Below are 57,373 nucleotides of genomic sequence, written 5' to 3'. Positions count from 1 at the left end.
GCGACCAGCAGGCGGCCACCGGCTGGGATGCCTGCACGGGCTGGGGTTGCCCCGATGGACAGAAGCTATTACAAGGATTGATGCGCTAGTTAGTTTCCGTGCGGCAAATAAGTGTGGCGTTCTCGCAAGCAACTTCCGGCTTCTTGTCTGGATTGTGGGAAATATGGGATGAAACGCTGTTACAATGTGTGCTAATTAGTGTTCCTATTGGTCACTATCCAGTGCGGGCGCGATCAGCGGCCCGCGCAGCGTGTTTTGTCTCTTTTTCCGGAGCCGATTATGCAGATGAACGGACCGTCCTTCGCGGCCACCGTGACCGCGACTGGCACTTATCCCGACCGTACGCCCAACACGGACCAGATCGCCGCCCGCCACGTGGCGGCGGCCCACGCCCATCCGGCCATTCCGGCCCAGGACGGGAGCAATGTCGTGCCCGTGCCATATGCGGCGGCGTCGCAGGCGGGGGCCGATGCCGCCCGCAAGACGGCCGACGAGGCGGCGCGCCAGGCCAGGGAGCAATTCGACGCGGGCCTGCAAAAGCTGGCCAACCGGCCCGAAGCCCAGGCACTGCAAGCCCGCCTGGCTGGCCAGGTACGTCCGGCGGCGGACCAGCAAGCCACGCCGGCCGCCAACGACAGCCACGCGGCCGACGCCAAGCCCGCGCCCGTGCCGGCCGAATCGGGTAACGACCTGGCGGCCGACACCAATCACGACGGCAAAGTCAGCGATGACGAGCGCATGCGCTTTGTCGCGCCGCTCACCTACCGCAGCAGCGAGCGGCTGGCGGCGCTGGCCGACAGCCCATCGGCGTTCTCGCTGGCCGAAGCGAACCGGGCCTACGGCCAGGTCGCGGCCCAGGCCATCGCGGCCTGAGGCGGCAACCGTTCCAGGCTGCGCGCCGGCATCCCGGCGCGCGAACCGTCTCGTGGCCGCCCTGTGCGGCCACGTTGCCCTCCACCGCCGCGACATCGCGGCGCTGTCTCAGTCCTTGTCAGTCCTGGAAGCTGGCCGCGCGCTTGGCCATGCCGGCCATCATCGCTTCCTGCAAATCGTTGGACATCAGCATGGCCGCGTTCCACGTGGCCACGTAGTTGAGGCCATCGGCCACGCTGTGGTCGCGCGCGTAGGTAATCATCTCCTTGCAGCCGCGCACCGACAGCGGCGACTTGCTGGCGATGGTGGCGGCGATCTCGCGCACGCCCGCGTGCAGCGCTTCCTTGCTGTCGAACACGCGGTTGACGAGGCGGATTTCGCGCGCCTCGGCCGCGTCCACCTTGCGCGCCGTGTAGGCCAGTTCACGCGTGATGCCCTCGCCGATCAGACGCGGCAGGCGTTGCAGCGTGCCCACGTCGGCCGTCATGCCGATGTCGATTTCCTTGATCGTGAAATAGGCGTCGGCCGAGCAGTAGCGCATGTCGGCGCAGGTGATCAGGTCGATGCCGCCGCCCACGCAGGCACCGTGGATGGCCGCCAGCACGGGCTTGCGGCAGCGTTCCAGGCTGGTCAGCGTGTCCTGCAGGTCGAGGATCACGCGGCGCAGGGACTCGCGCGTGCGGCCGTCGCAATCGTTGCGGATCTGGCCGCCCAGGCCCATCATCATCTGCAGGTCGATGCCGGCCGTAAACAGCTTGCCTTCCGCCTCCAGGATGGCCACGCGCGCCTCGGGCGTGGCGTCCACCCACTGGAACGCCTGGCGCAACTCGTGCCACATGGCCAGGTTCATGGCGTTGGCCTTGTCGGCGCGGTTGAGCTTGACGACGGCGATGTGCTCTTCCAGGTGGACGGTCAAGGTTTCATAGGTCGGTGCGGTCATTGCGGTCCTTTCTTGCCATCTGCATGGCGGGGAGGTTGGAAATTTAGTTGGCTTCGGCCTTGGCCTGGGCCGGCTTGCACATCAGGGCCAGCACGTCCAGGTAGCCGGGCGGTTCGGCGCACAGGCCGCGCTCGCGCAGCAGGTTGTGCGTCGCCTGCAGGCGGAAATAGGGCACGGCCGGCATCAGGTGGTGTTCGATGTGGTAGTTCACGCGCAGCGGCGCCACGGTGGCGCGCGCCAGCAGGCCGGCGCGCGTGGTGCGGGTGTTGCGCAACATGTCCGTGCTGTGCTCCGTGCAGCCGTGTTCGGCCATCGAGCGGATGCGCATGTACAGGCTGTAGGTGGTGAAATAGGCGGCCAGCCAGGCCAGGTACAGCCAGGCGTGGCCGGTGGCCGCCAGCGTGCCCAGCAACAGGGCCTGGAACAGCAAGTATTGCCAGCCGTTGCGGACCAGGTCGCGCAGGCGGTCGCGCCAGGTGCGGCCTTGCTGCGGCAAGCGTTCGATGTCGCTGGCCACGGTCCAGCGCAGTACGCCCGCGTTCATCAGCAGCAGGCCGAATTCGCGCTTGAGGCCGGAGATGCCCACCACGTCGCGCAACAGCTTGCGCGCCAGCGAGGCCGGCGTGGTGGGGAAGGGTGCGGCCAGGCTGCGGTCCGTGTCCTCGGGCGTGCCGGTCTTGGCGTGGTGCTGCAGGTGATGGCGCCGGTAGCGCCGCAAGTCCACCCCGATGGCGCTGCCGCAGGCATAGTTGCCCACCAGCTCATTCAGGCGGCGGCTGCGGAACAGCGTGCCATGCGAGGCGTCGTGCATCAGGATGGCCAGGCTCAGCTGGCGCCCGCCCAGCACCAGCACCACCAGCAGCCACGTGAACGGATGGGGCCAGCGCGCCAGCGCCACGAAGCACAGGGCGATCACGCCCCAGGTGAACAGCACGGCGCGCCAGCCCATCAGGTCGGAGCGGGCCGTGAGGGCGGCGATTTCATCGCTGCTGAAAATGTCGCTGAGCTTGCGCCTGGGTGGCGCGTGGGTGGGGCTGGTCATGCTGGTCGTCTCCGTCGTGGTTGTTTTGGTGCGATGGATGTTGCAAACGTCAGGGCGCGAACGCGATGTGCATGATGGCGTCCACGCTGGCCTGGCGCAGCCCGTCCAGTTCCGCGTGGGCGGGACGCTGGCTGGACACAAAGGTCATCACGCCCACCATCTGCCCCACGATCAGGGCGCTGCGCAGCTCGCACTGGGCCGGCGCCATGGCGGGCACGATGTCGCGGATCAGGTTGCGCACGGTGCGGCGCGCGCGCGTGAGCACGGCGTCGAACATCTGCGCCGCGTATGGATGACGGTGGGCCAGCGCCGCCACTTCGAAGAACAGGCCGCTGGCGATCTGGTCGCGCAGCTCCTCCAGGCACAGGTCGATGATGGACGCGAACAAGGCCATGCGGGGGCTGTCGCCGGCCTGCGCCATGCGCTGCTCGATCACTCGCTGGTAGCGGTCCAGGAAGTGGGTCAGCAGCGCTTCGACCAGGTCGTCGCGGCTCGGATAGTAATGCTGCACGGTGGACAGGCTGATGCCGGCCTGCTGGGCCACGCTGCGCATCGACAGCGCCGCGTAGCCATCGCGCGCCAGCGTGGCGCGCGCCACCTCCAGGATGGCGTCGGCCCGTTCCTGGCCCTTGGTGGTGGTGTGCGATTCCTTGCTGCGCAGCGGCTGGACGTGCATGGCCTGCTCCATCGTGGAAAAAGGCCATGGTGCGGCATTTTTCAAAATCGGTCAAGTGACCGATTTTCACGGGGCGGGCGCGCAAGGTTGACAATTTGATCAATGGCCAGCAGTATTGCCTGACACCCACAACCGCCAGGCACCATGACACCGACCCGCATCGCCCTCCTGCTGACCCTCGCTTGCGCCGCGACCGGCGCTGCCCGGGCCGACACCGACGCGCCCATCACCAGCGTCACCCTGTATCCCGGCAGCGCCATGGTGGAACGCAGTGGCGCCGTCCAGCCCGGCATGACCCACCTCGACCTCAGCGGCCTGCCGGCCGGCTTCGACCTGCGCACCTTGCGGGTGCAGGCCTCGGCCGGGGTGCAGGTGGGCCAGGTCGTGACGCACGACGTGGGCAAGGAGGAGGCGGCCAACGCGCGCCAGGCCGAGCTGGAAGCGCGCATCCTGGCCCTGCAGGACAGCAAGGACGTGCTCAACGTGGACGCCAAATCGGCCGCGCTGGTGCAGAATTACCTGGAGCATTTGAACGGTGCGGCCCCGGCCGACCGGACCCCGGTGGCCGCCGACGGCAAGGCCATGGGCGCCATGCTCGACACCATCCGCCGCGGGGCGCACGACGCGTTCAGCCAGATCCAGCGCACCCAGGTGCAGGTGCGCGAGATCGACCGCAAGATCGCCGTGCTGCAGGGGGAGCTGGACAAGGTACGTGGCGGCGGCCGCGAACAGCGCAGCATCAGCGTGCAACTGGCCGTGCGGCAGGCGGGTACGGTGCGCGTGTCGTACCAGGTCAATGGCGCCGGCTGGAAGCCGGTCTACCGCGCCAGCCTGGATGCGGGCGCGTCGCGCGTGGAGCTGGAACGGCTGGCCAGCGTCTCGCAAAAGACGGGCGAGGACTGGAACGGCGTGGCGCTGAAGCTGTCCACCGGCCAGCCGCGCCGCTCGCCGGACGCGCCCGACCCGCAACCGCGCCTGCTGACCTATTACAAGCCCGTGGTGCAGAACAGGATGGCCGAACCATCGGGCTACGCGGCGATGGCGGCGCCGGCGCCGGCGCCCGCGCCGGTGATGGCGATGGCCACGCGGGCGCCGGCCGGTGAGCACTACATCCCGCCCGTGATCGAGGAGCAGGGCGCGTTCGATACGGAATTCAGTGTACCGAACCGCGTCACCCTGCCGGCCGACGGGCGTGAAGTGACGGTGGCGCTATCGAGCCAGGCGGTGGCCGTCACGCAGCGCATCCGCGTGGTGCCGCGCCAGGACAAGGCGGCCGTCGTGACGGCCGAAGCGGCGCGCCCGGCCGGCGTATGGCTGGCGGGGAATGTGCAGCTGTTCCGTGACGGCGGCTACGTCGGCGCCACGCACTGGAACCCGCAGGCGTCGGAGCGGCTGGTGCTGCCGTTCGGGCGCGACGAGTTGATCCGGGTCGCCGTGGACCGGGCCAGCCAGCAGTCCGGCACGGGCGGCTTGTTGTCGCAGCACGGCGAGCGCGCGGTGACGGACGTGTACACCATCACCAGCTTCCACGCGGCGCCGGTGCGGGTATTGGTGCTCGAGGCGTCGCCCGTCAGCACCTCCGACGAGATCAAGGTGCGTTCCACGTTCGCACCCCAGCCCACGATCACGCAATGGGAACAGCGCCAGGGCGTGGTCGGCTGGGACCAGCAACTGGCGCCGCATGAAACGCTGAAGATCAGCGCCGGCTACGCGATCAGCTATCCGAAGGAAGGCACCGTCACCGGCCTGCCCTGGTAATGCCCGCCAGGGTTATTTGGCGTCGCGCTCGGCGCCGTAGGTCTTGACCAGGTAGTCGACCATGGCCGGAATGTCGGCCTCCGGGAAGGGGGCGCCGAACGGCTTTTTCATTTTCTTTACCGTCGCCTCCCAGTAGGCGCGCGTCATTTGCGGCGGCTGGGTCTGGATGTAGTGGACCGAGTGGCACAACATGCAATTGCGTTGCGCCAGCGCGTAGCCGGGCAGGGGGCTGGGTTTGAACAACGCCGTTTCGGGCGGCAGTTCGATTTGCGCTGCGTGGCAGGCCGGCGCGGCCAGCGCGGCCGCGCCAAGGATGGCGATCAGGTGTCCCATTCGCATGACGTTCTCCTCAGACGGCGACGACGCGCACGGTTTCCACCACATTGCGCATGTAGCCTGGCGGGTTCCATAGCGCCGTCATGGGCTGGCTCTGGCCGATGCGGTTGACGGCGCGTACCTTCAATTCATAGGTGCCCTTGCGTGGCGGGGTGAAGCCGATGCTCCAGCGCCGGAACGAATAGCGTCCCAGGTCCGGCCCCAGCCGCGCGGCCTGCCAGCTGCGGCCACCGTCGGACGAAAACGCCACTTCGGCGATCCCATGGCCGCCGTCGAAGGCGATGCCGCGCACCTCGAGCGGGCGGCCGCGCTGGATGGGCGCGCCATCGGTCACGCTGGTGATGAAGGAGCGCACGTTGAAGCGGCTGATCGGCACCGTCTTCGCGGGCGCCACGCCGGGCGCCGTGCAGGCGCAGGCGTTGTCGGGGATGCGGTAGGCGGGGTTCATCCAGAAGCCCTCGAACGGATGGTCCAGCACCGTGATGTCGGACAGGTGCTTGACCCAGTAGGTGCCGTAATGGCCCGGCACCACCAGCCGCAGCGGGTAGCCGTTCAGGAACGGCAGGTCGGCGCCGTTCATTTGCCAGGCCAGCATCACTTCGCCGTCCATGGCCTGGTCCACGCTGAGGGCCTTGATGAAATCGGGCCCGTCGCCCGTCGGCGGCGTATCGAGGCCGTTGAAGCTGACTTGCACGGAGCCGGCCTTGACACCGGCCTTTTCCAGCACGGTCTTGAGCGCGATGCCGGTCCAGCGCGCGTTGCCCATGGCGCCGTTGGCCAGCTGGCCGCCATTCACGCGCGGCGTGAACAGGCCGCGGCTGTTGCCCGAGCACTGGTTGACGGCCACCACTTCCACCGCCTCGCCCAGCTGGCGCAGCTCCGCCAGCGACAGCGACAAGGGATTGGATACATTGCCGCCCACGTTCAGCCGGTAGTCCTGCAGTTCGATGGAAGTGGGAATGCCGCTCCAGTGGTAGCGCACGAAGAATGCGTCGTTGGGCGTGATGTCGTACTCATTGAACAGGGCGAACGGGGTTTCCAGCTGGGGTGGACGGGCCGAGAGCAGGATCAGGGGCCGCTTTTGCGGATACGCCACCAGTTCGCGCACGCCGTTTTCAAACGGCAGCGTGACGGTGCCCGCCGCCGCAGCCCATGCCGCCAGGGTGTTGCCGCCCAGGGCGCCGGCCGCGCCCAGGGTGCCGGCCTGTCTGAGGAAGGCGCGCCGCCGTGCGGCCGCCAGGGTGGACTGCGGGATGGGTGCCATGCTGGTCTCCGGTATCGTTACAGGATCGGACAACAGTGCTGCACCGGCAAGTATCGCAAATTACTGGCCCGGCAGGTAACTTCCTGCGCGGGCCCGGCGAAAAGAAGGGGGAAGTGTTGCGTGGCGGGCGTACCGGCGGCGCGCGGACGGCGCCGCCGGGAGGGGATTACCAGTCGTCGCCGCCGCCACCGCCGCTGTTGTCATCCCACGAGCCGCTGTCGCTCACGCCAAAGTCGGTGCCGCCCATGTCGTCGCCGGCCAGGTTGTTGCGCTGGGTGGGGTCGTCGTAGATGATGTCATTGCGGCTGTCGCTGTGGCTGCGCTCGCGATTGCTGTCGCCCTCGGTGAAGTGGCGCATCAGCGCCTCGCCCGCCACCACGCCGGCGCCGACGGCCGCGCCCGTGGCCAGGCCGCCCATGATGCGCGAACCCATGCCGGGGCCTTGCGGCTGCTGGCCCATGCCTTGCTGGCCCCAGCCCTGCGGCTGGCCGTAGCCCTGGTTGTAGCCGGGGTTGTAGCCTTGCGGCGCGCCCGGCGCGTACGGCGCCATGCCGGCCGGGCCTTGCGCCTCGGCCTGGCGGCGCGCCATGAAGCGGCTGGCCAGCACGATGAAGCCCACCAGGCCGGCGCCCAGGATCAGCAGCATGCCCCACGGCAGGCCGCTATTGGCTGGACGCGGCGCCGGCGCCTGCTGGCCGTAGTTCGGGTGCGTGATGGGGGCCGCCGCCGCGCGCTGGGCCGGGGTGGGCTGGGACATCACCAGGCGCAGTTTTTCCACCGTGCCCGGTTTGGCGAACGGCAGGCCCGGCGCCAGTTGTTCAGCCTTGCTCAGTTCAGCCTGGGCCTGGCTCATCTTGCCTTGCTTGGCCAGCAGTTCCGCTTCCACGAAGTGGGCCTTGCCGCTGTTGGGGTGGTCGCGCAGCACCTGGTCCATCATCGCTTGCGCTTCCGTGAATTTACCCGCTTCGGCGGCCAGGTAGACCTCGTGCATGGTGGGATCGGCCGCGAACACGGGGGCGCTCAGCGCCAGCGCGGAAGCGATCAGGGTGGTGCGGACGAGTTTCATTGCAGTCATGGTTAAAGCCTCCGTGAGAGATGGGCACCAGATAGGGGTGGCGGCGGATTTTACAAGAGTCGCAGGCAAGCGTGACTTTTTCTTCATATTAACATTTGCATACAGCAATATTTGACCTCATTTGATATGGATCAAGTATTTTTTCGATTAGAATACATACACTGTTCGGCATCCCCAGTTTACCCCCAACGCCGTAATCATGACCACACCTCCGCTGCCATCGGACGCGTCCCCGATGGCAGATGCCTCCCCCGGCCATGGCGCCCTGCAGCGCCGCACCACCTTGGCCGATGCGCCACGTGACCCCGATTTCAGCCCCCGTTCCCACAATTGCGACTGGCTGCAGTCGGGCGGCGCCTTGCCCGGCGGGGGCGTGCCCGATCAGGCGGGCAGCCGGCCCGATTTCAGCTGGGCCGTGCTGGATGCGCTCCCCGCGCGCCTGGCCGTGCTCGATGGCCATGGCATGGTGGTGGCCGTCAACGCCGCCTGGCGCCGCGGCGCCGCCACGGCCGCCGGCGACGGCGCCTCGCTGCACGCCGCCGTGGGCAGCGATTTTCCGGGCCTGTGCCGGCTGGAACTCGGTGCGCGCGACAGCGACGCGGCCACGGCCGCGCACGATGGCGTGCTCGATGTGCTGGCCGGCCGGCGCGCGGCCTACAGCCTGGAGTACCGCGGCGCCCACCCGCGCCAGGACAGCTGGTGGCGCCTGCGGGCCGTGCCCGTGGGCCAGGGCTGGCCCGGCGCCGTCGTCACGCTCGACGAGATCACGGCCAGCCGCCGCAACGAGGAGGCGCTGCGCGTGGCCGCCGTCGCGTTCGAGACGACGGAAGGCATGCTGGTGACGGATGCCAATGGCGTGATCCTGCGCGTCAACAAGGCCTTCACGGCCATCACCGGCTACGACTCGCACGAGGTGGCGGGCAAGACCCCGGCCGTGCTCAGCTCGGGCCGCCATGGCCCCGATTTCTACAAGACCATGTGGCAAAGCCTGCGCGTGCGCGGCCGCTGGGATGGCGAGATCTGGAACCGCCGCAAGAATGGCGAAGTGTATCCGGAGCGGCTGACCGTGACGGCGGTGCGCAACGCCGACCAGCTGGCCACCCATTATGTGGCCTCGCTCAGCGACATCACGCTCAGCAAGGCCGCCACCGACGAGATCAAGAACCTGGCGTTTTACGATCCGCTCACGCGCCTGCCCAACCGCCGCCTGCTGCTCGAGCGCCTCAAGCAAGCCTTGCACGTGCTGGGGCGCAGCCACAGCATCAACGCCCTGATGTTCATCGACCTCGATAACTTCAAGACCCTCAACGACACGCTGGGCCACAACGTGGGCGACCTGTTGCTGCAGCAGGTGGCCGAGCGGCTGCAAGCGTGCCTGCGCGAGTGCGACACGGTGGCGCGCCTGGGCGGCGACGAGTTCGTGGTGCTGATCGAGGGACTGGACATCGACCCCATGGGCGCGGCCACCAAGACCGAGATGGTGGCGCACAAGATCCTGGCCAGCCTGAACCAGCCTTACCAGCTGGCCCACCACAACTGCCGCAGCACGCCCAGCATCGGCATCACCCTGTTCGCCGACCACCGCCAGCAGCCCGACGAAGTGCTGGTGCAGGCCGACATCGCCATGTACCAGGCCAAGAAGGCGGGCCGCAACGGCATGCGCTTTTTCGACCAGCAGATGCAGGACAACATCACGGCGCGCGCCCAGCTGGAGGAGCAGATGTGCCTGGCGCTGGAGCAGGACCAGTTCCGCCTGTACTACCAGGTGCAGGTGGACCAGCAGGGCCGCGCGCTGGGCGCCGAGGCGCTGATCCGCTGGGAACGGGCCGATGGCAGCTTCGTGTCGCCGGCCCAGTTCATCCCGCTGGCCGAGGAGACGGGCCTGATCCTGCCGATTGGCGACTGGGTGCTCGAACAAGCGTGCGCCCAGCTGCACGCGTGGCAGGCCGACGCGCGCACGCGCGCGCTGGTGCTGGCCATTAACGTGAGCGCGCGCCAGTTCCGCCAGCACCAGTTCGTCGAGCACGTGCGCCACGCGCTGGCGCGCTACCGGCTGCCGCCCGGCGTGCTCAAGCTGGAACTGACGGAGAGCATCCTGGTCGACAATATCGAGGAAACCATCGCCACCATGAAGGAGTTGAAGGCGCTGGGCATCAAGTTCTCGCTCGACGATTTCGGCACCGGCTACTCGTCGCTGCAATACCTGAAGCGGCTGCCGCTGGACCAGCTCAAGATCGACCAGTCCTTCGTGCGCGACCTGGCCACCGACGGCAGCGACCAGGCCATCGTCAGCACCATCACGGGCATGGCCGCCAGCCTGCACCTGGATGTGATCGCGGAAGGGGTGGAGACGGAGCTGCAGCGCCAGCGGCTGGAAGCGGCCGGCTGCCGGCATTACCAGGGTTACCTGTACGGCCGGCCGTTGCCCTTGGCCGAGTTTGAACAACTGGTGCAGCGCTGCGGCGTACCTGCGGACTGAATAGCGGGAGCTAGCGCGGGGAAATCGGGACGGCCCCCGCTTGGAATGTTGCTGCGTCCCGAATGGTTTTGAATGTGCTACGTCCCGTATTGCTGGGCATTCTCGCGGGGCGCGCCTAGTGCTTCTCCGATCACCCCGGCCACCATGTCGGCCGTGGCGGCCGACAGTGTCCAGCCCAGGTGGCCGTGGCCGGTGTTGTAGAACACGCACGGCGCCTTGCCCCGGCCCACGCGCGGCATCAGGTCCGGCATCATGGGCCGCAGGCCGGCCCACGGCGTCACCTCGCGCGTGCTCACGCCGGGGAAGCATTGCCGTACCCAGTCCACCAGCGGCGCGATGCGGTCGGCGCGGATGTCGCGGTTAAAGCCGTTGAATTCGGCCGTGCCGGCCACCCGCAGCCGGTCCTCGCCCAGCCGGGAGGACACCAGCTTGGTGGCGTCGTCGAGCAGGCTGACGGCGGGCGCGGCGGCCTGGCTGGCCGCGTCGTCCAGGCGCAGCGTGATCGAATAGCCTTTGACGGGATAGACGTTGACGCGGTCGCCCAGCATGGCCGCCAGGGCGCGGCTGGCCGTGCCGGCGCAGATCACCACGCCGTCGTAGTCGCTGGTGCGGCCTTCGCCGTCCTGCTGTACGGTGACCAGGGCGGTGGCGCCGTCCGTCGCCACGGCGCGCACATCCTGCTCGTAGCGAAATTCCACGCCCAGCCGGGCCGCCGCCCGTGCCAGCCCGGTGGTGTACAGGTGGATGTCGCCCGTGCTGTCGCTCTCCGTGTAGTAGCCGCCGTAGTAGCGGCCGGCCAGCGCCGGTTCGATGGCGCGCATTTCTTCCGGCGTGACGGCGCGCCGTTCCAGCCCGCCGCGCGCCAGCAGGCGCGAGACGGCGGCCGCGTGCTCGAAACTGGCGCGGTCGCGGTAGATGTGCAGGATGCCTGCGCGCCGGTGGTCGAACGCGATGCCTTCCTCCTCGGCCCAGGCAAACAGGTGGTCCCGCGCGGCGATGGCCAGTTGCGCCAGCGCGATGGTGTTGCGCTCGTAGCGCGGCATGGCGGCGATGAACTGGGCGAACCACGACAGCTTGTGCCAGCTTGGGCGGGGATTGAGCAGCAGCGGGGCGTCGCCGCGCAGCATCCATTTCAGGGCCTTGGCGATGGTGCCCCAGTGGTTCCATACCTCGGCGTGGCAGGCCGACAGCTGGCCGCCGTTGGCGTACGAGGTTTCCATGGCCGCGTAGCGGTGGCGTTCGAACACGGTGACCTGGTAGCCGCGCCGGGCCAGCGCGTAGGCCGTGGTGACGCCGGTGATGCCGCCGCCGATAACTGCGATAGTCGTCATGATGTGTGAGCTAGGCGCGCGCCGCGAGGCCGGGACGGTGCGGGTGGCGCGCAGGGTGCGATGCCTGTGGTGCGCGCATACTGTACCCGAAGCCGGCCCCCGGCTCAATGGCTTTCTGGGGCGGCTAGCCTGGCCCGTGGAGAAAATGCTCGACCGTGTCGCGGATTTCGCCATCTTGCTTCATGTCGCGGATGATGGCGTTGAACTGGCGGATGAAGTCCTGCTTGTACGGGAAGCGGCCGTCGTCGCGCATGGTGTAGCCCAGGTGGCCCTGTTCGGCGCTCAGGGCCGCCGTCTCCTCCACGGCCAGCGCGCCGGCCTCGATCAGCTTTTCATGGCGCAGCTTGCCCAGTTCCCACACGATGGATAGGCGGTCGTTGAGGTAGCAATCGATGCGGCCCTTGAGCAGCTTGAGCAGGTTGAGGCGGCTGCTGCGGGCCGGCAGGGCGCTCAGGCGGCCGGCCCGCGCGGCCTCGTCGAACGCCTTGCCGCCGCTGAGAAAGCCGGCGTTGTAGCCGATGCGCAGGCCGTAGTAATCGGCCGGCCAGTACTTCAGTGGCCGCCCGGCGATGGCCGGCGCGTTGCAATACACCACCAGTTGTTCGGCCATGATGGGCTCCGAGTAGGCCATGTAGGGCCGCTCCGCCGGGCGCAGGTAGGGCGGGTAGAGCGCGAAGCTTTCGCCCGTCTCCAGCTTGACCAGGCCACGCTTCCACGGTACCGGTCGCAGCTCGACCTGATATTCCGGCATTTTCTTGAGCGCGGCCTGGATGATGGTGGTGTAGATGCCTTTCATTTCGCCGTTTTCCAGGTAGGAGTAGGGCGGATAATCGTCATCGCCATAGATGGTGACGGCGATCGGCGCCGCGCCGCCGGCCGCTGCCAGGGGGGCGGCGGCGAGCGCGCCACAGGCCGTCAGCAGACTGACGGTCACGGCGTGGGGCAGGAGGGCGGCCGGGAAGTTCATCGCCTCCTCATTAGGCGACGACGCGCCGCCATTGTCAACCGGGCGCCGCTGGGCTGGGCTGTGCGCGCCACGGCTGAGGTAAAGGGCAATATTTCGTTATGGGAATTACATTCCTGTTGTTATTAAGTATTTCTTTGTAGATATATCTTTCAAGCTGTGCTATCGTTGGGCCGTGTCGTGACTTTCCCTCTCGAAAGTCGCCTGTATTCATGTGGCATTTCTTGCCAGCTGTCGCAACCGACAGCGTTGATCGACAATTTGTCCAACTCTGCCCCGAACCCGTGTGAGTCTGGAACTGTGTCACGGATGCTTGCCGCCCGAATGGCAAGCGCGTTGTCCTTTCCCCCCAAACTCAAACAAGCAGAGGTGTGACTTGGCTACTTCCACGGTCTCCGTTTCGTTCACTGATGGTTTCGTCGGCGATTACTTCAAGAACAACGAAGCGATCAATGCCCAATACATGTCGGCGCTGGGCTGGTCCAAGCTGCAGTTCGCCCAGACGACCGACAATGGGCAGTTCGGCGGCACCCAGGGGAATGACTACAGCGGCCAGATCATCGTCACCGACGCGCTGGGCGTGGTGCACACCATCGATGGTGTGATCAACTGGCGCGCTCCCAGCGGCAGCGTCAGCACCATGGTGTTCTATGCCACCGGCAGCGGCCAGACCCTGGCTACTGCGGGCGGCGGCAGCTACACCATCGACCCGTTCACGGAAACCAATGGCGATCCCCACACTTTCCTGGGCCTGACTTTCAATGGTGCCACGCTGGCCATCAGCGGCGGCGACGTCAACGGCAACGCGGCCACCAGCGGCCTGCTCTCCACACTGAACACCTACCTGGCAGCCCAGCCGCAACTGAGCATCGGCGACGCCAGCGTCAACGAGAGCGATGGCGGGGTCGACGTGACGGTCACCCTGAACAAGGCCAGCGCCGACACCGTGAGCGTCAATTACGCCACCAGCGACGGCACGGCCACCACGGCCGGCAATGACTACACGGCCGCCACGGGCAGCCTGTCGTTCGCCCCCGGCGAGACCAGCAAGGTGATCCACATCGCCATCGGCGCCGACGCCACGCCCGAAGCCAGCGAAACCTTCAACGTGACGCTGTCGGCCAGCTCGTTTGCCGCCATCACGGATAACCTGGGGGTGGTCACCATCAACGCCGACAGCGCTCCGGCCGCCGTCACGGTCAGCACCGTGCTCGCCGAGGATGCTGCCCACACGGGCGCCAGCCCGGTCGACAGCAGCGTGGTGGAAGGGGCCAGCCTGCTGTACACCGTGGCCCTGAGCGGTGCTACCGGCGGCGCCACCGAGTACACGCTGGCCATCGGCGGCACGGCCACCTCGGCCGATTACGGCAGCTTCACCTTCAGCGACGGCGTGGCCTGGAAGAATGGCGACGCGTCCACCGGCATCATCGTGGTGCCGGGCAGCGTGCGCGGCTTCACCGTCACCGTGGCCACGGTGGACGATACGGCCGTGGCCAGCGCCAAGAGCCTGACCCTGACGGTGGACGGCGTGGCCGCCACCGGCACCATCACCGATAATGACGGCGTGAGCGTGGCCAGCGTGGCGGCCGAGGACGCGGCGCATACCGGCGCCAGCCCTGCCGACAGCAGCGTGGTGGAAGGGACCAGCCTGCTCTACACCGTGGCCCTGAGCGGCGCCACCGGCGGCGCCACCGAATTCGCGCTGGCCATCGGCGGCACGGCCTCCTCGTCCGACTATGGCAGCTTCACCTTCAGCGACGGCGTGGCCTGGAAGGATGGCGACGCCCACACCGGCATCATCGTGGTGCCGGGCGGCGTGAGTGGCTTTACCGTCACCGTGGCCACGGTGGACGACGCGGTGGTGGAGAACGCCGAGAGCCTGACCTTGACCGTGGGCGGGGTGGCCGCCACCGGCACCGTCACCGATAACGACAGCCAGAGCGTGACCAGCGTGACGGCGGAGGACGCGGCCCACGCCGGCGCCAGCCCGGTCGACAGCAGCGTAGTGGAAGGGGCCAGCCTGCTGTACACGGTGGCCCTCAACAGCGCCAGCCCCAACGCCACCGAGCATACGCTGGCCATCGGCGGCACGGCCTCCTCGTCCGATTATGGCAGCTTCACCTTCAGCGATGGCGTGGCCTGGAAGGATGGCGACGCCCACACCGGCATCATCGTGGTGCCGGCCAACGTGAGCGGCTTCACCATCGCGGTGGCCACGGTCGATGACGCGGTGGTGGAGAACGCCGAGAGCCTGACCTTGACCGTGGGCGGCGTGGCCGCCACCGGCACCATCACGGATAACGATAGCGTGAGCGTGGCCAGCGTGACGGCGGAAGACGTGGCCCATACGGGCGCCAGCCCGCTCGACAGCAGCGTGGTGGAGGGCGCCAGCCTGCGTTACACGGTCGCGCTCAGCGGCGCCGGCCCGAATCCCACCGAGCACACGCTGGCCATCGGCGGCACGGCCTCCTCGTCCGACTATGGCAGCTTCACCTTCAGCGACGGCGTGGCCTGGAAGAATGGCGATGCCCACACCGGTATCATCGTGGTACCGGCTAACGTGAGCGGCTTCACCATCACGGTGGCGACGGTGGACGACGCGCTGGTGGAGAACGCCGAGCGCCTGGCGCTGATTGTGGGCGGGGTGGTCGGCACCGGCACCATCACCGACAATGACAGCCAGAGCGTGACCAGCGTGACGGCGGAAAACGCGGCCCACACGGGCGCCAGCCCGATCGACAGCATGGTCGAGGAGGGCGGCAGCCTGCGCTACACGGTGGCGTTCAACAGCGCCAGTCCGAATGCCACCGAGCACACGCTGGCCATCAGCGGCACGGCCTCGGCGGCCGACTACACCAGCCTCACCTTCAGCGACGGGGTGGCGTGGAAGGACGGCGACGCTGCCACCGGCATCATCGTGGTACCGTCCGGCGTGAGCGCTTTCGCCATCACGGTGGCAACGCGCGACGACAGCCGCGTGGAAAACACGGAAAGCCTGACGCTGACGGTGGGCGGCGTGGCCGGTACGGGCTCCATCCTGGACAACGACGTGGCGCCGCAGGCGCCCGTCACGGCACCGGACATGACGGTCAAGGTGGGCCCAGCCAGCGATGGCGGCGCCGGCCCGCTGGCCGCCTCGGAAGTCACCATCTTTGGCGGCAGCCAGCTCACGGAAGGGGGCTCGGTGCGCCTGGTAACGAGCACCGGGGCGGTGGTGGAAACCAGCGCCATCACGGCCGAGCAGGTGCAATCTGGCCAGGTGCACCTGCCCGGCCTGGTACTGGACGATGGCGTCTACACCTTCACGGCCCAGATCCTCGACAGCGCTGGTAACGTGACGGCGCACGCGCCCATCACCATGAACGTGGTGACGGACCGGGATGGCATCATGCCGTCGGTGGAGCTGGCTGCCAACGGCGGTGATTTCAACCACGACGGCGTCCCGGACTGGCAGCAGAACAATGTGGCGCAGCTGCCACTGGCCTCGGTGGCAGCCTTCCAGCAGGGTAAGCTGGCGCCGGCCGCCAGTTTCGGCGCCATCCTGGCCGGCCAGGTGGACCCGGCCCATCCGGGCGCGCCGGTGCAACTGGCGGCCGCGGCGCAATTGCTCAACCTGTCGGTCAGCGCGCCGGCGGCGCCACTGCCCGATCACGTGACGGCCGCCACGCCGCTGCTGCACTTCTCCGTCACCCAGCAGAGCGCCGCCCAGCCGCTGGCCGACATCGCGCCCGGCGTGCCGGGCTTGCAGCTGCGGGTGGTGATCGACCTGCCAAGTGGCGGCGTGCAGGCCAACGACTTCATCAAGTGGGACAGCAAGAGCCACACCTGGTACAGCTTCCTGGACGACCAGAATCTGGCGACGGCCGACAATGGCGCCACGCTGCTGGACTTGAACGGCGATGGCAAGGTGGACCGCATCGTCGTCACGCTGACCGACGGCGGCCCCGGCGACGAGGACGGCCTGGTCAACGGCACCATCGTCGACCCCGGCATGCTGGTGCAGCGCACCGCGCCGGCGCCAGCGCCAGCGCCCGATCCCGCGCCCGTGGTCCCCGTCGCGCCGCCCGCTACGCCGGTGCTGAGCGTGCTGCTGGCCAATGGCGACCGCTATTACACGACCGACGCGGCCGAGGCGGGCCGCATGGCGCAAGGCACGGGCAATGTGTTCGAAGGGGCGCGCTTCGATTCGCTGGCCGGCGACGCGGGGGGCCATCATCTGAACGCGGCGTTCCAGCCCTATACCCAGGATTGGTATTTCGCGGCGCCGGGGCAAGCCATGCCTTATTCGTGCTATAACGTGGTCGCTGGCGCGGCCGGTTTTGGCGCGGCGGCGGCCGGCGCGGCCGGCAAGGTCGATGTGCACCTGTACCAGAACGGCCTGGGCCAGACGCAGTTGCTCAGCAGCGCCGACGCCGGCGCGCTGGGCCTGGCCGCCAAGGGTTACATCGACCGCGGCGCCATGTTCAGCACCACCCAGGACAGCGCGTTCGCGTTCGACCCGGAAGGCTACCTGGTGGCCAACCAGGGCAACGCCGGCGTGCAAGCGCTGGTACGGCAACTGGCCGCCAGCTACAGCTCGGTGTCCGACGCCCGCTTTGTGGACGCGGTCGAGCAGAACTACCTGAGTCAGGTGCAGCTGGTGGGCGTGCAGCACGGCGGCGCGGCCGGCGCGGCGGAGTTGAACGCGGCGTTCGGCACGCACTTTGGCAATTGACGGCCAGCTGATGGCCATCCACGCGGACCCTATGATGATGAAAGCAATGAAACGAAATGCGATGTCGCAGGCCGCCGGCGCGGCCTTGCTGCTGGCCGGTGCCATGCCGGCGGGCGCGGAACCGCTGCCGGCCGACCTGGGCGCGTCGGCCGCTTCGGCCGCGCCCGCCGCCCCGGCTTATTACGCGACGGTCCAACTGGGCCGGAACAACCTGAACCGCTGGCCGGCGCGGGTGGACTTTGGCGGCGTTGGCGTCGACGGTGAACTGGGCCTGGAGCGCGGCCTGCATGGCGGCGTGGCCGCCGGCCGCCAGACCGAACACGCCCGCTTCGAGCTGGAGTACCAGTACGGCCGCTTCGATATCCGCCGGATGACGCTGGGGCCGGTGTCGGAAGCGGGCAGCGCGGCTGGCCACTACCAAGCGCTGACGGTCAACGCCTACCGCACGGCGGCATGGACCGAAACGCTGGGCGGTTATGCCGGCGTGGGGCTGGGCTGGGGCGCGGCCACGCTGCCGTCACTGCAAATGAGCAATGGCTGTAACTGCTTCGCCGGCACCGACCATGGCGGCTGGCTGTACCAGGCCCGCCTGGGGCTCGACTATCGCCTCGCGCCGGCGCACGAGCTGTTCGCGCAGTACACGTGGTTGCGCATGCCTGGCGGCACCGGCGGCGACGGACCGACGGTCAGTTACGAGCGGCGCCAGGTGGGCGCGTGGAGCGTGGGCTACCGCTACCATTTCTAGCAGAGGGTCGATGCGCCGGCGCGGTAGGGCGCCGGCGCGTTCGATTAGCCCTTTCGCCCCGGGTCGCGCGCGCCAGTGCGTTGTTATTCAACTACTTTGTATTACTATCGAAGGCAAAGGTGCTAACCTTGCCGTGGTTGGCAATTGATGCGCCGGTGCGGTAGGGCGCCGGCGCAGCCGACCTTGTCCCGGCTGGCCACTCAATGCCAGGCCAGCGTCCCCACCAGTCCCGGCGGCAGCGCCAGCGGCGCCGTGCGACAGGCCAGCGCCGGTGCGTGGCCCCATTCCGTCAGTTCCTGTCCCGCGCACTTCAGGCTCGCCTCGCGCGCCGTCCACGCCTGCGCCAGCGCGCGCGCGCGCGTCACCGGCGGCGTGGCCGCCAGCGCCTGCGCCACCGCCGGGCCCAGGTAATCGCGCGCCAGCGCGGCCCAGTCTGCAATCTCTTGCGGCGCCATCACATCGATGCCGACCGGGCCATCGAGGCTGATGGCCACCAGTGTCCATCCCGTCTCATGGCTGATCGAGCAGCAGGGGGCGGCGGCCAGCCCGCCATCCAGCACGACGCGCTGCGGCTGGCCGGGTGTGGCGGGCAGGACGATGCGTTCCCCGGCGATCGAGAGCAAGCCCGCCAGCACGTCTCGCAGGGCGCGGCGGGCCAGTTGGCGCGCTTGCGGGCGCGTGCAGCCCGCCGTCGCCAGTGCGATCACGCAGCGCCCGTCGATGGGCACGGGCAGGGGACCGGGCCAGGGCTGGACCGGGAAGGCGTCAGCGGCGGCATGCATGGCCGATTCCCGCTGTCGCTCAGGCGCGCGCGGGCGCGGCCGGGCAACCGGCCCAGCGGCTGCCGGCCGGGATATGCTCGCCCTTCATCACGAGGGTGAGTGGACCGAGGTGGGCGTCGTCGGCCACCGTGGCGCTGTACAGCACGGCGCTGCGCGGCCCCAGGTAGACGCGCGCGCCGATGTCGACGTGGTCGATCTTCATCACGCGGTCTTCGAACAGGTGGGTTTGCGGGCAGGTCAGCGCATTGAGTTCGCTGTACTCGCCGATGTGCACGCAATCGAATTCCGTGATGTCGGTGGTGTCCAGGTAGACGCCGCGCCCGATCCGGCTGCCCAGCAGGTTGAACGCCAGCGGCAGCCACGGCGTGCCGCGCAAATAGCGCATGAAGTTGGGCACGGCGATGCCTTCGTACATATTGGTCACGCCTTCGGACAGCCACACGAACGGGGTCCACATGGGTTCGGACTGCTTGCGGTAGCGGCCCAGCAGCAGCCACTTGAAGATCACCACGAAGAAGTAATTGCCGATGCCGTAGGCCAGGCCGGCCAGGGTCAGGTCCCATGTCACTTCGCCCCAGCGGCCGGCGCCGGCCACCGGCATCACCGACAGCACCAGCGTGTAGCCGACGGCGATCACCAGCGCGTGCGGCGCGACGATGCGGAACGCTTCAATCAGGCCGCGCCCGAGCCGGCGCAGTGGCGACGGGTGGAAGGTCAGCCATTCCGGGTAGCCGCTGGTGGTCTCGCGCGCGGGCAGGTTGATGGGCGGGGAACCGAGCCAGGTGTCGCCGCTCTTCATCTGCGCGTTGTCGGGGGCGCGCGAGTGCACGCCGATCAGCACGTGCTCGGGCAGCACGGTGCCGTCCGGGATGTAGGCGCCGTTGCCGACGAAGCTGCGGTGCGAGACGACGGTCGGCTGCATGGTCATCCAGCCGCCGTCGATTTCCTCGTCGCCCAGCATCACGGCGTCGGCGATGAAGGTCTCGTCGCCCAGCGTGAGCATGTCGGGCACCACGCCCAGCGCGGTGGAGATTTCCGCGTCGCGCCCCACCTTGGCGCCCAGCAGGCGATACCAGAATGGCGCGTAGATGGTGGCGTAGATCCCGTGCAGCACGTTCAGGCTCGATTCCTGGATCTGGCTGACCAGCCACTTGGCGCAGTAGGTGTTGCCGTGGATGGCGAAGCGCCCCGGCCTGAGGCGCGGCAGCACGCTCCAGCGAATGCCGGCCGACAGCAGCGCCGTCAGCACGATCAGCACCGTGCTGGCGGGGAAGGCCAGCAGGAAGTAGCGCAGCAGCTGGATGCGCACGTCGTCGCCCTGCACCCAGGGCAGCCAGCCCGCCTCGTCGAACCAGTCGATCAGCACGAAGCTGGGGAACACGGGCATGAAGAACAGCGTGACGATGAGCAGGATGCCGAACACGAAGAACGCGCCTTCGCCCATCTGGCGCGCCCGGCTCACGGCGGGGCGCGGCGGCAGGCGGCCGGCGTCGTGCGGTCCGGCGTCGCGCGCGGGCGAGCCGCTCCACACGCGCCCGGCCGGCACGCGCATGCCGTCGGCCAGCGCCGACTGGCCTTCCAGGTGGCCGGCGGCGCCGATATGGGTGTTCCCTTCCAGGATGGCGAACGAACCGACGCAGGCCTCGTCGTCGAGGCGTATCACGCCCAGCCGCAGCCGGCCCCGTTCCACGCGCGCGTTTTCCATGTTGACGGCGTTGCCGATGCTGACGTTGTCGCCGATGGACAGCAAATCGGCCGCGCGCAACGTGAACGAGCCGATGATGACGTCCTTGCCGATGCGCGCGCCGAGCGCCCGCAGCCACCATGCGTTGAGCGAGGAGCCGCTCAGCAGGTAGGCCGGCGCCGCCTCCACCAGCCGGTCGGCCAGCCACCAGCGGTAGTAGGTCAGGCCCCACAGCGGATAGTCGCCGGCCTTGAGCCGGCCCGCGATCAGCCATTTGCCGGCGATGGCGATGGCAAATTCCATCACCGTGGCCAGCAGGAACACGCCGGCCGAGGCGGCGATGGCGCGCGTCACCGAGTCGCCCGGGTCGCCCGTGAAGAAGTGGTAAGTGAAGAACGGCGCCAGCCACTGCGCCATGCGCAGCGCCACCAGGCCCGGCATGGCGGCCGCCTGGGCCAGGCCGCAGGTCCAGCGCCTGAGCGCGGACGGCGGTGTCCATGGCGCCTCGGCCGCCACGGCGGCCGGTGCGTCGGCCAGCACGGCGGCGATCTTGCCCACCTGGCGTTGCTGGTAGATGTCGCGCACGGTCACGTGGGCGTAGCGGGGATCGGCGCGCAGGGCCGAGGCCAGCCGCGCGGCGAAGAACGAGTGGCCGCCCAGGTCGGCGAAGAAGTCGGCCTGGCGCAAAATCGGCTGGCCGGGGAACAGCGCGGCCAGCGCCGCGAACAGGGCCGCTTCGGCTGGCGTCTCGGGCAGGTCGGAATCGGCGCTGTCGCCGGCGGCCGGCGCGCGCAATGGCATGGCCTTGAGCGCCTTGCGGTCGATCTTGCCGGAGGTCAGGCGCGGCATGGCCGGCAGCAGTTCGTAGCGGCCCGGCACCATGTAGGGCGGCAGCACGGCGGCCAGCGCCTGGCGCAACGTGCGGCCTTCGAGCGCGGCGCCCGCTTCGGGCACCAGGTAGGCCACCAGTTGGTCGATGCCGTCCTCCTTGCGCAGCAGGACGGCGGCCGTGCCCACGCCCGGCTGCTGGGCCAGCAGCGCTTCGATCTCGCCCAGTTCGACGCGGAAGCCGCGGATCTTGACCTGGTCGTCGGCCCGGCCCAGGCACAGCACTTCGCCATCGTCGGCGATGCGGGCCAGGTCGCCCGTGCGGTACAGGCGATCGTCGTGCGCGCCCGCGCTCCACGGATTGGGCAGGAATTTTTCGGCCGTCAGGTCGGGCCGGCCCAGGTAGCCGGCGGCCAGACCAGGGCCGATGATGCACAGCTCACCCGTCTCGCCGCGCGGCAGCAGGCGCAGGGGCGCGTTGGCGTCGGCCGCCGCTTCGGCGTCGATCACCAGCAGGCCGTAGTTGGGCAGCGGCGTGCCGATGGTGACGGGGCGGCCCGGCGCGAGCGCGGCCAGGCTGGCCGATACGGTCGCTTCCGTGGGGCCGTAGGTGTTGAACATCTGGCGCCCGGCGCGCGACCAGCGCGTGACCAGCGATTCCGGGCACATCTCGCCGCCCAGGTTGATGATGCGCAGCGTAGGCACTTCCTGGTTGAACAAGGCCAGCAGGGTGGGCACGGCGTGCAGCACGGTCACGCCGTTGTCGGCCAGCAGTTGGGGCAGGGCGTCCGGGTCGGCGCTCACTTCGCGCGGGCCGAGGAACAGCGTGGCGCCCACCAGGTAGGCGATCCAGATTTCCTCGAACGACATGTCGAACGCCACCGAGAAGCCCTGGTAGACGGTATCGTCGGCGCGCACGCCCAGCACCGCGTTCTCGCTGCGCAGGAAGTGGCAGATGCTGCGTTGGGTGATCAGGATGCCTTTCGGCTTGCCGGTGGAGCCGGAGGTGTAGATTACGTAGGCCGGCGCGTCCGGTGAGACGGCGCCGCGCCGGGCCAGCGGCTCGCCTGGCGCGGGCGGGGCCAGCATGGCTTCGGCCGTCCAGACGGGGCGGCCCAGCTGGGCCAGCCGGGGCGCGAAGCTGGCGCTGGTGAGCACGCCGGCCGCGTTCGCATCGTCCAGGCACACTTGCAGGCGCTCGACGGGCGTGTCCTCGTCCACCGGCAGCCAGGCCGCGCCGGCCTTGGCGATGCCGGCCTGCATGACGAGCAGCTCGACGCCGCGCGCCAGCCACAAGCCCACGATCTGGCCCGGCCCCACGCCGGCCGCGATCAGGCGGGCCGCCACCAGGTCGGCCTGGGCGTCCAGCTCGCCGTAGCTGAGGCGACGGGTGCCGCACACCAGGGCCGTGTGCTGCGGTGCGCGGGCCGCGCTCGCTTCGAGCAGGTCGGCCAGGATTTCCTCGCGCAACAACTCGTCCTGACGGGGACCGTACAGGATGTCGGGATGCAGTTGCGTGAGGGGCTGTGGGGTCAAATCATTCATGCGGTGCTTTTCGGTATCGAGTGCCGTCCGCATACAGACTGTGCGGAAGGGCTGTCATTGTACGGCAAGCGCCGCCCGCACCATAGGGAAAGCGGGGGGCAGCGTATGCTTTTCTTAATTTTTTTAATTACAACTTTTAAAGATGGATCGTAAATCTTTGATAAGGATCATATTTTTTTGCTCACGGCCTCATTAGACTGGCGCCTTTGTTCGCCCCGGCCCCTGCGGCCTTCCCTCAAAAACACCCCCTGGAACTGAACGAGATGCGCAACCGCCCCTACGTGACCGACATCGAATACATTTTGCAACCCCATGAGACCGTCGTCTCCAAGACCGATCTGCGGGGCAATATCACCTATGTCAACCAGGACTTCATCAACATCAGCGGTTATTCCGAGCAGGAATTGATGGGAGCACCGCAAAACATCGTGCGCCACCCGGACATGCCGCCCGCCGCGTTCGAGGATTTCTGGCGCACGCTCAAGAGCGGCAAGGCGTGGAGCGGACTGGTGAAGAACCGCTGCAAGAACGGTGATTTTTACTGGGTGGACGTGAGCGCGGCGCCGCTGTTCGAACGGGGACAGGTGGTGGGCTATACGTCGATCCGCATCCGCCCCGACCGCGCGGCCGTGGCGGCGGCCGACGCGGCCTACCGGGCGCTGGCGGCCAGCGACGGCAAGCTGGCCGTGCGCGAGGGCGCCGTCGTCCAGCGCACCCGCCACGGCATGCGTGACTGGATCGCCGGACTGTCGATCCGGCACGGCATGCTGGGCGCCAGCTTGCTGCTGGTGGCGCTGTTCGCGCTGACGGCCATGGGCGGCCCGGCCGTGGCCGGCGCCAGCGCGGCGGCCGGCGCCGTCCTGACCATGGGGGGCGGCTGGCTCACCTACCGGCGCGCCGTGGAACCGCTGGCGGGCATGCGGCGCGACCTGGAACGCATGAGCACGGGCGACTTGAGCGGCCGGCTCGACGCGCACGGCGCGGCCGAAGTCAGCCAGGTGCGGCAATCGTTGCGGGTGTTGCAGGTCAACCTCAAGCTGCTGGTGGGGCAGATCAAGGAAGTGACGGGGATCGTCAACCGGGGCGCGCATACCATGGCGGCGGGCAACGCCGACCTGTCGCAGCGCACGGTGGCCCAGGCCAGCTCCTTGCAGCAGACGGCCGCGTCCATCGCCCAGCTCACCAGCGCCGTGCAGCACAACGCGGCCGAGGCGCAGCACGCGGCCCGGCTGGCGGTGGAAAGTTCGGGCATCGCCGCACGTGGCGGACAGGCGGTGGGGCAGGTGGTGCAGACCATGGGCTCGATCCGCGACAGCTCGCGCCGCATCGCCGACATCATCGGCGTGATCGACAGCATCGCGTTCCAGACCAATATCCTGGCCTTGAACGCCGCGGTGGAGGCGGCCCGCGCCGGCGAGCAGGGGCGCGGCTTCGCGGTGGTGGCGTCGGAAGTGCGCAGCCTGGCCCAGCGTTCGGCCGGTGCGGCGCAGGAAATCGCCAAGCTGATCGGTGACGCCGTGGCGCAGGTGGAGGCGGGCGCGGCGCTGGTCGATCAGGCCGGGCAAACCATGGGCGAGATCGTGGCGGCGGTGGACCAGGCCACCGGCATCATGGGCGAGATCAAGCGCGCCAGCGGCGAGCAGAGCGAAGGTATCGAACAGGTGCGCGGCGCCATCGCCGAGATGGATAGCGTGACGCGCCAGGATGCGGCGCTGGTGGAGCAGGCGGCCGAATCGGCGTCCAGCATGCAGCAGCAGGCGCGCAAGCTGGAGGAACTGGTGGCCAGTTTCACGCTGGTGTCGGGCACGGGCGTGCGCGCGGGACGGGCTTGACGGGGATTTTGTGGGCGGCAGGTGTGCGCGGCTGAATCGGCTCGCGTGATCTGGAACCCTGTTGCCAGTAGGGAAAATGTGACATCATGTCTAGTGTGGACGCGTCTTGTTGCTCGCGTTCGCCTATGGATGTCCATCGCGCCCAGGTGCGTTGCGACTCTTATCGGAATTCAATGAAAAGAGGTTTGCGATGAAAACTGTACATGCCACCGTCCGGCAATACGACGCGCGGACGATACGCCTGCACTGGCTGACAGCGGGCCTCGTCATCGCCTTGTGGTGCCTTGGTGAAACGATCGACTGGTTCCCGCGCGGCACGGCGCGGGTGTTTGCGCGCAGTGTGCACATCAGCCTGGGCGCGTTGCTGGGGTTCGTGGTGCTGGTGCGCATCTGGTGGCGGACGACGGCTGGCGAAAAATTGCCGGGCGTAGGCAGCGACGCGATGCAAATCCTGGCCAAGGTGGTCCATCTCGCTTTGTATGCGTGCGTGCTGGCGGCCGTGGTGCTGGGCGTAGCCAACGTGTGGGTGCGCGGCGACAATCTATTCAACCTGGTCAAGGTGGCCGCCTTCGATCCCGGCAACAAGGCCTTGCGCCACACGGTCGAGGAATACCACGAGTTTGCCGCCAACCTGTTGCTGGTGCTGGCGGGACTGCATGCGGTGGCCGGACTGGTGCATCAGTACGTGTTCAAGGATGGCGTGCTGGCGCGCATGATGCCGGGGCTGGAACGCCGTTGAGCCGAAGCAATAAGGCGGTGTCAGGTCTGTCATTCGGACAGCCGTCGCGTTCCTTTGAGTTTTCTCATGACGTGTTGTTTCAACATGGGGAGTGGGCGCTGCTACCACGTGTGGCCTGTACTCTCATTGATTGAACTCAAGGGTAGTACCCCTGTGTCCAAATGACAGACCTGACACCAGGCAGTTTGACACCAAGCAGTTCGTTTGCGCTACAGCCAGATCGCGATGGCGGAATACGCGGTCAGCAACATCATTGCGGCGCAGAAGGTGATGCGCCACGCCGGCTGGCCGAGGAAACGCCGCAGCAGCGCGCCGGCGCCGGCCCAGACCGAGATGCAGGGCAGGTTGATACCGCAGAACACCAGGCAGTACACCGCCACCGCCAGCCACGTCGGCAGGATATGCGGCAGGAAGGCCGAGCCGCCCGTGATCGCCATCACCCAGGCTTTTGGATTCAGGAACTGGAACGCCGCCGCGCCCATGAAACTGAGCGGCTTGTTCGCTTGCTCCGCCTGGCGGTCGAAGCGCATGTTCCGCATCTGCCACGCGAGGTACAGCAGATAGGCCGAACCGGCGACGCGCAGCGCCGTCTGCGCCGACGGCACCGCCATCACCAGCGCGCCAATGCCCGCCGCGCATATTCCCAGCAGCACCCCGAATCCCACCGTGATGCCCAGCATGTGCGGAATCGAGCGACGGAAGCCAAACCAGATGCCCGATGAGGTGAGCATGATGTTGTTCGGCCCCGGCGTGATGGAGGAAACGAAGGCGAAGGTCGCCAGCGGTGTGAAAGTGATCAGTGCGTCCACAAAAGCTCCTGGTGATGAACTGCCATGCTAGATCATCTGACCAGTACAGTACCTATACAGTTGCTCAGTCAGTTTGCATACCTGTACTGGTCTTTGGGCCGATACAGGTCAGAACCGCCACTTGCTTGCGGGGCAGAAACGCAACAGGTGCCGTCCAGCATAGGTTGTCGCATATATTTGCATTGCAGGCAACTCTTGGTTAAAGTTCTGCCGGCATTGTTACTGCCGATCGCTATCCATTTTTTGAAAGAAATTTGAATGTCCCGACGAGTAGTTCGCCTGGGGGGCGTCCTCGCCTTGCTTGGCGCTGTGTTGGCAGGCGCCACATCCGCGCTCGCCGCGCCGGAGGAGGTCAAGGTCTATACGGATGACATTGCCGAGCAGGGCGAGCATGCCCTCGAATGGCAGAGCACCTTCGCCCGATCGCCCAAGCGTGAAAACCCCGAATGCACGACGGTCAATACAATGGCCGAATACGCCTATGGCTGGCGTGATGATCTCGAACTCGGCGTTCAACTTCCCCTTGCCCGTCGGGCTGGCGAGTGGCGCGCGACGGGGCTGTTCGCCGAAGCGCAGTACATCGCCCCACACGATGCCGACGCTGGCGCCTACTGGGGCGTGCGCGCGGAAGCCGGTGTTGCCGCGCCCATCGACGAGGACAAGACCTGGCATGCGCAGCTGGTGGGTATATTCGGCTGGCGTAGCGGATCACTGAACCTGGCGCTCAATCCGGGCTTCGATATTCCCTTGACCGGCGATGCGCGCGATGTCCTGTTTGAGCCCGCAGCCGGTGTGACCTGGCACATCGACAAACGTCACGCGCTGGGCCTGGAGTATTTTGTTGAGGCGGGGCCTTTGAAAAAGCTCCTGCCGAGAAACCAGCGCAGCGAGCTGCTCTTCCTCACCGCGGACACCAGGATCGATGAGGTTGGCCTGCATGTCGGCGTAGGGAAAGCCATGACGGATGGTGCCAGCCGCCGGGTCTTCAAGTTTATCGCCGAGTTTCCTCTGTAAGTCCACTGTCGTGGAACGGTGCAGGTCCGGCATCGGCGGGGCCGGTAAGTAAGTGAGAACCTTGGCATAGCCGGTCGGGCTATAGTTGCATTATGATAAATATGTCACTGTTGATCCAGCCAGCGAGATGGCCTGGCAAGGGGTGATCGCGCGCGCGTCAGGCGCCCACCAGATGCTGCGCCTCGATGCATCGAACGAGGCGCAGCAGGCAGCCGTATCACGACGGCTTGCTATGCCGCCCGCGCCAGCAGCGCCGCCGCATCGCCGGCTGCCACGCGGCCCTCATCGGTCGGCACTACCCAGATTTCCACGCTGCTGTCGTCCGCATGGATGGCCATGATCTGGCTGCCGTCGGCCGCCTTGTTGCGGCCCGCGTCGATGCGCACGCCCAGGTACAGCAGCTGTTCGCACGCGGCCAGCCGCAGCGCGGCGTCGTGTTCGCCGATGCCGCCCGTGAAGGCCAGCAGGTCGAGCCCGCCCAGGCAGGCCGTCAGCGCGCCGCATTCGCGCACCAGCCGGTGCGTGAACAGGTCGATGGCCACGCGGGCCTCGGGTTGGTCGCTGGCGCGCAGCGTGCGCATGTCGGCCGACAGGCCCGATACGCCCAGCAGGCCGGACTGGCGGTACAGCAGCTTTTCGATGCGCTCCACATCCCAGCCCTGGCGCATCAGGTGCAGCAGCACGCCGGGATCGAGCGCGCCGCAGCGGCTGCCCATCATCAACCCGTCGAGCGCGGAGAAACCCATGCTGGTGGCCACGCTCACCCCGCTGCGCATGGCGCACACGCTGGCGCCGTTGCCCAGGTGGGCCATCAGCACCTTGCGGCCGGCGCGGCCGCTGCGTTCGGCCAGCCGCGCCGCCAGGTAGCGGTACGACAGGCCGTGGAAACCGTAACGGCGGATGCCGTCGCGGTGCATGGCTTGCGGCAGGGCGAAGCGCTGCTCCAGCGGGTCCATCGTGGTGTGGAACGAGGTGTCGAAGCAGCCCACTTGCGGCAGATCGGGGAAGGCGCGCATGAACAGCTCCACGCCCTCCAGGTTGTGCGGCTGGTGCAGCGGCGCCAGTGGTTCGAGCGTGCGCAGGTAGGCCATGGCCGCGTCGTCCAGGATGACGGATTCGGCATAGCGTTCGCCGCCGTGGACGATGCGGTGCGCCACGGCCATCAGCCGGGCCGGTGCCGCGTAGCGCGCCAACAGGGCGCGCATGGCGTCGAGTGCGCGCTCGAAACTGTCGCCGGGGCCGGGCGCCAGCGCTTCGCTCAGCTTGACGCCGTCGTCCGTGCAGAAGGCCACGCACGGCTGGCCGTCCGGTTCCAGGCCGGCGATGGTGCCCGTCAGCAGGGCCGCGCCCGTGCTGTCCCCGCGGAAGGGGTATAGCGCGAACTTGATCGAGGAGGAGCCGACGTTGACGGCGATGATGGCGTGCTGTCCGTTGTTCATGGCCGTTCCTTGCGGTAGCGGTGGGCCAGCAGCAGCGCCAGCGCGGCCGAGGCCACGCGGGCGTCAGCCGCGTCGGCGCGGCTGGTGAGGGCGATCGGCAGCGCCGCGCCCAGCACCACGCCGCAGGTGGCGGCGCCGGCCAGGTATTCGAGCTGCTTGGCCAGCATGTTGCCCGCTTCCAGATCAGGCGCGATCAGGATGTCGGCGTGGCCGGCCACGGGCGAGGTGATGCCCTTGATGCGGGCCGCCTGCGGCGAAATGGCGTTGTCGAAGGCCAGCGGGCCATCGAGCACGCCGCCCGTGATCTGGCGCCGCTCGGCCATCTTGCACAGGGCGGCCGCGTCCAGCGTGGAGGCGATTTTGGGCGTGACTGTCTCCACGGCCGACAGGATGGCCACTTTCGGTTCGGGCGTGCCCAGCGCGTGCGCCAGGTCGATGGCGTTCTGCACGATGTCGGCTTTTTCCATCAGCGTGGGCTGGATGTTGAGGGCGGCGTCGGTGATCAAGAGCACCTTGTCGTACATGGGCACTTCGAGCCGGAACACGTGCGAGAAGCGGCGCTTGGTGCGCAGCGCCGGCTGGGCCAGTACGGCTTGCATCATCTCGTCCGTGTGCAGGCTGCCCTTCATCAGCATTTCCACGTCGCCGGCGGCGGCCAGGGTGGCGGCCTTTTCGGCCGCCGCGTGGCTGTGGGGGACGTCGATGATCTCGATGCCGTCCAGCGATTCGCGCGCCTCGTCGGCCACGGCGCGCAGGCGCGCGGCCGGCGCGATCAGGACCGGCACGATCAGCTTGCGGCGGGCCGCGTCCAGCGCGCCCTTGAGCGACTCGGCGTCGCACGGGTGGATCACGGCGCAGCGCACCGGCTCCAGCGCGGCCACGCTGGCCAGCAGCACGCCGAAGCGGTCGCTGGGATCGACCAGGCGCAGCAGCGGCAACTGGGCGCGCGGGCGGCGCACCTTCTCGACCGGGGCGATCACGGTGGCCACGCCGGCCAGCACCAGCGCGCCGGTCTGGTTCTTCACTTCGCAGTTGAGCGTGACGTGGTGGTTGGTGTCTTCCTTGGTCAGCACGGTGGCCGTGATGCGCAGCGTGTCGCCGATGCGCACTGGCTTCAGGAAGCGCAGCGACTGCTCCAGGTAGATGGTGCCGGGGCCGGGCAGGGCGGTGCCCAGCAGCTTGGAGATCAGGGCCGCGCCCCACATGCCGTGCGCGATCACGCCATGGAACAGGGTGGCGTCGGCGTAGTCGGTGTCCAGGTGGGCCGGGTTGACGTCGCCCGAGACGGCGGCGAAGGCGGCGATGTCGTCGGCCGTCAGGGTGCGGGTCTGGCGCGCGCTCTGGCCCACCTGCAGCTCGGCGTAGGTGACGTTCTCGATAATATCGGGCAGGTCGTCGTGGATATGGTCGTTCATGTCGGTGGCTCGTTGTGGGTTATCGGGTAAGTGGGGCGCTACGCTTTCAGTTGACGATATGATAACCGCCATCCACATAAATGGTCTGGCCGGTCATGCCGGAGGCGGCGTCGCCGGCCAGGAAGGCGGCCAGCCGGCCCACTTCGTCCAGCGTGACGAGGCGGCGCAGCGGCGATCGTTCGACGGCGCGCCGCATCAGGCCATCGAAGTCTTCGAGCCCGGAGGCGGCGCGGGTCGGGATCGGGCCGGGCGAGACGGCGTGCACGCGCAAGCCTTGCGGGCCCAGTTCGGCCGCCAGGTAACGCACCAGCGATTCCAGCGCCGCTTTCACGGGGCCCATCACGCCGTAGTGCGGAACGGCTTCGTCGGCGCCCAGGTAGCTCATGGTCAACAGGCTGCCGCCGCTGGCCATGTGCGGCTCGCACAGGCGCGCCAGGCGGGCGAACGAGTGGCACGAGATGTTCATGGCGCGCAGGAAGCCTTCGGCCGAGCTGTCGGCCACGCGCCCGCGCAAGTCCGCCAGTGGGGCCCAGGCGATCGAGTGGATCACGAAATCGAGTCCGCCCAGTTGAGCCACGGCTTGCTGGACCAGGTTTTCCAGCGCACCGTCCTGCTCTACGTCGCATACGAGCAGCGGCGCGTCCAGCGCGCCGGCCACGGGCCCGGCATAGCTGACGGCCTTGTCGTTCAGGCACGACAGCACGAGCTTTGCGCCCAGCGCGTGCGCGGCGCGCGCGCAGCCGGCGGCGATGCTGTGTTCATTGGCCAGGCCGACGATCAGGCCGCGCTTGCCGGCCAGCGAGAAGGGGGAGGTGGCGCCAGGATTTGCGTTCGGGTTCATGGTGGCTAGCTCGATGGTTGGTGGAGGGGGAGTTCAGCCGAACTGGCGGGTGAAGCGCAGCGTGCATGCCACGCCCACGGCCAGGCCCAGGCCCAGGATGCCCGCGATCATGGGCCACAGGCTGAGCAAGCCGGCGCCCTTGAGCAGGATGCCGTAGCTGGCGTTGATGAAATAGTACAGCGGCGAGGCGTACATCAGCGCCCGCATCACGGCCGGCATGGCTTCGGGCGGGGTCCAGGCGCCGGACAGGAACATCATCGGCGCCAGGATCAGGATCACCATCATGCCCGCCTGCGCCATGTTGCGCGTGACGGTGGCAATCAGGATGCCGATGCCGGCCAGCGTGCAGATGTAGGCCGTGCACACGGCCAGGAACAGCAGCAGGCTGCCTTGCACGGGCACGCCGAACACGGGGATCAACAGGCCGAACAGGCCGAGCGCCGTACCGCACAGGATCACGGCCACCATGGCCAGGATCTTGGGCAGCATGATCTGCAAGGGGCCCAGCGGCGATACCAGCAATTGTTCAATGGTCCCGCGCTCCTTCTCGCGCACCATGGCCGCCGCCGGCAGCAGCATGGAGAACAGGGTGATCACGTTGAGCAGTTCGGAGATGCCCATGAACCAGGCGTCGTTCTGGTTCGGGTTGAACCACACGCGCACGCGGTTGTCGATCAGCGGGCCGTCCAGCGTGGCGCCGTTCGGATTCAGGCCGAGGCGGGCGGCGGCCGATTCCAGGCCGAAGCGGGCCACGATCTGGGCCGCGTCCACGGAAGTGAGGAAGCCTTGCACGGAATTGGACGCATCGATCTGCATCTGCACGGAGGCCGGTTCGCCGCGTGCCAGCGATGCGCCGAAGCCGGGCGGCACGTCCAGCAGGGCCATGGCTTCGCCTTTGTCGAGCAGCGCCTGGCCGGTGCTGGCGTGGCCGGCGCTGCCGATCTGGCGGAACTCGGGCGCCAGGAAGCGGCCGGCCAGCTCGCGCGAGGCGGCGCTGCGGTCCATGTCCAGCACGGCCAGCGCCGCGTTATTCAGTTGCAGGGTGACGCCGGCGGCGGCGTTGTAGATGTCGGCCGAGAAGGCGTAGACGACGAACAGCAGCAGCAACGGGTCGCGCATCAGCTGCACCAGCTCCTTCCACGTCATCACGCGCAGGCGGCGCCACCAAACAGTATCAGGCCAGAGTCTTATCATCATCGTCATTCAATTGGCGGGGCGCTTGTGGAAGCCAAGGAAGCCGGCCGTGAACAGGGCCGCCGCGTACAGGGCCAGGATCAGCAAGTCCTGCCACAGCGCGGCCAGCCCGGCGCCCTTGAGGAAGCTGCCGGTGGCGATATCGGCGTAGTACATGCCGGGCAGCAGGTGCGCGATCAGCGCCGCTTCCGCCGACAGCGACGGAATGGGGATGATCATGCCCGAGTACAGCACGGCCGGCACCACCGTCACGATGGCCGTGCCCACCATGGCGGCCACCTGCGTGTTGACCAGCACCGATACCAGCAGGCCGATGCCCGTGGTGCAGATCACGTACAGCACGGTGGCGAACAGGAACAGCAGCGGGTTGCCCTTGAACGGCGCGCCGAACAGCAGCAGCGCCATGGCTGTCAGCAGCGTGGCGTTGATGATGGAGATGCCGACATACGGTGTGAGCTTGCCCACCAGGTATTCGCCGCGCGACAGCGTGGACGCGTACACGTTGTAGATGGCGCCCGATTCCTTTTCGCGCACCACGCCCAGTGCCGTCAGGAACGGTGGCGACAGCATCAGGATCACCATGATCAGCTTGGGCGCGATCGACCAGATGCTTTTCACTTCCTGGTTGTACAGGTAGCGTGTCTCCAGCCGCACCGGCTGCAGCAGGGCGCGCACGGTGGCGGCGGGCACGCCGTTGGCGTCACCCAGCCAGCGCGCCATGTGGTCGAGCGTGGCGGCTGCGTTGATGGCCGTCACGTAGCCTTTGGCCGTCAGCGCGCGGAACGGGAAGGTGCCGTCGATCCAGGTCTGCGCTTCGGCCGGGCGGCCGCTGGCGAGGCGTTCGCCGAACTGGGGCGGGATCACGATCACGGCGCGCAGCGTGTTGTTGACCACCAGCTTGCGCAGCGCCTCCTCGTGCTGGCCGTAGCCGTAGAATTCAAAGTAGCGCGAATCCGTGAAGCGGTGCGCATAGTCGCGCGATTGCACGCTCTGGTCATAGTCGACCACGGCCAGCGGGATGTTCTCCACGTCCAGCGACAGGCCGTAGCCGAACAGCAGCATCAGCAGCGAGGGCACGATGAAGGCCAGCGCGAAGAACAGCCGGTCGCGCACGATTTCGCGCCACTCCTTGTAGGCGACGACGGCGATGCGGTGCAGGTTCATGCTGGTGCTCCCTGTGCGGACGGCGTGGCCGCACTCTTGGCCGCGCTGGCGGCGGCGCGGGCCTGGTCGGCCGCCTCCAGTTTGGTGACGAGGTGGACGAACACGTCTTCCATCGACAGCCGGCGCGGGGTGATGGCGTCCACCTTCATGCCGTGTTTGGCCAGCAGGCCATCGAGCCGCGCCAGCCCCGCCTCGGGATCGGGCAGCAGCAGGTGGATGTGCGAGCCGAACAGGGCAGACTGGCCGAGGCCTTCGGCGCGCAGCATCTCCAGCAGCGCCTGCGGCGCGCTGGCGGACAGTTCGTACAATTTTCCGGCATCGCACTCCACGCCGGCCTTGAGCTGCTCGGGCGAGGCGTCGGCCACCACACGGCCCGCGTACATCAGGGCGATGTGGTCGCAGTGCTCGGCTTCGGACATGTAGTGGGTGGTGACGAGGATGGTCACCTTGTCCTCGCGCGAGAGGCGGAACAGGATGTCCCAGAACGCGCGCCGGCCCACCGGGTCCACGCCGGACGTGGGTTCGTCCAGGAACAGCACTTGCGGCCGGTGCAGCAGCGCGCAGCCCAGCGCCAGGCGCTGGCGCAGGCCCATGGGCAGGCTGGCCGCCAGCGCGCCGGCGAACGGATGCAGGCCGGCCATGTCCAGCACCCAGCCGATGCGTTCCGCTTCCAGGTGGGGCGGCACGGCGTAGATGCCGGCGTACAGGCGGATGTTCTCCATCACCGTCAGGTCCAGGTACAGCGAGAACGCTTGCGACATGTAGCCGATGCGTTCGCGGATCTGGCGCCCGGCATCGCGCATGTCGGCGCCGGCCACGCGGCCACGCCCGTCGCTGGGGCGCAGGATCCCTGTCAGCATCTTGATGACGGTGCTCTTGCCGGCGCCGTTGGCGCCCAGCAGTCCGAAGATTTCGCCTTGCGGCACGCGGAAGCTGACGGCGTCGGCGGCCTTGAAGGCGCCGAAGGTGCGGGTCAATTGCTCGGCTTCGATGGCGGGGACGGGGTCGGGCGTGCGCGCGGGCACTGGCGATGGCGAGTGGGCCTCGTTGGCTGTACTCGCGGGCACAATAGCGCCGTTGCGTGCCACGGACGTGGCAGCGCTTGCGATTGTGCCGCCCCGGGACTGTCCGGCGCCGGCGGGCGCGGCGACAGTGGCCGCCGTGGGCGCCGTGGCCGCCGCCTGCGCGCCGCGCTGGCGCAGCAGTGCGATGAACACGTCTTCCAGTTCCGGCTCCAGCACTTCGCACGGATCGTGCGGCAGCCCGTCCAGCGTCCGCTCAACTTGCGCCAGCGCGGCGTCGGCGTCGTCGCCATCGACGAACACGCGCAGTTCGCGTCCCAGCGCATCCGCTTGCGGATAGCTGCGCTGCAGCCGTTCCAGCGCCTCGGCCTGGCGGCCATCGGCCGCGCTGCGCACGATGCGCCCGGCGCTCAGCGCGCGCATGCGCTCCGGCGTGCCGCTGGCCAGCATGCGGCCCTCGTGCATCATGGAGACGCGGTGGAAGCGGCTCGCTTCGTCCATGTAGGCCGTCGAGACCAGCGCCGTGGTGCCGTGTTCGGCCAGCAGCCGGTCCAGGATGGCCCAGAATTCGCGCCGCGACACGGGATCGACGCCGGTGGTCGGCTCGTCCAGAATGACCAGTTGCGGCTGGTGGATCAGCGTGCATACGAGGCCCAGCTTTTGCTTCATGCCGCCCGACAGGTTCTTCATGGGCCGGTCGCGGAACGCGTCCAGCCGCGTGCTGCGCAGCAGGCTGTCCTTGCGCTTGGCCAGTTCGTCGCCGCCCAGCAGGCGCAGGCCGCCGAAGTAATCGATGTTTTCCTCGACCGACAGATCGCCATACAGGTTCTGGCCCAGGCCCTGCGGCATCAGGCCGATGCGATCCTTGATGCGCTCGCACGCGCGCTCGCTGTCCAGGCGCACGCCGAACACGTCCAGCGTGCCGCTGTCGAAACGCAGGATGCCGGCCACCGCCTTGAGCAGGCTGCTCTTGCCGGCGCCGTCCGGGCCGATCAGGCCATAGATCTCGCCGGGCCGCACTTCCAGTTCCACCGCGTCCACGGCGCACACGGCGCCATAGCGCTTGCCCAGGCCGCGCGCTTCAACCAGCAACGATGACGATGCGCTTACCACGTCGGCTTCTGCCATGCCACGTGCTCGTCCCAGCGGATCACGGCGTCGGCCGGCAGGCCGGGTGTGAGACGGTGCTCCGGGTTGGCCACGATGGCCAGCTTGACGGCGTACACCAGCTTGACCCGCTCGTCGGCCGTCTGCACTTCCTTGGGCGTGAACTCGGCGCGCGAGGCGATGTAGCTCACCTTGGCCTCATACGCCTTGTCCGGCTGCGAATCGACATACAGCCGCACGGGCTGGCCCAGCTTGACCTTGCCGATCTGCGCTTCCGGGACGTACACCTTCAAGTGCAGCGCGTCCAGGTCGGCCAGTTCCGCGATGGCGCTACCGGCCTGGATCACTTCACCCGGTTCGCGCAAGCGCGACACCACCACGCCGGCGGCGGGCGCCACCACCAGCTGGTCACCGCTGACGGACTGCGCCTCGGCCACGGCGCCGGCCGCGCGGGCCAGTTGCGCCTTGAGCGCGGCCAGTTCCTGCTCGCGGGCCTTGACCTTGTCGCCGCCCAGGGCCGCCTCGCTGGCGCCCTGGCGCGCGCGCACCAGCGTCTCGCGCGCGGCGGCCACGTCGGCCTGGGCCACGTGCCAGGCCAGGTCGGCCTGCTCGGCGCGGTGGCGCTCGATGCTGCCGTGTTCAAACAGCTCGCGGTGGCGCTGGGCGTCGCGCGCGGTCTGCGCTTCCACCGCCTGCGCCTTGGCCAGTACGGCTTCGGCCTGGCTTACGCCGGCGTTGGCGCTGGCCTGCGACAGCGGCACCTCGCGCCGCGCGATGGCCAGGTTGGCTTCGGCCGACTGCACCTGCGCCTGCACGGCGTTGTAGGCTTGGCGCGCCTGTTCCAGGCGGGTGGCGATCTGCTGGTCGTCCAGCTGGGCCACGCCGGCGCCGGCTTTCACGCTGTCGCCTTCGTGCACCAGCATGGTGGCGATCCGGCCGGGGAATTTGCTGGCCGCGACGATGCGGTCGCCCTCGATGCGGCCGCTGGCGGCGATCAGGCCGTCGGGCAGGCTGCGCGCGTGCAGCAGGTAGTAGGCCAGGCCGCCGCCTACGGCGCACAGCACCAGCGTGATCACGGCGGGGCCCAGGTATTTGCGTTTGTCAGTCATGGATGGCTTTCTGAATTGGGGGGGGGGGGCGGCGCTCACAGGCTGCCGCTGGCGTATTGCAGGCGCAGGCGGGCCAGCGCGCGGTCGTACCAGGCGTTGTCGCGGTTGGCGTAGGCGCTGGCGCGGCGGGTTTCCGCGTCCAGCACTTCGCTGTTGGGCGCCAGGCCGGCGCGGTAGCGTTCGCGCGACAAGTCGAGCGTCTCGTCGGCCTGGGCCAGCGCGGCGCGCGCCACGTCGATGCGGGCCGCCGCCTCCTGCCAGCGCAGCCAGGCTTGCCGCACCTGCAGCTCGATCTTGTCGGCCGCGTCGGCGCGCAGCTCGGCCACGGCGCGCGCGTTCGAGGCCAACTGGGACGATTCGCGCTTGACCTTGCCGCCGTCGAACAGGTCCCACTTGAGGGCCACGCCTATCCACCAGCCCTTGTCATCGACCAGGTAGCGGTTCTGCAGCTTGCCCCAGCCGCCGTTCAAACCCACTTGCGGCGCGCGCTGGGCGGCCACGCTGTCGGCCTGGCGGCGCAGGGCCGTCTCCTGCGCACCGAGCTGGGTCAATTCATTGCGCTGGGCGCGGCCGGCCGCGATCAGCCCGGCCAGCTGGCCGGCCGACGGTTCTTGCGTATCGTTCAATTCCGCCAGGTCGGTGGGTGTGTCCTGTGGGCGGCCCAGCAGGCGGTTGTAGGCGGCGCCGGCCAGCGCCACGCCGTTGGCCGCCTGCAGCGCCTGCTGGCGCGCGTCGGCCAGCGCCACCTGCGAGGCCAGTACGTCGTGCTTGGCCGCGTAGCCTTGCTTGTAGAGCTGTTCCACGTCGTCCACGTGGCGCGTGATGGCGGTGACGTGGCTGGTGGCCACGCCGTTCAGGTGCTGGGCGCGCAGTACGTTGACGTAGGCTTCGGCCACGGCCAGCTTCAATTCCTGGCGGCTGAGCGCACTGGCGGCGCGGGCCGCGTCCGTCATGGCGCCCGCGGCTGCGATACCGTGGCTGATGCGGCCGGCTGTGTACAGCGGTGCGCTGAAGCTGACGGCGGCGGAGTAGGCTTCATCCTGCGCGAACGGCAGGCCGTTGATGTGCAAGGCCGGGACGGTGATGGCGGCGGCCGGCTCCGATTGCAGCCGGGTGTAGCCGGCCGACAGGCTCACGTTGGGCAGGCGGTGCGCCTCGGCGGCGGCCAGGCCGTCGCGGGCGGCCGACTCGCGTTCGGCGGCGGCGGCCACCGTGTGGTCGACCTGCTGCGCGCTGGCCCATGCCTGGGCCAGGGTTTCAGATGCTATGCTGCGGTTGCACATGGCACCGATTAAACAGGTGATCACCACCTGGCAGCACCGGAGGCGCTGAATATTCTTGTTCTTCATGGATACCGATGAGGTTGGTATTGATGCAGCGCAGTGTAGGGGACGGATCATCAGGCTGTATTTGATCTAGATCAAATACATGAACGTTCGTCACTTGCCATAATGAAAATCAATTCTAGAAGGAGCAATCGTGAACCTGAACGACGTGACCACCCAGTCCGAGCCCGTGACGGCCGCCAAGGCCGAACAGCATCCGGCCTGCTACATCGACGACCATGGCGTCTCCACCAACCCGCTCGACTTGCGCCTGCAAAGCGCGGTGGCCAAGATTACTGGCGGGGTGTCGCCGATCGCCATGTCGCTGGCGTTCCAGGACTGGCTGCTGCACCTGCTCGCGTCGCCGGGCAAGCAGATGGAATTGCTGGACCTGGCCATCAAGCTGGGGAGCGACGTGGCGCCCATCGCCCCCGAGCGGCGCGAAGGCGAGAACCGTTTTTCGGCGCCGGAATGGGCCGCCTGGCCGTTCAACGCGCTGTCGCACGCCTTCCTGCAAACGGAGCAGTTCTGGCGCGAGGCCACCAGCGGGGTGCGCGGCGTGTCGGCCCACCATGCGGATGTGGTGAGCTTCACGGCCCGCCAGCTGCTGGACGTGGCCTCGCCATCGAACTACTTCTGGACCAATCCCGAAGTGCTGCACAAGGCGTACGAGACGCAGGGCCAGAGCGTGCTCAAGGGATGGGCCAACTGGGTGCAGGACCTGGGCGGGCGCGGCCAGGCGCTCAAGGATGACCACAACGCTTACGAAGTGGGCCGCAACGTGGCCGTCACGCCGGGCAAGGTGGTGTACCGCAACGAGCTGGTGGAGCTGATCCAGTACAAGCCGCAGACGGCCAAGGTGTACCGCGAGCCGGTGCTGATCATCCCGTCCTGGATCATGAAGTACTACATCCTCGACCTGTCGCCGCACAACTCCATGGTGCGCTACCTGGTGGAGCAGGGCCACACGGTGTTCATGGCCTCGTGGCGCAACCCGGTGGCGGCCGACCGCGACCTGGGCATGAACGACTACCTGCAGCACGGCGTGTTCGACACGGTGCGCGAAGTGGACCGCCTGACGGGCCAGCCCATGCACGCTGTCGGCTACTGCCTGGGCGGCACCTTGCTGGCCATCGCGGCGGCCGTGTACGGGTCGGGCCGTCACCGTCACGCGGGCAAACTGAAAAGCGTATCGCTGCTGGCCGCGCAGACGGACTTCAGCGACCCGGGCGAGCTGGGGCTGTTCATCGACCACAGCGAACTGGCCTTCCTGGACGCCATGATGTGGCAGCACGGTTACCTGGATGGTTCGCAGATGGCCGGCTCGTTCCGCCTGCTCAATTCGCGCGACATGATCTGGTCGCGCATCATGCGTGAATACCTGCTGGGCCAGCGCAACATCCCCAATGACCTGATGGCGTGGAACGCCGACACCACGCGCATGCCGTACCGCATGCACAGCGAATACCTCAAGCACCTGTTCCTCGACAACGACCTGGCCGAAGGGCGCTACTGCGTGGACGGCAAGGCGGCCGCGATTTCCGACATCAAGGCGCCCATGTACGTGGTGGGCACGGGGCGCGACCACGTCTCGCCGTGGAAGTCGGTCTACAAGATCCACCTGATGGCCGATGCGCCGGTGGACTTCGTGCTGGCCTCGGGCGGCCACAACGCCGGCATCGTGTGCGAACCCGGGCACGCCAACCGCAGCTTCAAGTCCATGGCGCACCGGCCGCCCGGCTCGCACTTCCTCAGTCCCGAGGAATGGCAGCAGACGGCCGAGGTGACGGAAGGCTCGTGGTGGCCGCACTGGCACGCCTGGCTGGCGCGCCACTCCGCGCCCGAACTGGAGGCCCCGCCCAAGATGGCCAAAGCCCTGTGCGACGCGCCGGGCCAGTACGTGCTGGGTAAATAAACGGAGTCAAAACCGGTGTCAGGTCTGTCATTCGGACAGTCGTCGCGCATCTTTGAGATTTATCACAACGCGTGTTTTTGATCGCCAAGGCAGCGACGACAAGAGGCCGCCTACCATAAACCACCTCTGCACCGACTGATCGAACTCAAAGTCATGGTCCGTGTGTCCGAATGACAGACCTGACACCGAATTTCGCGAATGTTGGCACTGACCCCGCGGTTCGCATACACTGGCGTTAATTGCCCTACGTTATCGCCGTCGAAGGAGCCGCCATGCACCACCGCCCGTTCATCGCCCCCATGCTGTTCGACGATCCGGTCGCCGCATGGGAGCAGGTCAAGACCATTTACGATGGCAGCATCGCCCATTTGCGCGAAGCCATGCGCCGCTTCGTGGCCGGTGAGGACGTGGGCGAGCGGGTGCGGGCCTGCTACCCTTTCGTGCGCGTGCACACGGACACGGTGGCGCGCGCCGATTCGCGCTTGTCGTTCGGCTTCGTGGCCGGTCCCGGCACCTACGAGACGACGCTGACCCGGCCCGACCTGTACGAGCGCTACTACCAGCAGCAATTCCGCCTGCTGCTGAAGAACCACGCCAGCCGCCAGCCCGTTCACCTGCAAGTGGGGATCAGCACCCAACCCATTCCCATCCACTTCTCGTTCGCCGAGCATGAACATATCGAGGGCAGCCTGAGCGCCGAGCGGCGCTTGCTGATGCGCGACGTGTTCGACCTGCCCGACCTCGGCGCGATGGATGACGGCATCGCCAACGGCACCCACGAGACGCCGCCCGGCAAGCCTGCGCCGCTGGCCCTGTTCACGGCCCCGCGCGTCGATTATTCGCTGCAGCGGCTGCGCCACTATACGGGCACCTCGCCCGAGCACTTCCAGAAGTTCGTCCTGTTCACCAACTACCAGTTCTACATCGACGAATTCGTCAAGCTGGGCCAGGCCTTGATGCGCGAACCGCTCAAGGAGGGGCAGGACGATTACATCGCCTTCATCGAGCCGGGCAACCTGGTCACGCGCCGCGCCGGCACGGCCGCCGAACCGGGCGACGCGCTGGGCGCGCCCTTGCCACGCTTGCCGCAGATGCCCGGCTATCACCTGATCCGGGCCGACGGCAGCGGTATCAGCATGGTCAACATCGGCGTGGGGCCGGCCAATGCCAAGACCATCACCGACCACGTGGCCGTGCTGCGCCCGCACGCGTGGCTGATGCTGGGCCACTGCGCCGGCTTGCGCAACACCCAGCAGCTGGGCGATTACGTGCTGGCCCACGGCTATGTGCGCGAAGACCATGTGCTCGACGAGGACTTGCCGCTGTGGGTGCCGATCCCGCCGCTGGCCGAGGTGCAGGTGGCGATCGAGGCCGCCGTGGCCGAGGTGACGCAGCTGACGGGCCATGACCTCAAGCGCGTGATGCGCACGGGGACCGTGGCCAGCACCGACAACCGCAACTGGGAGCTGCTGCCGCAGCGCACGCCCGAACGCCGCTTCAGCCAGAGCCGCGCCGTGGCGCTGGACATGGAAAGCGCCACCATCGCCGCCAACGGCTTCCGCTTCCGCGTCCCGTACGGCACCTTGCTGTGCGTGAGCGATAAGCCCATGCACGGCGAGATCAAGCTGCCGGGCATGGCCAATCACTTCTACCGCGAGCGGGTCGACCAGCACCTGCGCATCGGCATCCGCGCCATGGAGATGCTGCGCGCGCTGGGCGTGGATAAGCTGCACAGCCGCAAACTGCGCAGCTTCACGGAGGTGGCGTTCCAGTAGGATGGTCGCGCTGCCGCAGCTCAGGTGGCGCGTGTGCCGAATTCCGCGAACGCGTCCAGCAGCACGCGGGCGCGGAACGGCTTGAGGATGACCCGTTTCACGTCGCGCTCGCGCAAATCGTGCAGCATGGGCGCGGTGGCGCTGTCGGCCAGCACGGCGATCGGAATGGTGGGCGCGCTGGCGGATTGGCCAAGCCGCACCAGGTCCAGCAGGCCCAGGTCGTAGGACGCGCTGGCGCAGCTTTCGCAGTCGATGGCGATCATGGCGCCATCGAACGGCTGGTCGCGCAGCAGCCGGCGCGCTTCGGCCAGGCTGGCCGCTTCATGCACCTCGCCCAGTCCCAGCGTGCGCGCCGTCAGCGACACGGTGCGGCGCAACAGCGTTTCCGGTTCCACCAGCAGCAGGGTGCGCGCGGCACGTTCAGCCATGGCCTGCCTCCGTCGATGGATACAGCTCCTGCATCACGAGGTCGCGCAGCGTGGCCAGGATGGACAGCTCCACCGTGTCGAGCCGGCGCGGGCGGTGGTCGATCAGGCACAGGGTGCCCAGCGCGTGGCCGGACGGGTTGATCAGGGGCGCGCCGGCGTAGAAGCGCACGTGCGGCGCACCCGTCACCAGCGGATTGTCGGCGAAGCGGGGATCGGCCAGCGCGTCGGGCACCAGCAGGATCTCCGGTTGCAGGATGGCGTGGCCGCAGAACGAGATGTCACGCGCCGTCTGGCACAAGGGCAGGCCCACGTTAGCCTTGAACCATTGCCGTTCACCGTCCACCAGCGAGATCAACGCCACCGGCACGTCGAATTCCGCCTGCGCGAAGGCCACCACCTTGTCGAATCGTTCCTCGGGCGGCGTGTCCAGGATCAGCAGCGCGCGCAGCGCGGCCAGGCGTTGCGCCTCGTCGTCGGGCTTGGGGGCGGTAAGCATGGCGGCTGTTCAGTTGAAAGCGAGTCGGCGGAAAGCACAATGTAGCAGATGCGGGCGCGCTTGCGGTGACTTTTGTGTGGTCCGCAGGAGCGGAACTGTGGCGCTGGCATGGCCTGCCGCGCACGCTATGCCAGCGCGCCGATTTCTGGCAAACTTCCCCGCTGGCTGCCGCCCGTGCCAGCCGCAAACGAGAGGAAAACGCATGCAGAAAAGCAGATTGAGGGTGTGGACTGGCCGCGCGGCGCTGGGCGCGGCGGGGTTGGTGGCGGCGAGCGCGCTGGGCGGCTGGCTGTACCTGCGCGCCAGCATGGCGCAGCTGGACGGCGAACTGCATGCGCCGGCCTTGCACGCGCAGGTGAGCGTGGCGCGCGACGCGCACGGTGTGCCGCTCATCAGCGGCGCCGACCGGCTCGACGTGGCCTATGCGACCGGCTTCGTGCACGCCCAGGACCGCTACTTCCAGATGGATCTGCTGCGCCGGGTGGCGGCTGGCGAATTGTCCGAACTGTTCGGCGCCCGCGCGCTGGGCGTGGACCGCACCCACCGGCTGCACCGCTTCCGCGCCCGCGCCACGCTGGCGCTGCAAGGCATGCCGGCCGGCCAGCGCGCGCTGCTGGACCGCTACGTCGCTGGCGTCAACGCCGGCTTGCAGGGCCTGCACGCGCGGCCGTTCGAATATGCGCTGATCGGCATGGCGCCCCGTCCGTGGTCGCCCGAGGATACGCTGCTGGTGATCTGGGCCATGTACTTCGACCTGCAAGGCGGCCAGGAGGCGCGCGAGCTGGCGCGCGGCTGGCTGCTGGCGCACACGGACGCGGCGCAGCGCGCCTTCCTGGCGCCAGCGGCCAGCCAGTGGGATGCGCCGCTGGACGCGGACCAGTTGGCGCTGGCCGACGCTCCCATTCCGGCCGCAGCGCCCGCGTGGTGGGGCAAGCCGCGCGCGCCGGGTGCGCCGCAAACGGCCTCCGTGGCCTTCCTCGACATGGTCGGCAGTAACAACTGGGCCGTTGCCGGCAGCCGCAGCGCCGATGGCGGCGCCATCGTGTCCGACGATATGCACCTGGGCATACAGCTGCCCAACACGTGGTACCGGGCGGCCCTGCAATTTCCGGACGCCGGTGGCGGCCAGCGCCGCGTGGTGGGCGTGACCCTGCCCGGCACGCCGGCCGTGGTGGTGGGCAGCAATGGCCACGTGGCCTGGGGCTTCACCAACAGCTACGGCGATTACCTGGACCTGATCGCGCTCGACACGGACGGCGCCCATCCCGGCCAGGTGCGCACCCAGGCCGGCTGGGAGACGCCAGTACTGCACGAAGAAACCATACTCGTCAAAGGCGCGCCGGCCGACAAGCTGGCGGTGCGCGAAACGTCGCTGGGCCCGATCCGCGCAGTGGCGGGCCGCCAGTACGCCGTGCACTGGACGGCACACACGGCGGCCGCCATCAACTTCAACGCCTTGCAGCTGGAATCGGCCAACTCGGTGCAGCAGGCATTGATGATCGCGCCCACGCTGGGCATCCCGGCCCAGAACTTCGTGGCTGGCGACGACCGTGGCAATATCGGCTGGACCATCGCCGGCCCGCTGCCGCGCCGCGCCGCCACGGGCGAGGCGGCCACGTATCCGCTGGCGGCGGCCGACGCGGCCGGCGTGTGGCAAGGCTGGCTGGCGCCGGCCGATTATCCGCGCGTGTTCAATCCGGCCGGCGGCCAGCTGGCCACGGCCAACAGCCGCCAGCTGGCTGGCGCCGGCGCGGAGCTGATCGGCGATGGCGGCTTCGACCTGGGCGCGCGCACGCGCCAGGTGCGTGACGACCTGCGCGCGCTGGGCGCGAAAACGGGCGTGCCGCAAGTGTACGCGGTGGGGCTGGATGACCGTGCCGTTTTCATGGAAGGGTGGCGCGAGCGCGCCATCAAGGCGCTGATGGCGGACAACGGCAAGGCGGTGGCCGGCCACGTCCAGCGCGCCGAAGCGTTGCGGCTGTTGAAGGACAACTGGACAGGCCATGCCAGCGTCGATTCAGCCGGCTACCGCATCGCGCGCGGTTACATGCATGCGCTGTATGACATCGTGTTCGAGCACGCCAACGACGAACTGGCCAAACTCGACCCCAAATCCAACATGGCCGCCGTCACGCAGCGCTGGCCGGTGGCGCTGGCGCGCCTGCTGGATGCCCAGCCGGCCGCCTGGCTGCCCGCGCCTTACGCGAGCTGGCAGGAAGTGCAACTGGCCGCCATCGACCGGGTGACGGCCGACCTGACCAAGGATGGTCAGCCGCTGGCGGCGGCCACCTGGGGCCAGCGCAACACGGCCGCCAGCGCCCATCCGTTCGCCAGCGCCGTGCCGCTGCTGGGCCGCTGGCTCCGGGTGCCGGCCGACATGCTGCCCGGCGACAGCAATATGCCGCGCGTGGCGGGGCCCACCTTTGGCCAGTCGGAGCGGTTGACGGTCACGCCGGGCAAGGAGGAGCAGGGCATCTTCAACATGCCGGGCGGGCAGAGTGGCCATCCGCTGTCGCCGTACTTCCTCGACGGCCGGGCCGACTGGGTGGCGGGACGCCAGACGCCGCTGCTGCCCGGCCCCACCGCGCACACGCTGACTTTCGTGCGCTGACGGGGCGCTCGGGTTAGGCTTATTTCTTCACGAAGCGGATGGCGAACTTGTCGTCCGGCTTGCCGTCCATCTTGAAGAAGGGCTGCTCGCGCGGGTCGGATGGCGCGCGCAGGTAGTCGCTGGTCGCTTCGACGGTGAAGCCGGCCTTGGTCACTTCCTCCACCAGCGTCGCCTCGTCGATGCGGTGCAGGGTGTTGGTGGCCGACAGGCCGCTGCCAGCCTTGGCCGCGTTGTCGATCACGATGTAGTGGCCGCCCGGCTTGAGCGCGTCGTAAATGTGCTTGTTCATGGCCGCGCGGTCGGTGGGCAGGTTGACGATGTCATGGTAGTTCATGATCAGCGTGACCAGGTCCAGCGGCGGCGCGCCGGCCGGCACGGGATTGTCGAAGCTTTGCAGCACCGGATGCAGGTTCGCCTGCGGATGCTCGGCCAGCCGTTTTTCCATGCCGGGACTGGCCTTCTGTCCCTGCGCCCACACTTCACCCGTGCTGCCCACGGCCAGTGCCAGCAGCTGCGAGGTGGAGCCGCCGCCGGCGGCCACGTCCAGCACCTTCATGCCCGGCTGCACGCCGGCGAAGGCCAGGAATACGGCTGGCTTGCGCTTGGCGTCGCCCTTGATGTCGTCGGCCGTGCGCAGCGGGCTGGCGATGATGGATGCATACTGGGGCGCGGCGGCCGGATCGGCCAGCGCGGCGGCGGGAGCGAGCAGGGCGGCCAGGCTCAGGGCGAGCGCGGCTTGGGTCAGGCGTTGCGTGAAGCGTGGTTGCTGGTTCATGTGGACGTCCCCTTCAGGTTAGGTTGAGTGGCGCGGCTCGTGGCGGCGCCGAGCAATAACATACCTGAAAAGCAAGCGCTGTTGTTAAGTTAATCTTAATCGAACGCTAAAACAACGCGGCTCGGCTTGGGCGTGGAGCAGCGGGCTCCTTGTGGACTTCGTTCTATTTCCGCTTCTGTTTTGTTCTGCTTCCTTCGATTTTGCCCGGTAATCGCGAAACCGGGAAAAGCAGAAGAAAACAGAAGAAAACAGGACAGGAAATAGAAGATTCTCCACACGGCCCTGGAGGGGCGCATGGTGCATACAGCGCCGGCCCGATTTTCGAGGCCGTGGTGTCATCGCGTTAGTTGATGCGCTTGAGCCGCTGGCCATGGATACCCCACTGGCACGCCTCGCCATCGACGGTGCCGCACAGGGCCCAGCCGGTGCCGATCTTTTGCACGGTGATGTCCGTTTCCAGCTCGCGTGCCAGTTTCTCTGCCCAGCCCTTGGCGGCGCCCTGGCCCTTGAATAATTCCTTGTCTTCGAAAATGACGGTGGCGTCGAACACGGGGGTGGCGAAGATGGTCATCATGATGGCGTTCTTGGTGTAGTTCTGAAAACGTGGATTGTAGCGCGATGCGGGCGTGGCGGTGGTCAGCGGTAGCGCGCCTCGACCAGGTCGATTTCGCGCACCAGCTTGCGGGTCACATCGTCGGGCAGCAAGTCATGGCGCGCCAGCCGGAAGATGGCCTCGCGCTCGGCCGCCAGCGCGGCCAGGCGCAGTGCCTGTTCCGCCTCGGCCAGTTCGCGCAAGGCGGTGCGGCTGCCGCCGTCGTTCTCGCCATCGCCCTCGGCTTCGTGCAGCCGGTGCCGGTACAGCGCGATCACGCGCGCGGCCGCCTGCGGCCACGCTTGCGCATCGGCGCTGCGCGGCATCAGTTCCACTTGCGCCGTCTCGACGGCGATGATGGCGGCCGTGGCCGCGTCGCGCCGGGCCCGGTCCTCGGCCAGCTGCTCGGCCGGTTCGTCCGGGAAGTGCATGCCGTTCAGCAGGCGTGGCAGGACGATGCTGGCCGCCAGCAGCGACACCAGGATCACGGCGCTGGCCAGGAACACGGTCAGGTCGCGCGCGGGGAAGGGCGCGCCGCTGGGCAGCACCAGCGGCAGCGTCAGCACGCCGGCCAGCGTGATGGTGCCGCGCACGCCGGCCAGCGACATGGCCAGCAGCAGGCGTGGCTTGATCTTCATGCGGGGCTGGCCCCGCATGTGCTGCCTGAAAATGCTCAGCCGCAGCGACGCCCACACCCAGCCAAAGCGCAGCACCAGCAGCCCGGCGCTGATGGCCAGCGCGTAGACGGCCAGCCACCACGGGTTGTCGTGGCCACCCTGGGCAATCGAGGCGCGCGCGCCATGGAAGATGTCGGGCAGTTGTTCGCCCAGCAGCACGAACATGATGCCGTTCAGCGCGAACTGCACCGTGTCCCACACGGCGGCGCGCTGGATGCGGGTGGCTGCCAGCGCGCTGCCGCTCAGTTCCACGTAGCTCATGGTGACGCCGGCCGCCACGGCGGCCAGGATGCCGGATGCGTGCAGGTGTTCGGCGCCCAGGTAGGCGCCGAACGGCAGCAGCAGGTTGACCAGGATGGGCGAGCCGGCCGGTTCGCCGAAGCGTACCGTGAGCCAGCGCTGGACGCCCGTCACCAGCAGCGTGATGGCGATGCCGGCCGCCAGCCCGCCGCAGGCCAGCCACAGGAAGGTGAGGGCGGCCGAACCAAGCGAAAAATGGCCGGTGAGCGCGGCCGCCACGGCGAAGCGGAAGCAGACCAGGCCACTGGCGTCGTTGAGCAGCGATTCGCCTTCCAGGATGTGCATCAGGCGCTTGGGGATGGGCGCGCGTGCGGCGATGGCTGACACGGCCACCGGGTCGGTGGGCGAGACGATGGCCGCCAGCGCGAACGCCACCGGCAGCGGCATGGCGGGAATCAGCCAGTGGATCAGGAAGCCGGCGCCCAGCACCGTGAATACCACCAGGCCCAGCGCCAGTTCCAGGATGGTGCCCTTGTCGCGCAGCAGGCCGCTCTTGGGAATGCGCCAGCCATCGAGGAACAGCAGCGGCGGCAAAAAGGTGAGGAAGAACAGTTCCGGCTCCAGGTCCACGCCGTGGCTGGACTTGGCCGCGATCAGCGCGCCCAGCCCGATCTGCACCAGCGGCAGCGGCGCGCGCGGCATCACGCGCACGATGAAGGCGCTGGCCACCACGGCCAGCAGCATGGCCAGCACCACTTCGATCGCATCCATTCCCGTCCTTTGTCCTGTTCAGTGTTGAGCCGCCAGATTATAGGGGATGGGAGCAATCATGTTTTTTCAGAAAGTTGGGGCAGACTCTGGCCAAGCGGAAATCTTTCTGTCATAATGCGGGCTCTCCGCGGGAGTAGCTCAGTTGGTAGAGCGCAACCTTGCCAAGGTTGAGGTCGAGAGTTCGAGACTCTTCTCCCGCTCCAGATTCAAAAGAAAGGAAGCCCGATGGCTTCCTTTTTTTATTCCCCGTCTTGTTCCATGTCAGCCCGGGCTGGCATCGGCGTCAATCTTTCTACACGTAGTACATCGCCACAGGCGCGAACGTTGTATAACATGCGGCAGAATGACGGCGGGCCCCTCCCAAGGCTGTCGTAAATGCATGCTTATTCGCTATACTGGCAACGCAATGTTACGATGGCGTGGGCAGGAACACCCTGTGCGCCACTGACCGGCTACGGCTGGGTCACACCAATGACCGAACACGGAGATGAGAGATGAAATCAGTTCAACAGGAAGTTGACGAACGCAGTAACCTGACCAACTCCAATAAATTCGAACTGCTGCTGTTCCGGCTCGGTGGCGACGCCAACGGCGAACATTCCGAGCTGTTTGGCATTAACGTCTTCAAGATCCGTGAAATCGTCGCCATGCCGGAAGTGACGGCCGTGGCGGGCTCCTCGCCGCACATGCTGGGCGTGGTCAATCTGCGCGGCCAGATCATCACCGTGCTGGACCTGCCGTCCATCGTCGGCGTGATTCCCAAGACGGGCCTGAACATCATGCTGGTGACCGAATTTGCCCGCACCACCCAGGCCTTCGCCGTGGAGTCGGTGGACGAGATCGTGCGCCTGGACTGGAGCCAGGTGCTGACGGCCGAAGGCACGGCCGGCGGCCGCGTGACCAGCATCGCGCGCGTCGACGGCGACGTGCAGAACACCCGCCTGGCCCAGGTGCTGGACGTGGAAACCATCCTGCGCGAACTGGTGCCGCCCGAAGGCAAGGACGTGGATCCTGAAACCATCGGCCCGCAACTGCTGCTCAAACCGGGCCAGATCATCCTGGCGGCCGACGACTCGGTGGTGGCGCGCAGCCTGATCGAGAAGGGCCTGACGGCCATGGGGGCGCACTACATCATGACCAAGACCGGCAAGGAGGCGTGGGACCGGCTGCAGCACATCGCCGACGGCGCCAAGGCCGAAGGCGTGCCGGTCGAGGAGCGCGTGGGGCTGGTGCTGACCGACCTGGAAATGCCGGAAATGGACGGCTTCACGCTGACCCGCCTGATCAAGCAGGACGCCCGTTTCGCCAAGATCCCCGTGGTGATCCATTCCTCGCTGTCGGGCAAGACCAACGAGGACCACGTCAAGGGCGTGGGCGCGGACGCCTACGTGGCCAAGTTCGTGGCCGAGGACCTGGCCGCCACCATCCGCCAGGTGCTGCAAAAATAAGGCGGCGCGGCGCACGCCGTTTCGAATCGGGTTACACTCTGAGGGTCGTGGTGGTCTGGCTAACATTGCCGGACTGGCACGGCCCTCAACCCTTTTCGAAAGGAGCTACCGTGGCAGCTAAGAAGATTTTGTTCCTGACCGGCGATTTCGCGGAAGACTACGAGACCATGGTGCCGTTCCAGGCATTGCAGATGGTGGGCCACGTGGTGCACGCCGTGTGCCCCGGCAAGCAGCCGGGCGACACCATCAAGACCGCCATCCACGACTTTGAAGGCGACCAGACCTATACGGAGAAACCGGGCCACCGCTTCACCATCAACGCCGCCTTCGACAGCGTGGACGTGGCCACGTACGACGGCCTGATGATCGCCGGCGGCCGCGCGCCCGAGTACCTGCGCCTGAATCCGCGCGTGATCGAGATCGTGCAGCAGATGGCGGCGGCCGGCAAGCCGATCGCCGCTGTCTGCCATGGCGCCCAGCTGCTGACGGCGGCCGACGTCATCCGCGGCAAGCGCATTTCGGCCTACCCGGCCTGCGCGCCCGAAGTGCGGCAGGCCGGCGCCGAGTATGCGGACATTCCCGTCGACCAGGCCGTGACGGACGGCCAGTTCGTCACGGCGCCCGCCTGGCCCGCCCATCCGGCCTGGCTGGGCCAGTTCCTGGCGCGGCTGGGGACGGAAATCAAGCTGTAATCGTCATGCGCTCATCTCCACGCCCAGGTTGCGGGCGTGGAAGCGCAAGTGTTCTTCCATGAAGGTGGCGATGAAGTAGTAGCCGTGGTCGTAGCCTGCGTGGCGCCGCAGCCGCAGTGGCTGGGCCGCCGTGCGGCAGGCCGCTTCGAACTGGTCCGGGTGCAGTTGCTCATCCAGGAATTTGTCGGCCAGGCCCTGGTCGATCAGTATCCCGGCCGGGAACGGCGTTGTCGATTCCGCCATCAGCGCGCTGGCATCGTACTGGCGCCAGCTGTTCTCATCGTTGCCCAGGTAGGCGCTGAACGCCTTGCGGCCCCACGGGCATTGCGTGGGCGCGGCGATGGGGGCGAAGGCCGACACGGAGCGGAACAGGTGCGGCCGGCGCAAGGCCTGCGTGAGCGCGCCATGGCCGCCCATCGAATGGCCGAAGATGCCCACCCGCGCCGCATCCACCGGCAGCGCGGCGCACGCCAGCGCATGCAGCTCTTGCAGATAGCTGTCCATCCGGTAGTGGCCGCGCCATGGCTGCTCGGTCGCGTCCACGTAAAAGCCGGCGCCCACACCCAGGTCCCACTGGTCCGTCTCGCCGGGCACGCTGGCGCCGCGCGGACTGGTGTCGGGCGCGATCAGCACCAGTCCCAGTTCGGCCGCCACGCGCTGCGCGCCGGCCTTGATCATGAAGGTCTCCTCGGTGCAGGTCAGGCCGGCCAGATAGAACAGCGCGGGCAGTTTCGCGCCCGGCGCGTGCGGGGGAATGAAGACGGAAAACCGCATCGGCAGGCCAACCGCCTGCGACGCATGGCGGTAGAAGCGCTGGGTGCCGCCGAAGCAGGCGTGTTCGCTGATCAGTTCTGGCATCTGCTGTCCTTATGTTCAATACCGCACGGTGCCCGGCGGCGTGGATGGGCAGAATTGTACTAGGATCACAACTGTGGGAGGCGCATGCCGAATCTTGATATCGTCTTGACGGAACTGGGCTGGCCGCTCGCGATCGCGCTGGCCTGGCTGGCGGGGGAGTGCGCGTACCGCTGGTGCCGCGTGCCCCGTATCAGCGTGTATGGGCTGGTGGGCTTCGGCCTGGCCCAGGTGTGGCCGGCCGCGCTGGCCAGCGGCGCATCGAGCACCGTCACGCTGTTGGCCAATCTCGGTTTCGGCCTGATCCTGTTCGAATTCGGCTACCGCATCAACCTGCACTGGTTGCGCATCAATCCCTGGATTGCCGTCAGCGGGCTGGCCGAGGCGGCCGCCACGTTTGGCGCCGTGTATGGCATCTCGCAGCTGACGGGCATGCCGCCGCTGACGTCGCTGCTGCTGGCGTCGCTGGCCATGTCCACCTCGCCGGCCGGCGTGCTGCGGGTGGTCAATGAGCAGAACAGCTCCGGCCAGGTGACGGAGCGCTTGCTGCACCTGGTGGCCATCAACTGCGTGCTGTCCGTGTTCGTGTTCAAGGTGATCGTGGGCGTGTGGGTGTTCCAGACTTCCGGCAATTTGTGGCAGGCCGTCTCGCACAGCCTGATCGAGCTGCTGGCCTCGGCCGCGCTGGGTGCGCTGTTCGGCTTTGGCGCGCCGGCCCTGCTGCGCCGCCTTGGCGCGCTGTCGCAGGATGGCACCGTCGGCTTCGCGCTGGGCGTGGTGCTGCTGGTGGCGCTGACCCACGCGACCAACCTGTCGCCCGTGCTGGCGGCGCTGGCCTTTGGCCTCGTGGCGCGCCACCGGCGCGTGGCCTTCGCCCGCACCGAGCGCAATTTCGGCAGCATCGGCGAGCTGCTGACGGTGCTGCTGTTCGTGTTCGCCGTCACCGTGCTGCCGTGGGAGCGCGTGGTGGAGGGCGCGGCGCTGGGCGCGGTGCTGGTGGCGGCGCGCTTCGTCGTCAAGATGGCGGCCGTGGCGCTGTTCTCGCATCCGGGCGGCACGTCCTGGCGCAAGGGCCTGTTGACGGGGATCGCGCTGTCGCCGATGTCCGTGTTCATCACGCTGCTGCTGGAGCAGACCCGCCAGATGGGCGTGGTGCTGGTGGACGAGCTGGCGGCGCTGGCCGCCATGATCCTGCTGCTGGAAGTGGCGGGCCCCATCCTCACCCAGCGCGCGCTGGTGTGGGCCAACGAAACCCAACGACCGGAGGCCTGACATGGCATTGGAACCGTTCAAGCACTCCGTGCCCCTGACCATGGGCGTGGAGCTGGAGCTGCAACTGGTCAGCCTGTCGGACTTCGACCTGTCGGCGTCGAGCCCGGACCTGCTGCACCTGCTGGCCCGCAAACCCTTCCCCGGCAACGTGACGCCGGAAATCACCGAGAGCATGATCGAGATTAACTCGGACGTGCACACCAACCATACGGAACTGCTGGCGCAATTGGAACAGGTGCGCGACACGCTGGTGCAGGCTGGCGAGATGCTCAACATCGGCATCTGCGGCGGCGGCACCCACCCGTTCCAGAAGTGGTCCGAGCAGCGCATCTTCGCCAAACCGCGCTTCCAGCAAGTGTCGGCCCTGTATGGCTACCTGGCCAAGCAGTTCACCGTGTTCGGCCAGCACGTGCACATCGGCTGCGCCAACGGCGACGACGCGCTGTACCTGCTGCACGCGCTGGGCCGCTACGTGCCGCACTTCATCGCCTTGTCGGCCTCGTCGCCTTTTGTGCAGGGCAACGACACGCTGTTCCATTCGGCCCGCCTCAATTCCGTGTTCGCCTTCCCCATGAGCGGGCGGGCGCCGTTCATGCTGCGCTGGAGCCAGTTCGCCGACGATTACTTCGCCAAGATGGAGCACACGGGCGTCATCAAGAGCATGAAGGACTTTTACTGGGATATCCGGCCCAAGCCCGAATACGGCACCATCGAACTGCGGGTGTGTGACACGCCACTGACGGTGCAGCGGGCCGCCGCGCTGGCGGCGTACCTGCAAGCGCTGTGCCGCTACCTGCTCGAACACCGGCGCGAGCAGCCATGCGAGGATAACTACCTGGTCTACAACTACAACCGCTTCCAGGCTTGCCGCTTCGGCCTGGATGGCACGCTGGTGCATCCACGTACCTACGACAGCCTGCCGCTGCGCGACGACATCCTGGCCACGCTGGAGGCGATGGCGCCCCATGGCGCGGCGCTGGGCGGCAGCGCGGCGCTGGCGCACCTGGAGCAGGTGCTGCGCGACGGTGGCGACGCGCACCAGCTGCGCGGCGAGTTCCAGGCGCGCGGCAGCGCCGAAGGCATGGTGGAGGCGGCCATCGCGCGCTTTCGCAACAACCTCGCCTGAAACGGAAGTGCGGAAGCGGGGGGAGGTCCGGGAAGCGGGGTCAGGTCCGGCATCACGCCATCAATTTGGCAGATTGCCGGACCTGACCCCGCTGCTTTGCCTGAAACCGGCGCGCTGCGGAAGGGCGGGGTGGGGATGCGTGGATGCTTGAGTCATCAACTATTAGCGGGCCTGGGGCGCCTCAGAACCGCGTCTCGCGCGCCACCCGCAGGAAGTTGTCGAGGATGGGCGTGCAGTCGAGCAGTTCGACCCCGCCGGCGCGGTGGAATTCCGGATGCCACTGCAAGCCCATCACGAACGGCGCCTTGCGGTAGCGGATCGCTTCCACCATCTGGTCCGGCTCGGACAGGGCCTCGATCATCATGTCGCGCCCCAGCGTCTTGACGGCCTGGTGGTGGATGGAGTTCACCAGGCCGGGCGCCTGGCCCGCGAACAGCCGGGCCAGTGACGAGCCGCGCGGGAAGGTGACGGCGTGGCGGTGGCGGTCGTAATCCTCATGCACGTGGGGCTGGGCCGTGGGCACGTCGGACGCGATATCCTGGTACAGCGTGCCGCCAAAGGCCACGTTGATCAGCTGGCAGCCACGGCACACGCCCAGCACCGGCTTGCCCGCTTCCACGAATTCATGCAGCAGCTCCAGCTCGTACATGTCGCGCGCGCGGTCGCCGCTCCATTCAGGCCGGGTGGGCGCTTCCGAATAGCTTTGCGGCGAGACGTCGGCGCCCCCTTGCAGCACCAGCCCGTCCAGGTGGCGCGCGTAGTCGCGCAGGCGGATATTGCTGGGGTGGAGCAGGCCGTCCGTGTTGACGGTGGGGACCATGAACACCAGCACGTCGCGCGACATCACCCATTGCGCGATCGACTCCTCCAGGTATTGCAGCTTCTTGCTGCGCAGCCCGCGCGCGCCCGGCTCCGGGTGGAAGATGCGGGCCGAGATCCCGATGTGCAGCGGGCGCTGGATGATGTGGCGGGTGACGGCGGCGGCCAGGTGGCGGTAGCGCGCCCGCAGCACGCGGCCCCACAAACTGAACACCGTGTCGCCGGGATCGAGATAGCGCGGCATGGCTTCCTCCGCGTCTTCCTTGCGGCGGCGCGGCGGCTGCGGGTTGTCGTCACCTTGGTCCATGCCGGAGCTCTTGCTTGCAAAGAGGCCAGTGTGCCACAGCCTGGGCCGGGGCGGCGCGCGGCTGGGCTGTGCCTGCGGGCCAAATCAGGGGCAAATCAGCGGGTGAAATTAACGGCCGAAGTACAAGTCGTGCAGCTGTTCCAGGTCCACTTCGCGGGCGGGGCGGGACAGGGCCACTTTCCCGCTTTGCATCAGGTACACATGGTCGGCGATGGCCAGTGCCCGTTCCGTATTCTGCTCGACGAGAATGATGGTGCGGCCGGCCGCCTTCAGGCCGGCCAGGATATTGAACAATTCATTCACCACCAGCGGCGCCAGGCCCAGCGACGGTTCATCGACGATCAACAGGCGCGGCTCGGACATCAGGCCGCGCGCCAGCGCGAGCATCTGCGCCTCGCCGCCCGAGAGCGCGCCGGCCGCCTGCCTGCGCCGCTCGCGCAGGCGCGTGAAGGTGGCGTATGCCTGTTCCAGCCGCGCCTTCACGTGCGGCCGGTGGGCCGGCAGGAAGGCGCCCATGATGAGGTTTTCTTCCACGCTCATGTCGCGAAACACCATGCGGCCCTCGGGCACCATGGCCACCCCCAGTTCCGCCATGCGCCAGGCCGGCGCGCCACGCAGCGGCTGGCCATCCAGCGCCACCTGGCCCGCACCCAGCGGCAGCAGCCCCATGATGGCGCGCAGCAGCGTGGTCTTGCCGGCGCCATTGGGTCCGATGATGGCCGTCAGCTGGCCGGCGGCAGCCGTCAGCGACACGTCCCACAGCACGTTGATGGCGCCGTAGCCGGCCCGTACACCGCTCAGTTCAAGCATCGGACGCTCCAGTGGACGTTCCGGCGGACGTTCCCGTATAGCTGCGCATGACGTCCGGATGACGGAATACGGCATCGGGCGCGCCGTCCGCGATCAGGCGGCCGAAATCGAGCACCGCCACGCGCTGGCACAGGGTGCTGATGGTTTCGATGTCATGCTCGATGATGACCATCGCCACGCCGAAGCGCGCATGCAGCTCGCCCAGCATGGCCATGAAGCGTCGCTTGCCCACCGTCTCCAGCCCGGCCAGCACTTCGTCCAGCAGCAGCAGGCGCGGATTGGTGGCCAGCGCCTTGGCCACTTCCAGCGCCTTCAGTTCCGTCAGCGCCAGGCCGGTGGCGGCGTCGCTGCCGGCCTTGGCGGCCAGGCCCGTGAAATCAAGGATTTCGGCGATGCGCTGGTGGTCCACGCGGCCGGTCCCAAAACGTTGCGCCACGACCAGGTTTTCGCGCACCGTCAGCTCGTGCATCGGCTGCGGGATCTGGAAGGTGCGGCCAATGCCCAGCCGCGCGCGGCGGAACAGGGGCGTGCGCACGATGTTGGCGCCGTTGAAGCGGATCGCGCCGCCGGCGGGACGCGCCAGGCCGGAAATGGCGTTGAACAGCGTGGTCTTGCCGGCGCCGTTGGGGCCCACGAGGCCCAGCACTTCGTGGCTGTCCACGCGCAGCGATACGCCGTCCACGGCGGCCAGGCCGCCAAAGCGCACGCTGAGATTGTCCAGCTCAAGCATGTCGTTCTCCCCGTCGGCGCAGCAGCGGCAGCAAGCCCGATGGACTGGCCACCATCATGGCGACCAGCAGCGCGCCCAGCACCAGTTGGTGCCCGGTTGGCATCAGCGACTTGAACACCAGCTGGTCGAGCAGGTACACCACCAGCGCCCCGATCACGGGTCCCGCGATGGTGCGGTAGCCGCCGAAGATGGCCGCCACGATGGGCACCGTGATCCACACGCTGTTGAACGCATAATCCGGTTCCAGGAAGTTGATGTAGTGGGCATTGAAGGCGCCCGCCACGCCGGCCATGAAGGCCGACAGCAGCAGCATGGCGCCCTTGAGCAGCGTGCTGTTGACGCCCACCACGCGGGTGGCGTCCTCGCTGTCGTGCATGGCGCGCAGGGCCAGGCCGTAGTGGCTGGCGCGGATGCGGTGGTAGACCCACGCGAACAGCAGCACGATGGTGAGCATGACCAGGTAGGCGCCCGCCTTCGCGCCGGGCGCCTGTCCGAACACGGCAGGCAGCACGGGGATGTTGGCGATGCCGGCCGCGCCGCCCGTCACGCCGCTCCATTCCGTGGCCACGATGCGCAGGATATGTGCGCAGGCGAGGATGGCCAGCGCGAAGTAGGGGCCGCGCAAGCGCAGCACTGGCAGCATGATGAAGGCGGCCAGCACGGCGCCGGCGCCGCCCAATGCCATCCCCAGCGGCACGGGCAGGCCCGCTTTTGTCGTCAGCAGCGCCGACACATAGGCGCCCACGCCGAAGAAGGCGCTGTGGCCGAAGCTGACCATGCCGCCCAGGTTGCCCAGCAAGGCCCACGACAGGGCCACGCAGGCGATCACCAGCGCCGCCACCACCAGGCTCATGACGTAGAGATTGGCGCCCAGCAGCAGCGGCACCGCGAGGTAGGCCGCCGCCAGGCCGCCGGTCCATGCCAGCGCCTGCGGCGCCGCCCGGCCAACCGCGCGCGCACGCGCATGGGGCGCGCCACCGGCTCGATG

At 68.0% G+C, this 57,373-nt stretch carries 45 protein-coding genes and 1 tRNA gene (2 of these 46 running past the window's edge); 17 read left to right on the top strand and 29 right to left on the bottom strand.

Annotated features, from left to right (window positions below; genetic code table 11):
- Positions 1-89, top strand: partial view of a S53 family peptidase gene (locus tag H3H36_RS04040; RefSeq protein WP_182214351.1) — the final stretch only. Its footprint begins 1,477 nt before the window's first position; the window shows 89 of its 1,566 coding nt (coding positions 1,478-1,566); its start codon lies beyond the left edge, outside the window; its stop codon occupies positions 87-89.
- A 190-nt stretch (positions 90-279) separates the two neighbouring features.
- Positions 280-873 (top strand): hypothetical protein, encoded by a 594-nt coding sequence (locus H3H36_RS04035; protein WP_182214349.1) that lies wholly within the window; start codon positions 280-282, stop codon positions 871-873.
- 118 nt (positions 874-991) lie between these two features.
- On the opposite strand, the gene H3H36_RS04030 is transcribed toward H3H36_RS04035, so the two are convergent.
- Genes H3H36_RS04030 through H3H36_RS04020 form a run of 3 tightly spaced genes read right to left on the bottom strand, consistent with a single transcriptional unit; the run spans position 992 to position 3,531 of the window.
- The gene (locus H3H36_RS04030) at positions 992-1,813 is read right to left on the bottom strand and encodes a crotonase/enoyl-CoA hydratase family protein (RefSeq protein ID WP_182214346.1); all 822 of its coding nucleotides are present in this window, start codon (positions 1,811-1,813) and stop codon (positions 992-994) included.
- Positions 1,814-1,856: 43 nt separating this feature from the next.
- Positions 1,857-2,855: a fatty acid desaturase family protein gene (locus H3H36_RS04025; protein WP_182214344.1), complete on the bottom strand. Its 999-nt coding sequence runs from the start codon at positions 2,853-2,855 to the stop codon at positions 1,857-1,859.
- A gap of 49 nt (positions 2,856-2,904) precedes the next feature.
- Positions 2,905-3,531 (bottom strand): TetR/AcrR family transcriptional regulator, encoded by a 627-nt coding sequence (locus H3H36_RS04020; protein WP_182214342.1) that lies wholly within the window; start codon positions 3,529-3,531, stop codon positions 2,905-2,907.
- Between the two features lie 144 nt (positions 3,532-3,675).
- On the opposite strand from H3H36_RS04020, the gene H3H36_RS04015 reads away from it, so the two are divergent.
- Positions 3,676-5,289, top strand: a complete 1,614-nt coding sequence (locus H3H36_RS04015) for a mucoidy inhibitor MuiA family protein (RefSeq protein WP_182214340.1) — start codon at positions 3,676-3,678, stop codon at positions 5,287-5,289.
- A 12-nt stretch (positions 5,290-5,301) separates the two neighbouring features.
- On the opposite strand, the gene sorB is transcribed toward H3H36_RS04015, so the two are convergent.
- The 3 genes from sorB to H3H36_RS04000 form a co-directional block, all read right to left on the bottom strand.
- Entirely contained in the window at positions 5,302-5,628 is a 327-nt protein-coding gene (sorB, locus tag H3H36_RS04010) for a SorB family sulfite dehydrogenase c-type cytochrome subunit (protein ID WP_182214337.1), read from the bottom strand.
- A gap of 10 nt (positions 5,629-5,638) precedes the next feature.
- A complete protein-coding gene (gene sorA, locus H3H36_RS04005) occupies positions 5,639-6,889 on the bottom strand; it encodes a SorA family sulfite dehydrogenase catalytic subunit (protein ID WP_182214335.1) in 1,251 nt (416 codons plus the stop codon).
- A gap of 166 nt (positions 6,890-7,055) precedes the next feature.
- Positions 7,056-7,964: a tetratricopeptide repeat protein gene (locus tag H3H36_RS04000; protein WP_182214332.1), complete on the bottom strand. Its 909-nt coding sequence runs from the start codon at positions 7,962-7,964 to the stop codon at positions 7,056-7,058.
- 235 nt (positions 7,965-8,199) lie between these two features.
- On the opposite strand from H3H36_RS04000, the gene H3H36_RS03995 reads away from it, so the two are divergent.
- Positions 8,200-10,443: a putative bifunctional diguanylate cyclase/phosphodiesterase gene (locus H3H36_RS03995; RefSeq protein WP_182214330.1), complete on the top strand. Its 2,244-nt coding sequence runs from the start codon at positions 8,200-8,202 to the stop codon at positions 10,441-10,443.
- Between the two features lie 77 nt (positions 10,444-10,520).
- Here the strand turns inward: H3H36_RS03995 and H3H36_RS03990 are convergent, their stop codons facing one another.
- Both H3H36_RS03990 and H3H36_RS03985 read right to left on the bottom strand, forming a co-directional pair.
- Positions 10,521-11,948 carry a D-amino acid dehydrogenase gene (locus tag H3H36_RS03990; RefSeq protein ID WP_182214327.1) on the bottom strand — a complete coding sequence of 476 codons (1,428 nt, stop codon included), beginning with the start codon at positions 11,946-11,948 and terminating at the stop codon, positions 10,521-10,523.
- Positions 11,899-12,741, bottom strand: a complete 843-nt coding sequence (locus H3H36_RS03985) for a substrate-binding periplasmic protein (protein WP_182214325.1) — start codon at positions 12,739-12,741, stop codon at positions 11,899-11,901. The genes H3H36_RS03990 and H3H36_RS03985 overlap by 50 nt, the downstream gene beginning before the upstream one ends.
- Before the next feature lie 373 nt (positions 12,742-13,114).
- Between H3H36_RS03985 and H3H36_RS03980 the strand changes: the two genes are divergently transcribed.
- Entirely contained in the window at positions 13,115-17,452 is a 4,338-nt protein-coding gene (locus tag H3H36_RS03980) for a beta strand repeat-containing protein (RefSeq protein ID WP_182214322.1), read from the top strand.
- A 46-nt stretch (positions 17,453-17,498) separates the two neighbouring features.
- Positions 17,499-18,197, top strand: coding sequence for an outer membrane protein (locus H3H36_RS03975; protein WP_182214320.1), 699 nt, complete (start codon positions 17,499-17,501; stop codon positions 18,195-18,197).
- A gap of 200 nt (positions 18,198-18,397) precedes the next feature.
- Here the strand turns inward: H3H36_RS03975 and H3H36_RS03970 are convergent, their stop codons facing one another.
- Complete coding sequence (locus tag H3H36_RS03970) at positions 18,398-18,979, bottom strand: 4'-phosphopantetheinyl transferase family protein (RefSeq protein ID WP_182214318.1); 582 nt, start codon at positions 18,977-18,979, stop codon at positions 18,398-18,400.
- Positions 18,980-18,998: 19 nt separating this feature from the next.
- Positions 18,999-23,036: a Pls/PosA family non-ribosomal peptide synthetase gene (locus H3H36_RS03965; protein ID WP_182214316.1), complete on the bottom strand. Its 4,038-nt coding sequence runs from the start codon at positions 23,034-23,036 to the stop codon at positions 18,999-19,001.
- Positions 23,037-23,299: 263 nt separating this feature from the next.
- Between H3H36_RS03965 and H3H36_RS03960 the strand changes: the two genes are divergently transcribed.
- Complete coding sequence (locus tag H3H36_RS03960) at positions 23,300-24,868, top strand: methyl-accepting chemotaxis protein (RefSeq protein ID WP_182214314.1); 1,569 nt, start codon at positions 23,300-23,302, stop codon at positions 24,866-24,868.
- 190 nt (positions 24,869-25,058) lie between these two features.
- On the top strand, positions 25,059-25,607 hold the full coding sequence (locus H3H36_RS03955; protein WP_182214312.1) for a cytochrome b: 549 nt from the start codon (positions 25,059-25,061) through the stop codon (positions 25,605-25,607).
- 209 nt (positions 25,608-25,816) lie between these two features.
- On the opposite strand, the gene H3H36_RS03950 is transcribed toward H3H36_RS03955, so the two are convergent.
- Positions 25,817-26,407: a LysE family translocator gene (locus H3H36_RS03950; protein ID WP_229219742.1), complete on the bottom strand. Its 591-nt coding sequence runs from the start codon at positions 26,405-26,407 to the stop codon at positions 25,817-25,819.
- A 267-nt stretch (positions 26,408-26,674) separates the two neighbouring features.
- Between H3H36_RS03950 and H3H36_RS03945 the strand changes: the two genes are divergently transcribed.
- Positions 26,675-27,430, top strand: coding sequence for a hypothetical protein (locus tag H3H36_RS03945; protein WP_182214308.1), 756 nt, complete (start codon positions 26,675-26,677; stop codon positions 27,428-27,430).
- 230 nt (positions 27,431-27,660) lie between these two features.
- Here H3H36_RS03945 and H3H36_RS03940 read toward each other — a convergent pair whose 3' ends face one another.
- From H3H36_RS03940 to H3H36_RS03905, 8 genes are read right to left on the bottom strand one after another with little or no spacing between them, the layout of a single operon-like run.
- A complete protein-coding gene (locus H3H36_RS03940) occupies positions 27,661-28,869 on the bottom strand; it encodes an acetate/propionate family kinase (RefSeq protein ID WP_182214306.1) in 1,209 nt (402 codons plus the stop codon).
- On the bottom strand, positions 28,866-30,284 hold the full coding sequence (locus tag H3H36_RS03935; RefSeq protein WP_182214304.1) for a bifunctional enoyl-CoA hydratase/phosphate acetyltransferase: 1,419 nt from the start codon (positions 30,282-30,284) through the stop codon (positions 28,866-28,868). Before H3H36_RS03935 ends, H3H36_RS03940 begins: the two co-directional genes overlap by 4 nt.
- Positions 30,285-30,330: 46 nt before the next feature.
- Entirely contained in the window at positions 30,331-31,125 is a 795-nt protein-coding gene (gene fabI, locus H3H36_RS03930; RefSeq protein WP_182214301.1) for an enoyl-ACP reductase FabI, read from the bottom strand.
- 33 nt (positions 31,126-31,158) lie between these two features.
- On the bottom strand, positions 31,159-32,322 hold the full coding sequence (locus H3H36_RS03925) for an ABC transporter permease (protein WP_182214299.1): 1,164 nt from the start codon (positions 32,320-32,322) through the stop codon (positions 31,159-31,161).
- Between the two features lie 6 nt (positions 32,323-32,328).
- Positions 32,329-33,483, bottom strand: coding sequence for an ABC transporter permease (locus H3H36_RS03920; protein ID WP_182214297.1), 1,155 nt, complete (start codon positions 33,481-33,483; stop codon positions 32,329-32,331).
- Positions 33,480-35,633 carry an ATP-binding cassette domain-containing protein gene (locus tag H3H36_RS03915; RefSeq protein ID WP_229219717.1) on the bottom strand — a complete coding sequence of 718 codons (2,154 nt, stop codon included), beginning with the start codon at positions 35,631-35,633 and terminating at the stop codon, positions 33,480-33,482. Before H3H36_RS03915 ends, H3H36_RS03920 begins: the two co-directional genes overlap by 4 nt.
- Positions 35,612-36,721 (bottom strand): HlyD family secretion protein, encoded by a 1,110-nt coding sequence (locus H3H36_RS03910; RefSeq protein WP_182214295.1) that lies wholly within the window; start codon positions 36,719-36,721, stop codon positions 35,612-35,614. Before H3H36_RS03910 ends, H3H36_RS03915 begins: the two co-directional genes overlap by 22 nt.
- A 35-nt stretch (positions 36,722-36,756) precedes the next feature.
- A complete protein-coding gene (locus H3H36_RS03905; protein WP_182214293.1) occupies positions 36,757-38,004 on the bottom strand; it encodes a TolC family protein in 1,248 nt (415 codons plus the stop codon).
- 196 nt (positions 38,005-38,200) lie between these two features.
- Here H3H36_RS03905 and H3H36_RS03900 point away from each other — a divergent pair, with 196 nt between their 5' ends.
- Together H3H36_RS03900 and H3H36_RS03895 are read left to right on the top strand one after the other, a co-directional pair.
- Complete coding sequence (locus H3H36_RS03900; protein ID WP_311196569.1) at positions 38,201-39,961, top strand: PHA/PHB synthase family protein; 1,761 nt, start codon at positions 38,201-38,203, stop codon at positions 39,959-39,961.
- 272 nt (positions 39,962-40,233) lie between these two features.
- A complete protein-coding gene (locus H3H36_RS03895) occupies positions 40,234-41,736 on the top strand; it encodes an AMP nucleosidase (RefSeq protein WP_182214291.1) in 1,503 nt (500 codons plus the stop codon).
- Between the two features lie 20 nt (positions 41,737-41,756).
- Here H3H36_RS03895 and H3H36_RS03890 read toward each other — a convergent pair whose 3' ends face one another.
- Complete coding sequence (locus H3H36_RS03890) at positions 41,757-42,164, bottom strand: DNA-binding transcriptional response regulator (RefSeq protein ID WP_182214288.1); 408 nt, start codon at positions 42,162-42,164, stop codon at positions 41,757-41,759.
- A complete protein-coding gene (locus H3H36_RS03885; protein ID WP_182214286.1) occupies positions 42,157-42,660 on the bottom strand; it encodes a GAF domain-containing protein in 504 nt (167 codons plus the stop codon). Before H3H36_RS03885 ends, H3H36_RS03890 begins: the two co-directional genes overlap by 8 nt.
- A 202-nt stretch (positions 42,661-42,862) precedes the next feature.
- Here H3H36_RS03885 and H3H36_RS03880 point away from each other — a divergent pair, with 202 nt between their 5' ends.
- Positions 42,863-45,271 carry a penicillin acylase family protein gene (locus tag H3H36_RS03880; RefSeq protein ID WP_182214284.1) on the top strand — a complete coding sequence of 803 codons (2,409 nt, stop codon included), beginning with the start codon at positions 42,863-42,865 and terminating at the stop codon, positions 45,269-45,271.
- A 19-nt stretch (positions 45,272-45,290) separates the two neighbouring features.
- Here the strand turns inward: H3H36_RS03880 and H3H36_RS03875 are convergent, their stop codons facing one another.
- The 3 genes from H3H36_RS03875 to H3H36_RS03865 form a co-directional block, all read right to left on the bottom strand.
- Positions 45,291-46,046, bottom strand: a complete 756-nt coding sequence (locus tag H3H36_RS03875; RefSeq protein ID WP_182214282.1) for a class I SAM-dependent methyltransferase — start codon at positions 46,044-46,046, stop codon at positions 45,291-45,293.
- A gap of 343 nt (positions 46,047-46,389) precedes the next feature.
- Entirely contained in the window at positions 46,390-46,617 is a 228-nt protein-coding gene (locus H3H36_RS03870; RefSeq protein WP_182214701.1) for a hypothetical protein, read from the bottom strand.
- 65 nt (positions 46,618-46,682) lie between these two features.
- Complete coding sequence (locus tag H3H36_RS03865) at positions 46,683-48,326, bottom strand: Na+/H+ antiporter (RefSeq protein ID WP_182214280.1); 1,644 nt, start codon at positions 48,324-48,326, stop codon at positions 46,683-46,685.
- Positions 48,327-48,453: 127 nt separating this feature from the next.
- On the opposite strand from H3H36_RS03865, the gene H3H36_RS03860 reads away from it, so the two are divergent.
- From H3H36_RS03860 to H3H36_RS03850, 3 genes are all read left to right on the top strand, one after another.
- Positions 48,454-48,529: transfer RNA gene (locus H3H36_RS03860), tRNA-Gly, on the top strand.
- A 291-nt stretch (positions 48,530-48,820) separates the two neighbouring features.
- On the top strand, positions 48,821-49,774 hold the full coding sequence (locus H3H36_RS03855; RefSeq protein ID WP_182214277.1) for a chemotaxis protein: 954 nt from the start codon (positions 48,821-48,823) through the stop codon (positions 49,772-49,774).
- Between the two features lie 110 nt (positions 49,775-49,884).
- A complete protein-coding gene (locus H3H36_RS03850) occupies positions 49,885-50,466 on the top strand; it encodes a DJ-1/PfpI family protein (protein ID WP_182214275.1) in 582 nt (193 codons plus the stop codon).
- Between the two features lie 3 nt (positions 50,467-50,469).
- On the opposite strand, the gene fghA is transcribed toward H3H36_RS03850, so the two are convergent.
- Entirely contained in the window at positions 50,470-51,324 is an 855-nt protein-coding gene (fghA, locus tag H3H36_RS03845) for an S-formylglutathione hydrolase (RefSeq protein WP_182214273.1), read from the bottom strand.
- Positions 51,325-51,408: 84 nt separating this feature from the next.
- Here fghA and H3H36_RS03840 point away from each other — a divergent pair, with 84 nt between their 5' ends.
- Together H3H36_RS03840 and H3H36_RS03835 are read left to right on the top strand one after the other, a co-directional pair.
- Positions 51,409-52,593, top strand: coding sequence for a cation:proton antiporter (locus H3H36_RS03840; RefSeq protein WP_182214271.1), 1,185 nt, complete (start codon positions 51,409-51,411; stop codon positions 52,591-52,593).
- A gap of 1 nt (position 52,594) precedes the next feature.
- Positions 52,595-53,719 carry a YbdK family carboxylate-amine ligase gene (locus H3H36_RS03835; RefSeq protein WP_182214269.1) on the top strand — a complete coding sequence of 375 codons (1,125 nt, stop codon included), beginning with the start codon at positions 52,595-52,597 and terminating at the stop codon, positions 53,717-53,719.
- A gap of 181 nt (positions 53,720-53,900) precedes the next feature.
- On the opposite strand, the gene H3H36_RS03830 is transcribed toward H3H36_RS03835, so the two are convergent.
- The 4 genes from H3H36_RS03830 to H3H36_RS03815 form a co-directional block, all read right to left on the bottom strand.
- On the bottom strand, positions 53,901-54,845 hold the full coding sequence (locus H3H36_RS03830; protein WP_182214267.1) for a gamma-glutamyl-gamma-aminobutyrate hydrolase family protein: 945 nt from the start codon (positions 54,843-54,845) through the stop codon (positions 53,901-53,903).
- Between the two features lie 108 nt (positions 54,846-54,953).
- Positions 54,954-55,655, bottom strand: coding sequence for an ABC transporter ATP-binding protein (locus H3H36_RS03825; protein ID WP_182214264.1), 702 nt, complete (start codon positions 55,653-55,655; stop codon positions 54,954-54,956).
- Positions 55,648-56,385, bottom strand: coding sequence for an ABC transporter ATP-binding protein (locus H3H36_RS03820; RefSeq protein WP_182214262.1), 738 nt, complete (start codon positions 56,383-56,385; stop codon positions 55,648-55,650). The genes H3H36_RS03825 and H3H36_RS03820 overlap by 8 nt, the downstream gene beginning before the upstream one ends.
- Positions 56,378-57,373: the 3' portion of a branched-chain amino acid ABC transporter permease gene (locus tag H3H36_RS03815; RefSeq protein ID WP_182214259.1), read on the bottom strand. It continues 21 nt past the right edge of the window; 996 of the gene's 1,017 nt are visible here — the last part of the coding sequence; the start codon falls outside the window, past its right edge; its stop codon occupies positions 56,378-56,380. The genes H3H36_RS03820 and H3H36_RS03815 overlap by 8 nt, the downstream gene beginning before the upstream one ends.

It is taken from the genome of Rugamonas fusca, from assembly GCF_014042365.1.
Taxonomy (GTDB): domain Bacteria; phylum Pseudomonadota; class Gammaproteobacteria; order Burkholderiales; family Burkholderiaceae_D; genus Rugamonas; species Rugamonas fusca.
This window is presented reverse-complemented; position numbering and strand designations above follow the sequence as displayed.

Excerpts from the sequence above, each read along its gene's own strand:
- H3H36_RS03965 (WP_182214316.1), bottom strand. The coding sequence starts at position 23,036 with ATGAATGATTTGACCCCACAGCCCCTCACGCAACTGCATCCCGACATC.
- H3H36_RS03825 (WP_182214264.1), bottom strand. The coding sequence starts at position 55,655 with ATGCTTGAACTGAGCGGTGTACGGGCCGGCTACGGCGCCATCAACGTG.
- H3H36_RS03985 (WP_182214325.1), bottom strand. The coding sequence starts at position 12,741 with ATGAACTTCCCGGCCGCCCTCCTGCCCCACGCCGTGACCGTCAGTCTG.
- H3H36_RS03820 (WP_182214262.1), bottom strand. The coding sequence starts at position 56,385 with ATGCTTGAGCTGGACAATCTCAGCGTGCGCTTTGGCGGCCTGGCCGCC.
- H3H36_RS03835 (WP_182214269.1), top strand. The coding sequence starts at position 52,595 with ATGGCATTGGAACCGTTCAAGCACTCCGTGCCCCTGACCATGGGCGTG.
- fabI (WP_182214301.1), bottom strand. The coding sequence starts at position 31,125 with ATGAACCCGAACGCAAATCCTGGCGCCACCTCCCCCTTCTCGCTGGCC.
- H3H36_RS03885 (WP_182214286.1), bottom strand. The coding sequence starts at position 42,660 with ATGCTTACCGCCCCCAAGCCCGACGACGAGGCGCAACGCCTGGCCGCG.
- H3H36_RS03855 (WP_182214277.1), top strand. The coding sequence starts at position 48,821 with ATGAAATCAGTTCAACAGGAAGTTGACGAACGCAGTAACCTGACCAAC.
- H3H36_RS03840 (WP_182214271.1), top strand. The coding sequence starts at position 51,409 with ATGCCGAATCTTGATATCGTCTTGACGGAACTGGGCTGGCCGCTCGCG.
- H3H36_RS03875 (WP_182214282.1), bottom strand. The coding sequence starts at position 46,046 with ATGAACCAGCAACCACGCTTCACGCAACGCCTGACCCAAGCCGCGCTC.
- H3H36_RS03970 (WP_182214318.1), bottom strand. The coding sequence starts at position 18,979 with ATGCATGCCGCCGCTGACGCCTTCCCGGTCCAGCCCTGGCCCGGTCCC.
- fghA (WP_182214273.1), bottom strand. The coding sequence starts at position 51,324 with ATGCCAGAACTGATCAGCGAACACGCCTGCTTCGGCGGCACCCAGCGC.
- H3H36_RS03925 (WP_182214299.1), bottom strand. The coding sequence starts at position 32,322 with ATGATGATAAGACTCTGGCCTGATACTGTTTGGTGGCGCCGCCTGCGC.
- H3H36_RS03920 (WP_182214297.1), bottom strand. The coding sequence starts at position 33,483 with ATGAACCTGCACCGCATCGCCGTCGTCGCCTACAAGGAGTGGCGCGAA.
- H3H36_RS04015 (WP_182214340.1), top strand. The coding sequence starts at position 3,676 with ATGACACCGACCCGCATCGCCCTCCTGCTGACCCTCGCTTGCGCCGCG.
- H3H36_RS03915 (WP_229219717.1), bottom strand. The coding sequence starts at position 35,633 with ATGGCAGAAGCCGACGTGGTAAGCGCATCGTCATCGTTGCTGGTTGAA.
- H3H36_RS03865 (WP_182214280.1), bottom strand. The coding sequence starts at position 48,326 with ATGGATGCGATCGAAGTGGTGCTGGCCATGCTGCTGGCCGTGGTGGCC.
- sorA (WP_182214335.1), bottom strand. The coding sequence starts at position 6,889 with ATGGCACCCATCCCGCAGTCCACCCTGGCGGCCGCACGGCGGCGCGCC.
- H3H36_RS03995 (WP_182214330.1), top strand. The coding sequence starts at position 8,200 with ATGGCAGATGCCTCCCCCGGCCATGGCGCCCTGCAGCGCCGCACCACC.
- H3H36_RS03830 (WP_182214267.1), bottom strand. The coding sequence starts at position 54,845 with ATGGACCAAGGTGACGACAACCCGCAGCCGCCGCGCCGCCGCAAGGAA.
- H3H36_RS04025 (WP_182214344.1), bottom strand. The coding sequence starts at position 2,855 with ATGACCAGCCCCACCCACGCGCCACCCAGGCGCAAGCTCAGCGACATT.
- H3H36_RS03975 (WP_182214320.1), top strand. The coding sequence starts at position 17,499 with ATGAAACGAAATGCGATGTCGCAGGCCGCCGGCGCGGCCTTGCTGCTG.
- H3H36_RS03895 (WP_182214291.1), top strand. The coding sequence starts at position 40,234 with ATGCACCACCGCCCGTTCATCGCCCCCATGCTGTTCGACGATCCGGTC.
- H3H36_RS03945 (WP_182214308.1), top strand. The coding sequence starts at position 26,675 with ATGTCCCGACGAGTAGTTCGCCTGGGGGGCGTCCTCGCCTTGCTTGGC.
- H3H36_RS03940 (WP_182214306.1), bottom strand. The coding sequence starts at position 28,869 with ATGAACAACGGACAGCACGCCATCATCGCCGTCAACGTCGGCTCCTCC.
- H3H36_RS03905 (WP_182214293.1), bottom strand. The coding sequence starts at position 38,004 with ATGTGCAACCGCAGCATAGCATCTGAAACCCTGGCCCAGGCATGGGCC.
- H3H36_RS04035 (WP_182214349.1), top strand. The coding sequence starts at position 280 with ATGCAGATGAACGGACCGTCCTTCGCGGCCACCGTGACCGCGACTGGC.
- H3H36_RS03960 (WP_182214314.1), top strand. The coding sequence starts at position 23,300 with ATGCGCAACCGCCCCTACGTGACCGACATCGAATACATTTTGCAACCC.
- sorB (WP_182214337.1), bottom strand. The coding sequence starts at position 5,628 with ATGCGAATGGGACACCTGATCGCCATCCTTGGCGCGGCCGCGCTGGCC.
- H3H36_RS03870 (WP_182214701.1), bottom strand. The coding sequence starts at position 46,617 with ATGACCATCTTCGCCACCCCCGTGTTCGACGCCACCGTCATTTTCGAA.
- H3H36_RS03890 (WP_182214288.1), bottom strand. The coding sequence starts at position 42,164 with ATGGCTGAACGTGCCGCGCGCACCCTGCTGCTGGTGGAACCGGAAACG.
- H3H36_RS03990 (WP_182214327.1), bottom strand. The coding sequence starts at position 11,948 with ATGGCGAAATCCGCGACACGGTCGAGCATTTTCTCCACGGGCCAGGCT.
- H3H36_RS04000 (WP_182214332.1), bottom strand. The coding sequence starts at position 7,964 with ATGACTGCAATGAAACTCGTCCGCACCACCCTGATCGCTTCCGCGCTG.
- H3H36_RS03880 (WP_182214284.1), top strand. The coding sequence starts at position 42,863 with ATGCAGAAAAGCAGATTGAGGGTGTGGACTGGCCGCGCGGCGCTGGGC.
- H3H36_RS04030 (WP_182214346.1), bottom strand. The coding sequence starts at position 1,813 with ATGACCGCACCGACCTATGAAACCTTGACCGTCCACCTGGAAGAGCAC.
- H3H36_RS03910 (WP_182214295.1), bottom strand. The coding sequence starts at position 36,721 with ATGACTGACAAACGCAAATACCTGGGCCCCGCCGTGATCACGCTGGTG.
- H3H36_RS03935 (WP_182214304.1), bottom strand. The coding sequence starts at position 30,284 with ATGAACGACCATATCCACGACGACCTGCCCGATATTATCGAGAACGTC.
- H3H36_RS04020 (WP_182214342.1), bottom strand. The coding sequence starts at position 3,531 with ATGCACGTCCAGCCGCTGCGCAGCAAGGAATCGCACACCACCACCAAG.
- H3H36_RS03955 (WP_182214312.1), top strand. The coding sequence starts at position 25,059 with ATGAAAACTGTACATGCCACCGTCCGGCAATACGACGCGCGGACGATA.